Here is a 57,671-nt window from a genome sequence, read left to right on the forward strand (position 1 = left end):
CGCTACCCCTTACCCGGGCCGGACTTTCACCGGCTGGAACGCGCCAGCTTCGCCTGGCGCACCAGAAATTCCACTTATCCCCGCTGTTCAAATTTCCCGAGCCAGCTCTAAGGCCGTCCCGGCTCGTTATACATGCCATAGACGGCGTCGGCCGGAAACGCTCGAACAAGCCCTTCCTCTACCATCAGGCGGGCCCCACCAAGCCCCTCCTCGGCCGGCTGGAAATAAATTGCACATGGTGGTTGCCCGCTGCGTCGTCTGCTGCGAGATGTGCCGTGGTTTCCCTACGATTTGCCCATGGTAGGTTCTTCACTCCGTTGCGGATGTGCCCGAAAGGGCCGTGGTTTCCCTACCGATTTGCCCATGGTAGGTTAGCCTGCCGGTAATCCGTATCCTTCATCTGGCCGTGGTTTCCCTACCGATTTGCCCATGGTAGGTTGCAGCCTGGATCCGCACCTCGCAGCGCACCGCCGTGGTTTCCCTACCGATTTGCCCATGGTAGGTTAACCCTCTATTTCAGCCGGTTGCGGACGCGGCCGTGGTTTCCCTACCGATTTGCCCATGGTAGGTTCCATCGTGATTTGCCCCCACTGAAAATAACGCCGTGGTTTCCCTACCGATTTGCCCATGGTAGGTTAACCATCTCGTCGCCGTGAAGACGGCGGCGGCCGTGGTTTCCCTACCGATTTGCCCATGGTAGGTTCCTCAACTCCGTGACGATATCGTCTTTGCAGCCGTGGTTTCCCTACCGATTTGCCCATGGTAGGTTGCGAACCGGCGGCTCTGGCTGGAGGCGGCCAGCCGTGGTTTCCCTACCGATTTGCCCATGGTAGGTTGTTTTCGGAGTTTTCGATGCGGTCATAATCGCCGTGGTTTCCCTACCGATTTGCCCATGGTAGGTTCGCATCGGGCGGCGGCATCGTGTCGCCGCCGCCGTGGTTTCCCTACCGATTTGCCCATGGTAGGTTGGATGGCGGTTGACCGGGCATCGTTCGGTGGCCGTGGTTTCCCTACCGATTTGCCCATGGTAGGTTCTCCCGCGCCGTGCGGCGGCTATGGCAGGAGCCGTGGTTTCCCTACCGATTTGCCCATGGTAGGTTACCAGATCGAGCGGGCCGGACCAAACCGATGCCGTGGTTTCCCTACCGATTTGCCCATGGTAGGTTCGCAGTTGGCCGACGCAATCTGAAAACCCCGCCGTGGTTTCCCTACCGATTTGCCCATGGTAGGTTTATGCAGCGACCGTCGCGGGGGTGCCCGGCGCCGTGGTTTCCCTACCGATTTGCCCATGGTAGGTTAGAAGCCCAAGGCTCAGGCGTCAAAGACCGGCCGTGGTTTCCCTACCGATTTGCCCATGGTAGGTTGGGACGCGCGATGCCCGAATGCTCGCTTTGGCCGTGGTTTCCCTACCGATTTGCCCATGGTAGGTTGCTTGGTGCCTTCGCCGTTGCTTTTTTCCTGCCGTGGTTTCCCTACCGATTTGCCCATGGTAGGTTTCCTCTCTCGAAGGCTTGCTTTCCAGCATCGCCGTGGTTTCCCTACCGATTTGCCCATGGTAGGTTTGCGGTGGCGTGATCGAAGACAGCCCTTCAGCCGTGGTTTCCCTACCGATTTGCCCATGGTAGGTTAGCCGTCAGAACAGGTCCAGCACGGCGTTTGCCGTGGTTTCCCTACCGATTTGCCCATGGTAGGTTCGATACCGCGAGCGGCACCTGTTTCATCCGGCCGTGGTTTCCCTACCGATTTGCCCATGGTAGGTTTAGTGTTGTATCAATGGATTGGACTTCACCGCCGTGGTTTCCCTACCGATTTGCCCATGGTAGGTTGTTTGTAGTCGGTGCAAACTGAATACCAAGGCCGTGGTTTCCCTACCGATTTGCCCATGGTAGGTTTTGCCCGATGGGTCGGAAATCACGAACTGGGCCGTGGTTTCCCTACCGATTTGCCCATGGTAGGTTACAATCACCGCGGTTAAACCAATCAGAATCGCCGTGGTTTCCCTACCGATTTGCCCATGGTAGGTTGCCTCGGGCAAGGAAGAGCGCAACGCCGTAGCCGTGGTTTCCCTACCGATTTGCCCATGGTAGGTTGGTGTAACCCGTTTCCCGGCGCCAGTTGAAGCCGTGGTTTCCCTACCGATTTGCCCATGGTAGGTTGACGCGCAAACCGGCGAGATCGAAATTCTCGCCGTGGTTTCCCTACCGATTTGCCCATGGTAGGTTGTGATCCTCTCCATTGAATATGATGACGTAGCCGTGGTTTCCCTACCGATTTGCCCATGGTAGGTTAGTCAGCACCGACAGCAACGGCAACCGGATGCCGTGGTTTCCCTACCGATTTGCCCATGGTAGGTTACCAGTCGGGCCACCGCAGCGAGCAACCTGGCCGTGGTTTCCCTACCGATTTGCCCATGGTAGGTTTTAGTCATATGGGAGCCGCTACACACGAAAGCCGTGGTTTCCCTACCGATTTGCCCATGGTAGGTTGGTTCAAGGACTTTCAATGTCCTGAAACACGCCGTGGTTTCCCTACCGATTTGCCCATGGTAGGTTGTCTCTAAGGCCGCTAAGGCCGACTTGTGTGCCGTGGTTTCCCTACCGATTTGCCCATGGTAGGTTTCGCCTGGGTGGCGGATGCGCCCGGCATGTGCCGTGGTTTCCCTACCGATTTGCCCATGGTAGGTTTCATTGCGGATGCGACCGGCTTTGATTTGGGCCGTGGTTTCCCTACCGATTTGCCCATGGTAGGTTAGCCGACGCGAACCGTCATGGCCGGTGGCGGCCGTGGTTTCCCTACCGATTTGCCCATGGTAGGTTCCTGCAGGGCTCGCAGCGCTCGCTTAACGAGCCGTGGTTTCCCTACCGATTTGCCCATGGTAGGTTCTACTCGCCTCGCTGGAGACCGTCTTCAGCGCCGTGGTTTCCCTACCGATTTGCCCATGGTAGGTTACCTTTGCGACAACCGGCTGAAACTGCTGTGATTTTTGCCTTTTTGACGAGGCGGAAATCACAGCAGGACCATTTGAGTCGAGGCGAATCGCTCGGTTTTTGGAGCAAGCCCCAGCATAAGTTCCATGCGCCCATACTGCTTGTCCGTTACCTGCAACGTCCGTACGCTTCCTTCCTTGGGCAGCGCCGAGCGGACGCGGCGGATGTGTTTATCCACCGCATCTTGCCCGCGGCAAATGCGGGCGTAAACAGAAAATTGCAGCATGATGAAGCCGTCGTCCCTCAGCGCGTTGCGGAAGCGGGTCGCCCGCCGCCGCTGCTCCTTCGTTCCGACGGGAAGATCGAAAAAGACCATGAGCCACATGAAACGGACATCCTCGGCTTTCATTGCTCGACATCAATCCTCGCCGGCCCAGCCTGGGGTTTGCAGAAGCGCCGCGCTGTTGTGCTCCATGGCGCGGACCATGGACATGGCGACTGCCTCGGTGGCTGCCAGTATGGTCATGCGCTCCGGGCCGATGGCTGCAGAGCGATTGAGGATGGCAGCCATGAAACGGCGATCCTCGACAGTCAGTTCTTTATTCTCGCATTCCTGCGCCCGCTCATGCACCGCCAGATCGACGAAGGGACGAAACGGCTCGATCAGGTCATCGACCAGATTGAACGCATTGGATCGTGACGCGTGATGGACACCGAATGCCGGCAGCAGCCCTGACGCGGTGCAGGCTCGGGCGAGCGCAGCGCGTATGACTGCATATCCGTAGTTCAGCAGGGCGTTGCGGCGGTCTGTCTCATTTCCTCGCGTGAAGCCGGAGAAAAGATCAGGCCAATAGCTGCGTGCCGCCTGCGCCTCGATATTATCAGGATCACCGGAGCCTACCCGCTCGGCCATGGCCAGAAGCGTCTTTTCCCGCGGACGCCCGAGATGGGCGAGGAGCGTAGCCTGATTGCGGATCTTGGCGACGACCAGCGCCTGCCACAGGCGCTTCTTCAAGGGCTGGCTGATGCCAATTTGGAGGTGGGCGATATGAGCCTGCACATGATGCTGGTGAAAAGGCAGAAGAACGCCTGCCGGATGATGCTTGCTGTCCGGCACGATCATGGCGATGCCCCCTTCGGCGAAGGCGGAGAGGAGGCTGCCACTGACGCTCACCTGCGGCGTGTCGAGGACGAGCCAGGCAATGTCTTCGATGGCGAGAGAAACCTCGCCGTCGTCCTGCGCGACGACGAGTTGCCGGTCACGAAAGGTCAACCGGGAGGGTTGTGAGATATGCACTCCTCGCCATGCCATGTGCGGACCTCGTTTTTCACCTCGAAGCGGGCGCCAAACCGGTCAACAGTATATTTGCGAATACTTAAAAGAGTCTTTGCTCCTATACCTCTGATTGCGGTCGTCGGATCATTCCAGGAATCAAGACTAATCGCGCCCGTCGATCTGTCGAGGCCGGAAAAATAACCTTCGAATACCTCCCCTGTGGACTTGGCCACTTCGACATAACTCCTCGGATAAAGGCTGAAGCGGAATGTGTGTCCTGCATCGATCTGCGTCCATTCGCTCTCGTCCTTATAGGCGACTACCGACCGCATCGGCGGATGAGGCCATGCTTGTCTGTTCATCACCTGATGCGGGTATATCGGCACGAGATACCACTCATCCTTACCCTTGCGGTTCGGCTTGGTGAAAACATCCACACGCACCATCTCGCCGCGATCGGCCGTCCCCCCACGGACCATGACGGCGGCCTTGTTTTTAGCCGCCAGCCGGACCTTGGCGATCATATGCCCCTGCTTTGATTTAGGTAGCTTGTCGGCAGGTCGGCCTTCGGCGATCCAGGCGCGGACGGCCGCGACGATCAAATGATTGCGCTCGGGATCCTTGATCCGGTCGAGATCGGCTTCCTTCAAGGCGGTAACGGCCTTCCGCTCGAAGACAATGGTTTCGCCATCGCGCATTGCGACCTGCCTGATCGTCGCCGCATGGCCTTCCCCCCGGGCGCGGCGGCGTTCGGGCCGGGCAACGAACGCCTTTTCGTACGCCGCAAGAACATCGTTCCGGAAGCCGTCCCACGGCGGAGTGACGCGCCGGAGCGGACGCCCGAGACCCTGCTGCTCCCATTCCTGGAATGACCGGGTCAGGCGCTGCACCTCCCCCTCCCCGATGGCGGCGACAGTCAAGGCGTCGAGCGCGTGATGCCGGTCGTCCCTCACGCGTTCACCATTGATTTTCTTGAGCGATTCCAGGCCCCAGGCCTGCCGCAACGCCGCTGTCAGCGCGCCCGGGCGGGTGTACACACGGCGGCGCTCGCCCTTCCCGGCCCGTTCGCCCACGGGGTAGAAGAGTTTCACCGCTTCCGCCAGCAAGCGCGCCGCATAGCGCGTGTCGTTGAGATTACGCTCGCGGAATTTCTTCGCGGCCTCCTCGGCGTTCTTCAGCAGATAATTGCGTTTCTTGAAGCCGCGCAATTGCTTGTTCGTCTCGACACGTTCGACAAAAGCCTCCCACGCATCTGCGCCTTGCCCCGCAAGCCACTCATAGGGTGTGGCGCGCTTCTTCTGCTGGTTGGCGCCGGCAAGGCAGAGGGTCTTGTTGTTGAAGCTGTCATCGCCGAAACGGGACCATGGCAGGATATGATCCACCTGCACGCTGTTGTCCGTGGCGATCACTTGGGTGATGTGGATATCCTTGCCCGTATAAAGGCATTTGCCGCCCTGCTCTTTCCACAGGCGGTAGCGCAGCAGCGTATCGCCATTCACGTGGGTCAGGTTCAGAAGCTCGGCCACTTCCTTGCGCTCGCGCTCGCGCTGGGCGGTGATCTTGTCGATCTCGCTTTCGATTTCACGGCGCTTTTCGATGCTGTTGCCGACGTCACGGGCAAGCTCGATATGGATGGAGCCGGGCAGGCCCCATCTGTTGCGCATGGCCCAAAGCTGTTTCAATCCTTCGGTCAGCGCCTTGCGGGCGATAGGATTGGCGATGCTTTCGCCGACTTCCTTCACCAGATCGTTGAATTGCGCCTTGGTCGTCACGGCATCCCGGTCCGACAGGCCGGACACGGCGTGATTATAACCCGCCAAGGCACATGCCTCGTCGTAGCGCTTGCCCTGTTCCAGATGAGGCAGCAGGGCGCGGCATGCCTTGGCGGATATATGTCCTGCCCCCTTGAATTTGGCGAATAGAGCCTTTTCGTCATCCAGCGCGGCCAGCAACGCATCGAGCACCGCCGCTTCCAGCCCAAGTTCCGCGAGCTTTGCAGCAATCGTGTCGTTAGTCTCGAAGAAGCTCAACACATGCGCCACGTCATCCAGTTGGTCGGGGCGATCGCGCATTTGCGCCCAGAGCGTTTCGCCCAACGCCTTGCGAAGCGCGGCGGTGCCCGGCAGGGCTTCTCCGGTGCGAGTGGCGATATCCCGGCCTTCGTCCTCCGGCTTGATCGTGGTGAAGCGCTCATCACCCGCAAGCCCGATCAGGCTGCGCACTTTCTTGGCCGTTAGCTTGGCCGTCTTGCCGAGGTCGGAAGTCGCCCGCGCGAGTTCGTCCGGCGACAGCGGCTCTTCACGGCCATCCGCTCTCCTGACCCGCAGGTTGATCAGCCGGGTCAGCAGGCGGAAGCGCTCGAAGGACGGCGCCAGTTTCGCCGCCCGCTTCTCATCGGGCTCGAAAATGCATGCACCCACGAGCTTCTCGCTGTCCTGCATCGGCTTTTGCCGGAAGGCGATGACCTTGTACGCCTCCTCAAGCTCCGGTGAGGCGAAATCCTGTCCAAGCCGCCTTTGTGCAGCAAACAAGCTGCCCACTTCATGAAACAGATCGTCCCGGCTCGCGGTGCGGTCGAAGACGCCATCGCGATTACGCCGCCGCGCGGCAAAGTCCGGATCACGGGCGAACATCTCACCTACGGTCCGGTATCGCGCCAACCGCTCCTGGGTGGCCTCCAGCGCTGCAAGCATCTTCTTGTCGTCGCCGCTGGTATTGGCTGCCTTGCGCTTGGCGGCGGATTTAAAGCCGCGCCGTTTGGCGATGTGGGCAAGCGCGACGGCGAACTCCACTGGCTTCAATGGTTTGTCGAGGCCGCGAGCCCTGAGTTCCCATGGATTGAGACCAGGCTTCTGCCCTTTCAGCATTTCGGGTTTCAAGGATGACAGCAGCCCATGCGCGTGGAACACCTGACGAATCTCCGTCATGCGCTTGCGGCGGCGGCGAGTGACACGGCGCAACAGGCGATTTCCACGGCGGATTTGATTGGTGGGCGTGCGTTCCTTGTCGGTTTCCGGCACATCGAAACACCAGCTGCCAAGGCCCTCGATGACACCAGGCGCATCCATTATCGGACGGCGCAACACCGCCCAGCCCTCCGAGCCGATACCCAGATCGATCCCGAACGCCAGACTTTCGTCAATCATATCATCCCCCACAATTTCCCCTTGACTTATTCTGTTTAGCAAGATCATCTCGACCTTGGCAAATCGGTAGGGAAGCCACGGTAACAGAATTACCGAAAGGTTTTCTCTGTGAAGGATCATCCCTCGTCGGGAAACCGGCGGGGGAGATTCCTTGAATAAGATTACGAAAAATCAGAAGGGCTGGTCTTCGGGATCTACTCCCGGCAATCTACCTAGCCAAATATTGCTCGTCTTTCTTTGGTGCTCCGACCACCTTGAGATAGAATTTAGCGAATGCCCGATTAGGATCCTGTTTCTGATAGGACCTATCCGATCTCGACATTAAACTTCGACGATACTGCAACGATGAAGACGGCCGAAGGGCTGTCCCCCGGCCGTCTTTGGTCCAGTCGAAGGACGACCGGCAGGTGGCGTCGCACGCCAGAGTTAGAGTTCCTGCGCCGTCGGACGGAAGAGGATTTCATTCACTGCGACATCCTCGGGTTCGTTGATCGCAAAAGCGATCATCCTGGCAAACGTGTCGGCTGGCACCCCGACCTGACCTACGTAATCCTGGTTCGTCTGCTGCACGTCCTTCTCGCTGATGTGCTCGAGCAGCTCCGTCTTGACGGCTCCCGGCGAGATGATCGTAGTGCGGATGTTATAAGGCGCCATCTCCTGCCGTAGCCCCTCCGACAATACCCTCACTGCGAACTTCGTCGCCGAATATACGGCGGACCCGCCAAAGAGCTTGTGACCGGCTACGGAGGATACATTGATGATGTGGCCCGACTTCTGCTCCTTCATATGAGGGCGCGCTGCAGCGATGCCGTAAAGGACGCCCTTGACATTCACGTCGATCATCTGGTCCCATTCGTCGACCTTCAGCCTCTCCATGGGACCGGGAACTGCGCCTCGCCGCCCTTGAGCTTGTTGTAAGGCGGCTGGTAGGCCGGCGTGCCTTTCTCGAGCTCAACGGCCGAATTCTCAACGATGTCAATGGCGAGGCTCAGGCGCTGCCCGCGCTCAAGAACCTGCCGCAGGGCGTTCGGCTGGTCGAACAGGGAGAATTGCAGCGCAGTTCCGAATTGTTCCAAAGCTTCGGCATTGCCATGGCAATCGGTGTCTTCTGCATCTATGCCGTGCTGGTTTTGCTCTTTCACGATTTCCTTCAACCGCTGACGATCCTCATGGCGCTACCGCTGTCATTCGGTGGGGCTCTGTTGCCGCTGGTTATCACCGGTAGGAGTTTCTCCATGCCCGCCGTGAACGGCTTGCTCATGCTCATGGGCGTTGTGACGAAGAACTCGATCCTGCTGGTCGAATACGCCATCATGGCGCGGCGGCATGGCGCGATTCGATGCTCTCGTCGACGCCTGCCACAAGCGGGCACGTCCCATCGTGATGACCACGATCGCCATGGGATGCGGCATGCTGCCCGTGGCCTTTAGCCTCAGCGGCGGCGATTCGAGTTTCCGCCAACCCATGGCAATCGTCGTCATCGGTGGCCTGCTGACCTCGACGTTCCTCAGCCTCCTGGTCATCCCCGTCATCTTCACATTCGTCGATGACTTCCTCGAACTCCTCAAACGGTTAAGGAAGTCTCTTCCCTGCCCCCTCTCAGTCCGCCGCATCTGACCTGTCTATCGTTCTTTCGAAATTTCTGCGTCCTCTTGAAGATTGTTTCGGGTATCCATGGCAGCGCCCATGAGACAGAACTGGCTTAAAGGATTTTCGGCTCATCGTAGCTAATCAAAGGAAGCGAAGATGAGACGGAAAACCGGGCCGCAGACATCGACGGCCGAGAAGACGATCAAAGACATCCGCCGCGCCACGCGCAAGCACCATTCGGCGGAGGATAAAATCCGCATCGTGCTGGAAGGACTGCGCGGTGAAGACAGCATTGCCGCGATTTGCCGCCGCGAAGGGATCGCCGAGAGCCTGTATTATAGCTGGTCGAAGGAATTCCTTGAAGCGGGCAAGAAGCGGCTTGCAGGCGACACCGCCCGTTGCGATGATCTGCGGATTCAAGGACGTAAGGACGTCTCGCATTTCAGCAAAGCTTTCCGATCAAAGTACCGGCAACCGCCCTCATCCGTACGGCGCAAGTCAATTATCGGTTCGGAAGCCGAACCCTGACTTGTTGCGATCATGCACGGTGCGCTTTTGCTGTCGCCAGTCACTAAGGTGCTGTTTTTACGAACAGCGCTATGAACAATGCAGCAACAAGCATCACGACGCTGCCTGCGATGAACACCCCGACAATGCCGCTCAGGCCGAACATGAGGCCCCCGGTTGCAGCTCCGGCGGCGATAGCTCCCTGCACCGAGGCAACCACCATTCCACCAGCGCTCTCTGCCTGATCGGGAACCGAACGCGCCACCCAGGTCGACCAGGCGACCGGTACGCCACCGAATGCCAAACCCCAGAACGCTACCAGAAGTGCCAGCCCAAGGCCCGAGACAGGCAGGAAGACGAGCGTCAGACCAGCTACACCAACCAGTGCCGGCATCAGCACGAGCGTTGAATGCAGACTCCGTTCCATCAACCGTCCACCAAGGAGAGTGCCGGCGAAGTTCGCCACGCCGAAACCAAGCAACATCAGCGCCAGCACATCGGAATTAACGCCAGCAGTGCTTTCCAGAAATGGCCGGATATATGTGAACAGCGCATAATGACCGGTATGTGCCAGAATGCAGCCCAGCATGCCAATGGCAATGCCCGGACGCAGCACAATGTGCAGCACCGTCCCCAGTCCGGCCGTGGTTTTGCGAGGGGCCAGCCGCGGCAAAGTGAAAAGCTGAAAGACCAGTGTCACCAGCCCGATAGCCGCTGCTGCATAAAAGGCGCTACGCCACCCGAACAACTCTCCCAGATAACTGCCAAGCGGAACGGAGACGACGGTCCCCACAGCGATACCGCTGAAGACAATCGACAGCGCTCGTGGAAAAAGTACGGTGGGCACCAGCCGCATCGTGACGGCCGCAGCCATGGCCCAGAAGCCACCAAGGGCAATGCCGAGAAAGACACGCATCACCAACAGGATCGTCATGCTGGAGGAGACCGCCACCAGTAAGTTGGAGGCGATCATCAACGTGGTAAAGGCCAGGAGCACGACCCGCCGGTCAAGCGCTCTTGTCAAAACCGGCACGAACAGACCGGAAAACAGGGCGACCACCGCGGTTATGGTGACGGCTTGCCCGGCCAAAGCCTCAGACACGCCAAGTTCAACGGCCATGGGGGTCAGGAGGCTGGCAGGAAGATACTCTGCCGTCAGCAGGCCGAATACGCCCATTGTCAGCGAGAGCACCGCAAGCCATACGGCGGATACAGGTGCTTCATGCGTTGTGTCATCGCGCTCTGTGTCTAGTGCAGAGTTGCCAGCGATATCAGTCATCCAGGTTCCTTCCATAATCAATCAGGTTGACCGGAACCTAGACATCGAATGCAGGACGATCTATGATCTATCAACCTGATTGTTTGATAGAAACTCCTGACATAGCCTTGCAAGATTCGTTCGCGCTCTCCTCTGACCTCGTTAGCGAGTTGCTGTCCGGCATGCGCCTGCGCGGTGTCCAATACCGTCGCATACAGACGGGGCCGGAGTTTGGTATCAGCTTTGACGCCCAACCTGGTCATGCCTATTTCCACTACCTTGCCGTGGGGAACGCGCTCTTGCGGAGCGCGGACGGCACGTTGCACAGGCTATCGGCAGGCAGCGCCGTTCTTGTGCCCCAAGGTGAAAACCATGCGTTGCTGTCGGACAATAACGTCTCAGTGCAGCCTATCGATAGCTTTGCTACCGCCGCCCTTGGCGACACTGTCAGTGGGGTGGACACCTGCCCCAGCACCAGCACGATACCAAGCGCCATCCTGTTTTATGGCTGCATGGAGTTCGATCTCGGCGGGATGCAGGGACTTGGTAAGCTGATGCCACCCTTCATGCTGGCTGACGCCCAGAACAGCCGCTATCCGGGGCTGGTGCCCATTTTTACCAGCATGAAGAATGAAATCTGCTCGGGCCGGATCGGGTTTGCAGGCATACTCGCGCGACTGGCTGAGGTGATGGCCGCCATGATCGTGCGAGGCTGGATAGAATGCGGCTGCGACGACGCCTCCGGCCTAGTTGCAGCCTTGCGCGATCCGCGACTGGCCCGGGCCATTCTAGCGCTACATCGGCACCCCGGCCGTGACTGGTCGGTGGAAGAACTGGCGGCGGAATGCAATATTTCCCGTTCGGTCTTTGCGGGGCGTTTTCAGTCTACGATTGGTATCCCGCCGCTACGATATGCTGCGGAACTTCGAATGAGGCTTGCGGATCAATGGTTGACCCGCGACAGACTTACCATAGACACTGTCGCGCATAGGCTCGGCTATACGTCTCAAGCCGCCTTTAGCCGTGCCTATAAGCGTGTGACCGGCCACCCTCCAGGGGCCGGCCGGCAGAGAAGGCTTTTAACAACATCGTGAGCGGCCAATTCCGCCATTAACCGCCTTGTGACAGACCCGCTTCAGTTTAGGTAGTCAGACAGGAAAGAGCGTACCATCGAAGGAATGGCTCGTTCGGCGGTTGGATGACGTCCCTGGGAGCTTGGCCCAATGCTGCCTAGGGAAGGTCATGTAGGCGAGCACATCTTCTTCGGCGCTATCCATGAGGTGTGCCAGTTTGGGAACCTTCGGCCTGATCTGGTCGGCAACGAGCTATGATGGGAATTGGGTGATGGGGCCGATCAGGCGGCGCGGTTATCTGGTGTTGCCGACTCTGCGACACCATCGGTGAATTTGACGCCTGCGATAACCTTTGGCAACTGATTTTCGCCCTTCAGCCGCCGCCAGGTTGTCGCGGCGCTCATGACGAGCTTGAAGACCATGAGGCGGGCCGTCTTATGCGACAGCGCCCCCTTGGCGCGGACGGTCCGATGCCGGACGGTGGCGAAGACGCTTTCGATCGGATTCGATGTGCGCAGATGGTCCCAATGCTCGGCCGGGAAGTCAAAGAAGGTCAGCAGCGCCTCGCGGTCCTTCGTCAGGCAGTCGACGGCCTTTGAATACTTGGCCGCGTATTTGTCGACGAAGGCGGCCATGGCGGCCTCGGCGCTCGCCCGGTCCGGCGCATCGCGGATTTCCCTCAGGTCGGCCTTCATGTTCGGCTGCACCGATTTGGGAACCTTGTTGAGCACGTTGAGGCCCTTGTGCTGCCAGCAGCGCTGACATAGCGGCGCGCCGACAGGTCGCGGCGTTGCCAGCGATCATAGTCAACCTGCCACTCCTCCTTCAGCCGTCCGATCACCGATGGCGACAGGTTCGGTGCATCCTTGCCCATCAGGGCGGCCAGCGCCTCCTGGAAATTGCCGGTCGAGATACCGCGCAGGTAAAGGACCGGAAGCAGCGCATCGAGGCTTTTCGTCCGCCGTGCCCACCTCGGCAGGATCGCCGAGGTAAACGTGATGCGGTCCTCGGTCGAGGCTTCCAAAGCCCGGTCGCGCAAGGTGGCATCGATCCAAAGGTACGGCCAGTCACCTTCGATAGGCCGGGTGAGGAAGGCTTTACCTTGCCATCGATTTCCTCGCACAAGCGGCTGACCTGGCTCTTCGAAATGCCGCTCATGCCCATCGCCTTGACCAGATCGTCAACAGAGCGGGGCGAGATGCCCTGAATGAATGGGCAGATCAGGCTGCCGGTCAGCGGTTCTTCCAGAGGAGCCAGATGATGTAAGGACCACCGATGAGGGTCGAGACCAACCCGACAGGCAGCTGATAGGGAAACATGGCATTTCGCCCGATCCAATCGGCCAGTATCATGATCAGCGTTCCCGTGAGTGCCGATGCCGCGAGATGCATGAGCGTTGTCCGGAAACCGAGCAGACGCGCGATATGGGGAGCCATCAGTCCGACGAAGCTGATCGGCCCCACCAGCAAAGTCGATCCCGCCACCATAACGGACGACAGCAAAAGCAGCGCCAGCCGCCCTTTTGCCACGCCCATTCCCAGCGCCGACGCCGTCAAGGGACCGAGCATGAGAATGTCCAGCCAGCGCCTGGACATAAAAACGCCCAGCACGCAGGGCAATGCAATCATCGCCGCTATCGACACGCGATCCCAGCCAACCCCATAGGTAGAGCCAGCCAGCAGGCCCATCATGTCCAGCAGGCGCGGATCGCCAGCCGCCAGAAGCGCTGTGAACAGCGCTCCGCAAAAGGTCGTGACGGCGACACCCGCAAGAAGCATGCGTTCGGGGGCGAAACCGGTTCGCCTGCCAAGCCAGAGCATCGATGCAAGCGTAAGAAATGCGCCGCCCGCTGCCCCTGCGAGATGCCACTGGTTTCCGGTGGCGGGCAGAAAAATCACCGTCAGGATCATTCCCAGCATTGCACCCGATGAGACGCCCAGTACTTCCGGGCTTGCCATTGGATTGTTCAGAAGGCGTTGCAGCATCGCCCCGGCCAGCGACAGCATGCAGCCGGCCAGAACGGCGGCGAACACGCGCGGTCCGCGCCATTCGAGAAAAGCACCGAAGACGGGATCGAGGGCGAGTTGCATTCCCTGGCCCGTCCAGCTCGCGGAAAGGCCGAGGGCGATGGCAGGCACAAGGGCCACCATCGAACTGGCAATCCACAGCCAGGAACGGTCAGGAGCGTTCGCCTCAAATGTTCCCGCTGACGGCACGGATTGCGTGCGCACGCGCCGCAAAAGCAGGAGCAATATCGGCGCGCCGATCGCTGCCGTGACGATTCCGGTCGGCACTTCATAGAAACCGCCACCGGCGATCTGGGCAAGCTGGTCGGCAATCCACAACAGGACAGCGCCTATCGGCGGCGACCAGACGATTTGCGCGGAGGCCGTTCGCGCCCCGCAAAGGCGCGCCAGCCACGGCGCGACAAGTCCGACAAATCCCATGTCGCCAACATTGCTAACCACCAGTGCGCTCAGGACAACCGCAGCAAGCAAAGCTATCAATCTCACCTGCACTATCGGCAGGCCGAGGCTTTGTGCCTGACCATCGCCAAGGGCCATCAGCGTCAGGGGTCGTACCAGAAAGGCCATGCCGAAGCCGATGACGCACAGCGCCGGCGCCAGCACGATAACGCCCGACCAGCCGTTCTGAAGCAGGGAACCGGCGCTCCAGATGAAAACACTCGCCAGTTGTTCCTGATGAAACAGGCTGATGCCATATTGAACTGCCCCGCAATAGAGACTGATGAGCAGGCCCGCCAGAATGAGCACGACGGGCGAGAAATGGCGGCGCATGGCGATCGTGAAGACGAGCATGGTCGCTGTCGCGGCCCCGACGACTGCGATCAGCTCACGGCTGTATGCCAATGCGGAGGGCGCGATGGCGATGGAGATCGTCAGGGCAAGTTGCGCGCCCGCAGCCGTCCCAAGGGTCGTCGGAGACGCCAGCGGGTTGCGGAGCACGAGCTGGAAGATCGTACCGGCCAACGCAAGGCAGGCACCGGCCAGAAGGCTGACCGCGAGACGCGGCAAGTCGCTGTAGACGAACAGGATATGTTCTGTCGTGCCTTCAGCCGCGATCAGCGCCGGCCAGCGCGGCAATGTGGGGAGAGTTATGCTGGTGAACCCAATTGCAAGCCCGCCCAACAGCAGGAGCAACAGCGCTGGACCCGCAATGAAATTACCGCGTTCCGCTTTCATTGGCCTATGGTCCGGATGATTTCGGTCAGCGCCGCAGTAAAACGCATCGCCGATGGCAGGCCGCCGAATGTCCACAACGCAGGGATCGCGTGGAACCGGCCGGCCCTGACGAATGGAAGGCTGTTCCAAAGCTGACTGTCGGCGAGGCCTTGCGCTACGCGAGGTGGAATGGGTCCCAGATTGATGACCAAGGCCTCTGCTTCGCCGTTTATCCCATCAAAACCGATATTGGCATAACCCCACAAATTGCCGGGCCTGTCCCAGGCGTTTCTCAGGCCCGCCGCTTGCAGCGGATGCTGGAAAAGACTGTTCGAGCCGTGAACCATGACATGCCGTTCATCGATGATGGTAACAAGATAGACCGGTCTGCCCCGCATGCGGCCCGACACGCCTGCAAGTCCTTTCAGGGTGGCCTCCGCCTGACCGAGATAGGCCTTTGCCTCGGTTTCCCGGCCCGTCGCCCGCCCCAGTTCCGTCAGCACACGGCTGGCATTGTCGAAAGGCGTATCGTTTGCGTCAAAGACGGCATAGCTCTTCACCGGCGCGACACGCCCGAGCTTTTCGGCAAAGGCGACATAGCCGGGATTGACGACGATGAGGTCGGGAGCCGATCTCTGGATCGCTTCGAAATTCGGCTCGATGCGAAGCCCGATGTCGAGCACCGTCTCCGGCAGGCGCGCATCGACGAGCCGTCGGTAGTTATTTATTTCCGGCAAGGCAACGGGCGTCACATCCAGCGCAACAAGCGATTCCGCAAGGCCCCAGTCCAGGGCGGCGACCCGTGGTCTGAAGGCTAGGGCAGCGCTGGCCCTTTGGCCGCCGGCCAAAAAGCAAGGGGCGGCAATCAGGCCAGCCAGCGCGGCGCGGCGGGTTACACTTCCTCTCACGAGTTCATGGCTATGCACCGGACTACCAGCGCCGGGTCAGCGTGCCCGTGATGGTGCGGCCTTGCTGCCAATAGCAACTGCCGGACGCGCAGGTTGCAACTTCCTTGTCGAACAGATTGGTTGCATTGATAGCGAACCGTGTTCCGTCCCGTTCATAATGGATCGATGCATCGACAAAGCTCGATGAATCGTTCTTTTTGGTGTTTCGCTCGTCTGCAAAGGTCGAGCCGGTGAAGCGCACGCCGGCGCCGAACCCTACGCCGTCAAGCGCACCTTCCCTGATCGTATAGTCGCCCCAGATCGATGCCTGATGCTCGGGTACGCTGACCGGGCGCTTGCCGACATCGCCACTGTTGCTCTTCGTGACTTCCATGTCCTGATAGGTATAGGACGCCCGGAGCCTCAGATTGTCCGTCAGGTCGGCTGTGCCTTCAAGTTCCAGCCCGCGCGAACGAACCTCGCCTGTCTGAATAAAGTTCTGGGTGCTATCGGGATCCGCCGTCAGCATGTTGGTCTGCGTCAGGTCGAATATTGACAGTGTGACAAGGCTGTTTGCCGTCGGCTCATATTTGACGCCGATCTCGTATTGCTCGCCTTCTGTCGGTTTGAATGGCTCGCTGCCTCTGGCGGCGGAAGTCGTGCCGGGTGTCGGCTGAAATGACGTGGCGTAGCTGATATAGGGCGCAATGCCGATGTCGGAGAGATAAGTCAGGCCAATGCGTCCGGTAAAGGCGGAATCGTCCGTATCGGTCGTCGTGCCCGCCAGCAGATTGCGGGTTTCCATATTGGCCCAGTCGTAGCGCCCGCCGAGCATTAGCAGCCAGCGGTCATTATATTTGATCTGGTCCTGGATATAGATGCCGGTCTGGCTGACCTTTTGCCTCGTGTTCGCCGTCTCCATGACGAATCCCGCCATGTCGATCGGCTGGCCATAAATCGGGTTCTCCAGATCCAGCGACGGCGCGAAGCCGTTGGTCACATGTGTTCTGGTGTTCATATCCTGGTAATCGAGGCCGAACAGAACCTTGTGGTCCGTCGCACCCGCATCGAACTCGGCAATTGCCTGATTGTCGACGGCAAAGGAGTCCAACCTGTCATCACGGCCTTCCCACACACGATTAAGGGTCCGCCCGTCCGTCACCGACCCATACTGATAGACATATTCCGCATCCAGATCGAGGCTCGCCCACCGCAGTTTCTGCTTGCCCTGCCAGACCTCGTTGAAACGATGTTCAAGCTCATAGCCGATCGAATATTGCTTCTGATTGTAGCGGTCATAGGAGGGCTCGCCGGTAAAGATATGCGTCGGCGTTCCGTCGGGCTTGGTGTAGAAGAAATTCCAGCCCACCTCCTCTTCGAGGAAATCACCAAGAATCGTCAGCTTCGTGTCTTCGTTCGGCTGCCAGGTCAGCGATGGCGCGATGAAACGGCGATCATCGGGCATGTCGCTGTGCTGATAATTGTCGGCATCGCGCACGACACCGGTCAGCCGATAGAGGAATTCCTTGTTGGCATCGACCGGACCGCTGAAATCGAAGGCGCCCTGAAAGCGGCGGTCGGTTCCGAATTGCCCCTGCACCTCCCGGATCGGTTCTTCAGTCGGCTTTTTGGTAACGCGGTCGACAACGCCGCCCGGCGTTCCCTGACCATAAAGGACGGATGACGGTCCTTTCAGGACATCGATCCGCTCCAGGCCGTAGGCTTCGGTCTTGAAGAGCGCGTAAACATTTGTCGGCTGGCGAAGGCCATTCTTGTAATCGCCATAAAAATGCGAGTTGAAACCGCGCACCGTCAACTGGTCATAACGCGGGTCAGCCCCGAAAATCCCTGTTGTAACACCCGCCGTATACCGCAGCGCCTCAGCGACATTCTGCGCGCCCTGATCGCGGATCTGGTCCTTGGTGACGACCGAAATCGCCTGCGGTACCTCGATGAGCGGCGTGTCTGTCTTGCTGCCGGTCGCGCTGTGGGTGGTTGCATAACCCGTGCCATCCTGGCCGCTGATGACGATCGGGTTCAACAGGATGGAGCCGTCAGGCTCGATGGCGCCGGTGCTGAGGTTGAAATCGGCATCACCCAAGGTCACCGTATTGCCGCTCAACCGGTAATCAAGGCCGGAGCCTGCAAAAAGCCGGGCCAACGCCTCACCACGGGTAAGGCTCCCCCGGGCGCCGGGCGACCGCTTTCCGCGCACGAGATCGGCATTGAAAAACAGCTGCGCGCCGGTCTTTCGCGAAAACTGAACGAGCGCATCCGACAGGGACTGGGCGCCGATATCGAATGCGATGCGGCCATTATTGCTTACCGGCTTCGATTGCGCATTGGCGGCGGGAGAAAACGCCGATGCCAAAGCCACGGCGGCCAGACCGGCCAGAAGCACATGCCGCGCTCTTGAAAGTATCAGGCCCTGTTGCCTTTGGCCCACCGTGAATAGCTGTCCGACCCGCATGTTACACCCCACACTGCCCTTCCAGTGAAAAGGCGCGTTACAAATTCGAGGGCGATTGATACGCCCTGTCATTGTAAACACCCGGGCGGACCGAACGAATGATCGGGCGCGGCGATTTTTTAAGAAAAAGTTAGGAAATGGCTCAGCGCGAATAGACCACGGCAAGATACCCATCCGGATTGACGACGCGGATCGGCAGGATATCGGCGATGATCTGCAGGGCATCGCTGGCCCGCCTGCTGTCGAAGACAGCTGTCACGGGAATATCGCCCATGGCGTCATCCAGCAGCAATATTCGTCCGCGCCGGTAGCGCTCGAGCTCGGCCAAGACCCGGCGCAAGGGAACATCTTTGAAAACAATGCGATCCTGCCGCCAGGCCTCGACGATTCCAGGGTCGACCTTCTTCAACGGCTGTATACCGCCCGGCCCATAGCTGGCCTGCCAGTCCTGCTCGATGACGACGGGGCCGGATTTTTCATCGTCCACGCGCAATTCCACCGCGTGTTCGAGGACAGAAACCAGCCCAGCATCGGATGCGACCTTCACGTCGAATTTCGTCCCGAGCGCCCGGATATTGCCTTGCGCTGCCCCGACGATGAACGGACGCGTAGCATCGGATGCCACGGTAAAAAACGCCTGCCCGCGATAGAGGCGCACGCGCCGCGCGTCGAGACGGAAATCGAGTGACATGGCCGTATGGCTGCCGAGCTCCGCCGTGCTGCCATCGGGAAGGGTAAAGAGACGCCGCTCGGCAATATCCGTCTTGTATTCGGCAAACATTCCCGGCCGGCTGAGCCCATAAAGCGAGGGTGCGGCCACCGCGGCCGCCAGACCGCCGAGCACGACATTGCGCCGGCTGATACGCTTGGTCTTCCTGAACTGCTCGTAGCTTGGCTTGACGACGTCGAAGCGGCTCCACAGATGCTCTGCCCGTCGATACGCCGCTTCATGCAGTTCGCTCGCGGCAAGCCATTGCTCAAACGCGAGACGATCGCCAGCAGTGGCGCTGTCCTCTTTTAAAAGGACGAACCATTCCAGCGCTTGCGTAAAAATCGCATCGGTATCGCGATCGATCATGGTTCCAGGGCCAACGCCCGGTCCAGCGCAAGCATCGCTGACACGATCTGCGAGATCACGGTATTGCGCGATATGCCCATCCGTTCGGCGATCTCGTCATAGGACAAGCCTTCGACCTTGTTGAGCGTGAATGCCTCGCGCCGGCGCGGCGGAAGTTCGGCGACGGCCTGCAGAAGCCTGCGCAGTTCCGAACGGTACAACGCGGCCATCTCCGGCGAAGGCCGCTCATCGGCGATTGTGTCGAGTTCAAATCCGGTCAGCTCCGCTTCACCACGGCGTCTCGTATCGCGCAGATGATTGAGCGCGAGATTTCGCACGGCCTGCCTGACATAAGCGAAATTGGCTGCCGTCTCGTCCGTTCTTGCCAGAATATTGGCAAAAGCCTGCTGGACGACGTCTTCCGCGACATTTGGATTGCCGATCAGCCGGCGCACGATCGACCGCAGGCGCGTATGCTCGGTTTCATACAATCTAGCCAGGTCCGCTGTTCGGGTGTCCATGGAAATCGCAATCCGGAAAAACGGTATAATGCTGTTTCCATTTTGCTTATCCCCCGCTTCAATCATCCGCAATCGTCCAAAATACCCAATGTTTTCTGCAGTTTCTGGCTCCGCTCAATACCTTACTCAAATTATCATGTTTTTCGCTGCAAAATCATGGAATTAGAGAAACTGCAGCTGCGCGGCCCCGATTTGACGTAATGTCTCGAACCATAAATTATCAGCCGATGTCACTAATATGCCACGCATTTTCAGGTTTGAGGACAGCCACTTGAAGATCGAAGTATCCCATCATATCGATGCGTCCGAGCCCGATGCCGAGGGCTTTCACACCTATCATTACGAATATGATGTCTACAGGTTCTCGGATGGCGACACGACATATCTGGGGCGCGCCTATACGGATGAGCCCGATTGCGCGTCGTTTCAGGGACGTTCGCAAGCCGGCAGGGACTACCGGCTTACCACACACGATTTGCATCACCCGCTCTTCAACGAGGCGGCAGAACATTTGAGAAAGCTGGGAAAAACGAACCTGTCCTGGCTGAAAGACAGGGTTGGCTACGTTTCCATCGATTGCGACCGCGATATCGGACCTGTAACCTCGCCGTCACGCATCCGCCGTTGGCTCTGCCAATTGCGAGGTCGCTTCAGTAGATTATTTCGCTAAGTAGGATGGCGCGCAGCGATCGAACGCGATCCTGGCTTCAAACCTCAGGAGCTACACCACCTCCTGGAACACGATCCCGGCAGACGCCGGATCAGGCTTACTTCAACGCGCTGACCCCGATGATGGCGGCAGCATAACCGAGGCGGAAATCCACTTAGCAAGCCGCACCAAATTGTTCAGACAAACCGAGCCAGCTCTACTCTGCGGGTCCCAATTCCCGTTAACGCTATTATGCCCAGACGGAGCAGAGGACTTTGAACCTTCTTTTGATTATGACCGCAGGATTTCCGTCATGCATTTCTGTAAAACGGCACAGTCTTAGCTGACCGATCCGAGCCGAACCATCCTGGAAAATCCTGCATTATTGAGGCAACATGGACGACCGTCCCATTACTACCCCTCCCACACGCACCGGCCGGGAGGCGCTCCGCGAGCGCTTGCGGTTGCTTTATCATGGACGGTCTCCCGTCGCCGCCCGCTTCCAATATGCCGTGATTATCGTTGATCTCCTGATCGTTGTCTTTTTCATCACGCATCAGGTTTTTCGGGAACGCCCCTCCTTCCTCTGGATAGACTATTCTATCGCAGCACTCCTTGGCTTGGATATTGCAGCCCGCGCGTTGGCATCCACCAATATTCCGCGCTGGCTGAGACAGCCGACAAGCCTCATCGACATATTCATTCTGGTCACGTTGCTCTTTCCCCTATGGCTGGCCAATCTGGGTTTCCTGCGCGTTCTGCGCCTATGGTCGCTATCGCGCAGCGGAATGTTCTGGCGACCATTGGAACGGCGCGGCTACGGCGCCTGGCGGGAGGTCGGGCAATCGGTCGTCAACCTGATCATCTTCCTCTTCGTTGTCACCGGTTTCGTCTATACGTTCTTCTTCCGGGAAGGGTCCGGCGTCACAGGCTACATAGACGCTCTCTATTTCACCGTAACAAGCATGACGACAACCGGTTATGGAGATATCGTCCTGCCGGGGCCATGGGGCAAGCTTACCGCGGTCATGATTATGCTGGCAGGCGTTACTCTCTTCATCCGATTGGGACAAGCCATCTTCCGGCCGCAGAAAGTCCTGTACCCCTGTCCACAATGCGGGCTGCAGCGCCATGAGCCGGATGCCGTCCACTGCAAGGCCTGCGGTTACATGCTGAAGATACCGGACATTGACGATTAAGCCTGCAATGGGACTTGCCGGACACGCTGGCAAGCGCCCGGCAAGCCATTCTTTCGTCAATGCAATGAAGCGCTGGTGGCCTGCCGCTCTTCCTTGTCGTGCAGTGCGAACCTGTCGACCATATCGGCGCTCGCCTTGTTGAAGCCGAGCACGCGTACGTCCACGCCCGCTCTCCTGAACTTGATCACTACCTTGTCGAGCGCACCGACAGCGGTGATGTCCCAGAGATGGGCGCCGCTGATGTCGATAACCACCTGCCTGGCGTTATGGGAGAAATCGAACGCGCCTACGAAACTTTCCGCCGACGCGAAGAATATCTGGCCCTGCACGATGTAGGTCACGGTACCCGCATCCGTATCGTCCCGCCGCGCGACGCTGAAGAGCCTCGCTACCTTGCCCGCGAAGAAGATGCCTGACAACAGGACGCCGACGACAACGCCCTTGGCGAGATCGTGCGTCGCGACCACGGTGACAACCGTCGCCAGCATCACGACTGAGGAGGGCAGCGGATTGCGCCGGAGGTCGAGGATCGAGCGCCATGAGAAGGTCCCGATCGAGACCATGATCATGACCGCAACGAGGGCAGCCATAGGAATGATCCGGACGAGATCATTGAGGACGACGATCAGGAACAGGAGAAAAGCGCCCGCGACGAATGTCGAAAGCCGACCGCGGCCGCCCGAAGTGACGTTGATCACCGACTGGCCGATCATCGCGCAGCCCCCCATGCCGCCGATAAGCGCGGAGGCGATATTGCCAGCACCCTGGCCGATGCATTCCTGGCTCTTGTTGCTGGGCGTGTCGGTCATGTCGTCGACGATCTGCGCCGTCAACAGCGATTCCAGCAATCCCACGGCAGCCAGCGTCACCGAATAGGGAAGGATGATCTGCAATGTCTCCCAGGTGAACGGGACCTGCGGGAGTGTCAGGACGGGCATTGCCGAGGGAAGCTCGCCGAGATCTGCGACCGTGCGCAGGTCCATGCCGGTCCACCAGACGATGAGTGTCAGCACGGCGATGGCGACGAGCGGCGACGGGATGGCCTTGGTGACGAACGGAAAGAGGTAAATGATCGCCAAGCCGGCCGCGATCATGAAATAAGTCTCGACCGGCACGCCGATGAGTTCCGGCAATTGCGCAAGGAAAATGAGTACTGCAAGCGCATTGACGAAGCCGGTGATGACCGATCGCGACACAAAGCGCATCAACCTTCCGAGCTTGAGGAAACCCGCGACGATCTGGATGAGCCCCATGAGAATGGTCGCGGCAAACAGATATTGAAGGCCGTGCTCCTTAACCAGCGAGACCATGACGACGGCTGTCGCCGCCGTGGCGGCGGAGATCATGCCGGGCCGCCCGCCCGTGATCGCCGCGACACAGGCAATGGCGAAGGAAGCATAAAGACCGACTTTCGGATCGACGCCCGCGATGACGGAAAAGCCGATGGCTTCAGGGATGAGGGCGAGCGCGACGACGATGCCCGAGAGCACATCGCCACGGATGTTGGAGAACCACTCCCGGCGGTAGTTGGAAAGAGATCGCATATGGAAAATTTTCACAGTTGAATGCAACGGGCCGGGCTGGAGCCGGTCCTGAAAAGAGAGTTGCGTTGCTGTGTTGTCTGGCGGATCGGCGGCCAGAGGAGCCACCCGGAGTTTCACCGGGTCCTTGCGGATACTCCCTGCCTAGCCGAGAGTTTCGGGTATTGCAATATCCGATGCCGAGCATCGCCACACACATGCGGCGCTGGAGGCCTGTCGATCGTCAAGCTCTCACTGTCCAAACGGCGCATCTTTCACCGAGTCGATCAGACCTGCATGTCCGGATTATCGAAGGCGACCAGGTCCAGCACGTTGGGTACGATGTATTGACCGTTCAAAAAGGTGAGAAGGCGTTGAAACGCGCGCCCCTGCAGTTCCATCCGTGCAAAATCAACCGTCGTCCAGTTCCCTCGCAGCATTAGAGCGTTGGACTCGGACTGGCTAAGATCGGCAAGAAAGGCCGAGTGTGGCGCGTCGAAACCGATATTCGTCAGTGTGAGGCGGATTGCTTCCAGCTCCGTTCCGGCATTTTGGTGACCGGTCATCCGCGAAACATAGCGTATGTCCCGCAGTGCGAGCCGGCTGCCCGAAATAGAGGAAAAGATGCTTTGGCTCCCCAGAAACTGTGTATGCACCTCACGCAACGGACTATCAAAGGCAAGAGTTGCAAGATCGCGAATGACGCGGAAGGCTTCAAGACCCGCCTGCTCCAGCCGTTCGAGCCTTGGGCCCAGATCTTCAAGCAGGGCCGGTTGCGTATTGATCGAGTCGATCAAAAGATGAATTGCGCCCTCCTCATCCTCTTTTTTCCAATGGGTCCATTCCATGCAAAGCGGGCCGATATGTGCAAGCAAACCGGTATAGGCTTCATCGATACGCTCGCCGAGACGCACGAATCCCGCGAGCATGAGCGCGAGCAGCAATTGCGCGCGAGCCGGGTCGCCTCCGCGGCGGTTCAGCTCCGATAGCATCACGAGCGCCAGCTTCGCTCCGGCTCCCACACCGATGGCTTGGCCAAGACCGGCAAATAGCATGTTGTCCTTAGATGGCTCCGGCCCAAAAACAGCGGGGCTGAGCTTTTGGACAAAATGCATGGCGGACGGAGCGCGCGGGTCCTTATCCACCGACGCGGCGATATGCGCAATCGCTATTGCGGTCCGCCCATCACGTTGCTTCTCCGGATCATTGACGCCGGTCTCGCGCCGCAATACCCGCTCGAAAATGGTGCTGACCAGTGCGCTTGCGGCCTCAAGAAAGGCGGGGGCCTGATCTGCCGATAACCGGCTTACAGCGGCGTGCAGCTTTTGCGCAGCAACGAACGGGCCGGAGGCGTTCAGGCTATGCTCTATGCCTGCCAGTACTCCCGAAATCGTTTGCCCGGTTGGCGAAGCGTGAGACCCGGCGGATAACGGCACGGGACTGGATAAGAACTCCCATTTCCCTTCACCGCTTGGCCTTGATGGTGCTTGCGCCGGGGCAAAGGAAAACATCGGGGATCGATTGAGGCCTTCTCCCTCACTGCGGCGCCTGTCTGTGGCACCGCTTCGGTCACCCGGTTCCCTCGCTTCACCTCGCGCGAGGTCAAACGGCGTCTCCTCGCCAGTCACATGCTCCGCATTATCGGAGCCAGCGGGAACATCAACCGCTGCTCCGACAAATCCCTGTTCAGAGATTGCTTCTGGAGGCGCTTGTTCCCGATCGAGTTTTTCGATCTGCGACCAGCTTTTCCTGCTCGGGCCGTCCGTGAGGATATTGACAAGGCCCGTAAGGCCCGCAAGCGCTGGGGGAACCGGATTGCTCATGACGCATCCTTTCCATTCGCCACGAAACCACGCAAAATATCGAACGTACCCCGCATCTCGCCCAGTTGGTCGAGCAATAACGGCACCAGGAACGTAAGATACAGCACCATCAGGAATGAGAAGAGCAGATTCTTCACCGCCAAGGACAGGTCAAAGACGTGCAACTGAGACGCCATGCGCGACAGGAACGCCATCATGATATCAACGATCAGGATGGCGATCACCAAAGGCGCGACGATGATGACGCCGATCTGCATGACACGATCAAGCACGCGGAGGATTGCAACAAAGGCGTCGGGATCCAGTGCCGGTGCGAAACTGGCCGCCGGCCATAGTTGATAGCTGCGGTAGAACCCGTCGAGCAGCAGCATGAAGCCGCCCGACATAAAAAACAGCGCCAGTAGCGAAATCGTCAGCAGCGTCGCCGTCACCGAGGATTCGCCGGCTGACGACGGGTCAAGCAATTGCGACATGGTGGAGCCGCGCTGCAGATCCACCAGATCGCCCGCCACTTCGGCGGCCCAGAAGGGAATACCGAAGGCGAGGCCGATCAGAGCACCCACCACCATCTCCTTGATGAGAAGGCCCGCCAGGTCGAAGCTCGTGGGCTGTCCGCTCACGGCGAGTTGCTGGAAGATCGGCATGATCATTGGAAGGGAAACGGCGAACGCCACGGCGGAGCGAATCATTCCCGTCAGACCTAGCCGTGTGAAGGCTGGCGTCAGCATGATCATTCCCAGCGCACGGGAAACGGCAATCGCGGCGGCCACAAGCAGCGGGTAGGCCAGCTCGGTAATCGCCGCCGTGATTGCCGTGAGATTCATGGGTGCGCCTATCGTGTCAGCGAGGCGAAGCTGTCCAGCGATTGGCTCGCGAGCGCTCCGACCTGGGCAGCGAGAAGCGGTCCGACGAAGATCAGCACCAGCATGACCGCGACCAGCTTTACCGCCTGCGGCAATGTCTGGTCTTGAATCTGCGTCAGCGCCTGAATCAGGCCAACGCTGATGCCGATGACGATAGCCACTCCAAGCGCCGGCGCCGAAACGATGAGCACCGTCACCAGCGCCCGGTTCATTTCGTTGAGAAAGACCTCCTGCCCCATCCGCTATCCTCCATAGCTCAGGATCAGCCCGTGCATCAGCCGCGACCATCCTTCCACAGCGACAAACAGGAATATCTTCAATGGGATGGAGATAAGCGTCGGCGACACCATCATCATACCCATCGCCATCAGCACATTGGCCACGATCAGATCGATCACCAGGAACGGAATATAGAGAAGGAAGCCAATTTCGAAGGCGCGCGTCAATTCAGAGGCGACGAAGGCCGGAATCAGCACGACGAGGTCGTTTTCCTTGAGATCCGCGCGGGCCTCCGGCGACCAGACGCTTTCGGTCGCCTCGATGAAGAACTGGCGCTCGCGCTCGTTGGCGAAGCGTGTCAGGTAGGCGCGCAACGGCTCTGCCAGCGTTTCACCTACATTCCGCAGTCCTTCGACGCTTTCTATATCGATCGGGCGGCTCTCGATCGCTCGGTACATGTTGCCGACAAGCGGCGTGGTCACATAGACCGTCAGAATGAGCGCAATGCCGTAGAGTACAAGATTTGGTGGCGACTGCTGAATTCCCAGCGCATTGCGGATGAGGAATAGTACCACCGAGATCTTCAGAAACCCCGTCATGGTGACGACCGCCAGCGGCAACAGGCCGATCGTCGAGACGACGATGATGATGGCGATCAGATTGGGCTGGAATTCGTTCATGATGTCTGGCTGTTCCATACTGGCAACGCGTTGGGAAGCAGATGAACAATGCGCACGCCCAATCCCATGCCGATCATTGCGAGTTCGCCGCGCCCGATACGCCGGTCGTCAACAACGATGTCGACCCCTGTTTCTTCCGTGCATGAGAGAGGCAGGTGCTGGCCGGGCTTCAATTCGTCAAGCTGCGCGAGCGTCATGGTCGTCCGTGCAAATTCGAAGACAACACGCAGGATTTGCTCGGAGCCGGCCAAGGCGCGGCGCGCCTTGGGAGCAAATGCACCGCCAAGCTCGAACCCGTCTGACTGACGGCGAACCGGGGCGACCAGCTTGTCGTCCACCAGCGCGATCGGCCTTTGGGATGCAAGCATGACGATATCCCCGGGCCGAAGGCTTGCCAGTTCATCTATCGATAAATCCTGCGATCCCGCCTCGATGACGAGCTCGGCGAAAAGCCCGGACAGACCGACCGGCTGCGGCGGCTGGATATGATCGATGAAATCCACCCACGCTTCGGCAAGCGCCGGAGTAAGTTCCAGCCGCAAGGCAAGGGGCGTCCCGTCGACGACCACGGCCAGATCCAGGGGAAAATGGCTATCCGCTTCGACGCCATCGCCAAAACGAATGTCTTCTCCCAGGTGTTTTTCCACGACCTGCAGGAGGTCGAGGCTCGCCAGTTCCAGAAGCAGCGCACGCTGCGGCGGCTCCTCGTCAGTGAGCGCCCCCTCAAGGCCGAGCCTTTGTTGCAGCCACGCGATCAGTGCCGAGGACAGAATAAGCTTGCAGGACTGCGGACCGATGCGGACGGGAACCGCAATGGCGTCTTTGTTTGATAGCGCATCTCCTGCGGATAGGAGAACCGGCCGCTCCGCGAGCGTGCAGGCTATCGGCGCCCAGGGTCGTGCCAACCGTTCCGGCAGGCTCAACTGTATGTCCGGTTGCCTCGCCAGCGCCGTGACGATACTTGCGCCGCCACATCCGGCTCCGAAATGAACGCCTGTATCCCTCAGCATACCGGCCGCGTCCCGTCCGCACTCATTTCCTCGGTCTCGAGCTCGGATGCCGCTTCGGCCCGCGCCTGTTCGGCAATGCGCAGCCGGCTCTCCGCTTCCGCCAGTTTGGCTCTTGCCGAAAACCGTTGACGCCATTCCTGGCGCAGCGACGTTAATTGCCGCTCACGTTCAGCCCGCATCTCCGCCGCATCGTTGCGGTCATCGATCAGGCTATCCCGGCGCTGGTCGGAAACGCGCAGTAAATCATGCGCCCGGCCAATTTCCCTCTCAGGCAGCGGCTGCAGGCCCAGCGCTTCAAAAAACCGCCGCTCTTGCTGATCGACCTCCCGGTCATGCGCATCAATTGCCGCGTCGGCCTCGTCCAGAAGGCGTATAGCCTCCTGCAACCGGGCGGAGCCAATGGCAAGCGCGGCGTTGGCCCGTTCTTCACGCAGCCTGCGCAGGGCCAGAAGTTGCGCCAGGTCCGGTGCGCGGCTCATGCCACAATCTCCCTCATGCGCTTCAATGTGGTCTCGAAATCGCAGACTTCTTCTGGAGGCTGGCGCAGGAATGCTTCGATCGCATCACGCCGAGATACTGCGGCATCTGCCCGTGCATCGCTTCCCGCTGCATATTCTCCGACGCGCACCAAAAGCTCGACGTCCTGATACGCCGCCATATTTTCGCGCATCGCACCGGCGAGTGCGCGGTGCTCGGCCGATGCGACCACGTTCATCAGCCGGCTGCGGCTTTTGAGGACGTCAATCGCGGGAAAATGGTTTCGCTGGGCGAGATCGGCGGAAAGCACGATATGCCCGTCGAGAATCGCCTTGGTCTCCTCCGCCACCGGATCGAGGCCGCCATCGCCTTCCGTCAAAACCGTATAGAGCGCCGTGATGGAGGAGCCGCCTGCGCCGGGTCCCGCCCTTTCGAGAAGACGCGGCAGGGCGGCGAAGAAAGAGGGCGGAAAACCACGCCGCGTTGGCGGCTCGCCTGCGGCAAGACCGATCTCGCGTTGCGCCCGCGCGAAACGCGTCACCGAATCCATCAGCAGCAGCACATTGCGCCCGCGATCACGGAAGTACTCAGCAATGGCGGTTGCCACGTATGCAGCCTTGACACGCTCGATCGCCGGCCGGTCGGAGGTGGCCACGACGGCGACTGTCCTGCGGCGTGCCTGGGCGCTCAAATGGACATCGATAAACTCGCGCACTTCGCGACCGCGCTCTCCGATCAGGCCCACGACGATCACGTCGGCTTCTGTACCAGCGACAATGGAGGCTAGCAGAGACGATTTTCCTACACCGGGCTCCCCGAAGATACCGACGCGCTGGCCGCGGGCTATGGTGATCAGCCCATCGATCGCCCTTACGCCCAAGCGCAACGGATGTTTGATGATGTCGCGTTGCAACGCGTGCGGCGGCTCAGCCTGAACCGGATAGGTCTCCGCCGTCATGGGCGCCGGTGAACCGGCATCGAGCACCCGGCCAAGCGGATCGATGACCCGCCCCAGCAGGCCTTCGCCAACGGGCACTCGCAATGGCCGTCCAGTCGGAATGACTTCAGCCCCGGCGGACATGCCCTCAAGATCACCAATGGGCGAAAGCACGGCGCGCTCGTCTTCGAACCCGATGACTTCGGCCGGAACCTGCCGTCCCGTCACCGGATCGCGCAAATGACAGAGTTCACCGATGCGCGCCTGCGGCAGGCTGGCGTGAACGATGACGCCCCGAACTTCTCGGACCCGGCCGCGCGTGGACCGCGGTTCGGCGGACGAAACCGCCTGCGACAGGCGCGGAATAATTAAATCAAGGTCCGGATGGCGCCGTAACGTCATGCGCCATTCCCGTTCGGGTCGAGCATGGCGGTGCGGATGGCATCGAGTTGCGCTTCGATGCTCACGTCCATGCTGGTCGAAGGGGTCGTCACCGTGCAGCGCCGCCCGGACAGATGCCGGTCGGCGACAACACGAACTCTCGCATCAGTGGAACCTGAGACAGCCAGACGCTGCTGCACCTCGCCGACCAGTTCTGGCGCGACATTGACAACTACGGCACTTTCCTCGCGCAAGGCATCAAGCGCCTGTCGGGCAGTACGCGCAACGAGGTCAGCGTCCTCGATCGTTCCAATCACCCGCTCGACGATATCCAAGGCCAGCGCAGCTACCATAGGCTCGACCGATCCGAGATAGCGATCAATATCCGCATGGGTGCGCATAAGAAGTGCCGCGGCCTCCGTTTCCCCTGCCCTGCGCCCCTCTTCGCGGCCCAACTGGCGGGCCTTCGCCACCTCATCCCCTGCTGTCGAGCGAATGGCGGCGGCTTCGGCCTTCGCACGCTCGAGGAAGGCAAAGCCGTCAATCCAGCAGGTGGCATCCTCTGCCCGGATGATCCGGGCGAGTGGCCTGTTCGGCATTTCCGTCATGATCGAAGGCTCGCATCGTCGGCAAGGCGCCACAGGATCGCCGGCCCACGTTCTATGGCTATCGCATCGTCCGTCATCGGCACGGCGGCGTCATTCGGCCACTTCAGCCGCACGCGACGCGCCAGTGATTGCGGCAATGTCGCAATCCAGCCGGCCAGACACGCCTGCCCGTCGCGCCGGACGGCCATCTCTAACGCGTCGAGATCGACCGGATTTGGCCGTTCGCCAGCCAGACCGGCATGGCGGCGAGCATCTTCCAGCGCATCAGCACCGAAACGATCGCCCAACGCCGCAAGCACCCGACCGCGAATTTCCTGGATAAAGGCACGGGCGTGCAGCACTATTCCAGCGCGCGCGGCCAGGCCTTCGAGCTCCGGTCGGGGGAGCGATGCAATTGCCCGGTCTATCTCGTCACCCTCGCGCTCGTTTATCTCCTGGAGACCGTAATGGCAGCGAACGATATCGGCGAAGCGCTCGGTGAACCGCGGATCTTTCATGAACGCTGCCGGCAGACCGGATGGGCCGAGCGTGCGGAAGCAGACAGCCATGCGACCGGGATCGATGTCCGAAAGAAGATCGCTCACCGAAGCGTCTCCAACTGATAGGTGCGCTTGCCGCGCTGGCGCCAAATCACGGCAAACAGAAGAGCGCCAAGCGCAACGGCAAGGGTGGCAAGACCGCCCAACATCCACATCGCCCGCGATACGCTGCTTTCCAGCATCCACAAGCCAAGGAAAGAAACCATGGGCTGCGCGGCGGACGCCGGCTTGGCTGCGGGAGCGGCGACCGCAACGACCGAGACCTTCTCATATGCGAGGCCGGCAATGCCATTGGCGACCAGCGTCTTGATCTGCGGAATGAGGGGATCGATCTTCAATCCCGCCTCATGACGGATGAAAACGGAGGCGGATGACGGCGATGACTCCCGTTTCAAAGGATCATTGCCCGGCAGGACGATATGAATGCGGGCGGACAGTACGCCGTCGATTTCCGACACCGTCCGGGATAGCTCTTCCGACAGCGCATAGAGCATCTTGGCGCGCTCCTGCGTCGGGGAGGCAACGAGGCCTTCTTGTTTGAAGACCTCTCCCATGGAAGCAAACTCCTGCTTGGGCAACCCTGCATCATCGAGGATGGCGACAGCTTCGGCAAACCTGCCGCTGTCCACGACCACTTTCATGCGGCCGTCCTCCTGCAAGACGCGGCTTGCCGGGATGCCGTTACGCTGCAAGGTGGCCACCATCGAGTTGGCCTCGCGCTCGGGGAGATTGGTATAAAGGTCGTCCTGACAGCCGGACAAGATCGGGGCCAAGAGCAAAACGGCCACGCCCGCGAGCCTGCGCAACGGAGCCGACGCCGCCATCACGGCAAAACCGGACATCGACACTCTCATTACTGGCCGCGCAGCAATGTGTTGGCCGCACCCGACACCTGGGTCGTGCCACGTACTACGAGCTGCGTTTCGATTGAATGATCGAACATCATGCCCAAAGACTGGATCACCTGATCGATCTGGCTTTTATCAACAGGGAGAGCCGAATTCCGCGTCTGGGAGAGGTCCGTCATCCCCGCCCCGTTCGGTCCCAGGCTCACCAACTCTCCGCCCGTTGCCTGCGGCGTCCTTTGCGTCAGGCTGCTGGCGCGTTCTGCGAAGCTGCTACTGCGCTCGAAAAACCCTTTGAGATTTTGCAGCATCTCGCTGCCGAGCTGCGCGGGCCCCGCGCCTTCGGGCAGCGCCTTTGCCTGGCTGGCGACATGTTCGAAGAGATCCTGTGTGGCCTGCGGCACCACATCCGGAACGGCTTGGGGCGCCACTGCGGCAGCCCCGATCGGTGTAGTCATATTCTTACCTCCGAGGAAATCGCTTCCCTTCGAGCGATTACTCGTCCGACATCGCCTCGTTGAGGATATCGTTGGCACGCGGCATGAGAATCATCTGACCGCCAACCGTGATGGCGCCTTCGATCATCATGGCTTCAAGTTCCGGCGTGATGTCGCTCTGCTGTGCGTTGTTCACGGCTGCATCGAAGGCCGCTTCACCGTTGGACGTGGAAACCGAAACGGAATCTACGCCAGAAATTGGGGTCGTCGCCATGTGTCGCTCCTGTCGTTCGGCAGAGATATTCCGCCTGCTTCAAGGTTTCGCCGCGCGCCCTGCGCTGGACGCATTTTCGTCGCTCGAGCCAGTGGCCGTGCCGCGTGCGGTAATGATTTCCGTCATCACACCCCCGCGAAAAACGCGCACTCGCGGATCGTCTCCGGCAATGATCTGCTCCGGCTGCATGCGCTCCACCAGCTGCCCGACGACACCGATATAAGCAGGTGGACCTGACACGGATATGACATTCCCATTGCGTGCGGCGCGCAGCGAGAAACGCTCGTCAGCCAAGCCCAGCTCGCGCATTTCGTTCGCCACCGCCTCGCCGCTTAGACGACCTGAGTCGATGACGCGCGTCATGAATTCCTTGTCGGCGCTGACGTGCAGCACGGACCCGTCAAAATACCACGTGAGCCCGTTTGCACCGGCCAGCCGCTCCAGAAACTCACCAGCCGTTTTGGCCTCGATCCGCCCGCGGACGCGACCGTTGACGGCGTCCGACAATACCACCGGCAGGCCGAGATTGCGCCCGAACTCCGTCAAGGCGGTCCTGAGTTCCTGATCGAGCACGACATAATTGTAAGGCTCGGCAAACCACCGCGGCGTCGCCAATGAAGGCGAAGCGCAGACTGCTCCCAGGACTACAACGGCACCAGCAGCCAGCAGCCTTGTTCGGCGCGCAAAACGAACGATGCGCATCCCGAAACAGCTGGCCGATGAAGCAAAGCTGTTCCTGCCCCCGCTATAAACGGACACCGCCTTGGAACCGGAAAAGATGGAAACGCGAAAATCCATGTACAAAGGCTAGCGGATAAGCTCCGTCGATTGAACCGGCTAGTATGAAATTTTGATGAAATCTTAAAGCACGCTACAGATGGTGCAGCTTGTGATCGCCTATCAATGAAACATGTATTGGTTGCACTGATTTGGCTTCGCACCAGCGTCAGACTATCACGACAAAACGAAAAATGAGCGTCTGTCTCAACACTGTGGATTACGAATTGGAATCCCGGCATATCATTGAAATACTAGGTTAAAATCCTTCATTTAACTTTAATATTTTCATATGCGCCACCGGATGAAGGTTAATGTTCCGGCATTAATTGCCCAATTGTCGTTAATCTGTTGAAAACAGGCACTAGGTTTTGACCCAGCGCGGCTCTCGAGAACAGGCTGCGTTGCGGCGCTTCAATGCGGCGTATCCGATGAACTGAAACCTAGGAATGGAGACCATCATGGCCACTGTAACTCCTCCCGCCAGCGGCGGTGCTGACGCGGCGATCGCGAAGATGGAAGCTGCCTTCAACGCTGCCATCGAAAAGTCCGCCAAGATCACCGAGATCACGACCGAGAAGAAGACCGAGCTCGACGCTACCAAGCAGCGTCCGCAGAACTAATTCTATTCGGCGTGGGCGACACGTCGCCCACGCCATCCCCCCGTAAATGACTGAATGATTCTTGGGCTGTATGCGCCAGCCAGCCTTTCGCAGCAGCAATCGATGAGGGTGTCCAACCATGTCGTCGAATAGTTTGAGTTTCCCCACCACCACGGCGCTGTTGCCGGCAAGCATCATAAAACCCGGAACCTTGACGCTGGATGTGCTGTCGGGTCTTCACCAGGGCGTGCGCGCGCCAATCGAGGGCGCAGCCTGTACGATTGGTTCATCGCCGGCCTGCGATCTTGTACTTGCCGACAGGGATATCGCGGCAGAACATCTGCAGCTGCGTTTTTATGGCAGGCAGGTGGCGTTGGATGCGATTGGGGGGGCCGTTTTTATCGACGGGCGCCCTGCGCTACAGCGCGGTTTTGGTTGTCGTGCCAAACTTCCTATAACAGTAACGGTTGGGGGCGCCAAACTTCGGATCGACCGCGACCGCACAAGTAGCCTGCTGGTTCCCCGTTGGGGGGCCTATGCCGCCATTGTCGCGATAGGCCTCGTCATGGTGCCCATCGTCGCGGTTCAGGCAGGTATTTCCGCGCTGCTCCCCCAAAAATCCCCCGCCATGAACGATGGGGTTATGGTCGGCTCCATTGCCCCGGCCGCCGCTGTTCAATCCGACGCTGAAGTCGTTGCCGACCTGCGCGCAAAATTGGATGAGGCGAACTTAAGCCAACTCTCGCTTTCAACCGATAGTCGCCACTTCGAGGTTTCCGGGCAGATTGCGCCTGACCGCCTTGATGACTGGCGCGAAATTCAGCGCTGGTTCGATCGCTCGCACGGCGGTCGTTATGTGCTGACAAGCCTCGTCTCGACGGCTGCGGTGACTGCCGCGCCTCGTTTCGTTTTCCAGGCGGTCTTCTTCGGCCCCAACCCGTATGTTGTAGATGCACGAGGAGAACGTCGTTACCCCGGCGCAGCCCTGCAGGATGGCTGGATGCTGAAGGCGATTGAAAACGGCCAGATTCTGGTCGTTCGCGGCGGGCAGGAGTTCAAGCTGACCTTATGACATGCAGCCAGCGTAGAGGGGGTTCGCAATGAACGATACGCTGCGGCCCCTCACCATCGAACGGCAGCGTCTCGATCGTGCGCTGACGGAGGCGGCAAAGCGGGCTGACCCGGTCAGCCGCGCCCAGATCGAGGCATTCGAAAATGCCCTGCGTTTACGCCGCCGTGGAAGCCTTGCCCACGGCGCCTCGTTGCGCGGCGAGATCGATGAACTCACCATGCCGGAAATCACCGATCCCGGCATCTTTGGCACCGAGCGGACGATAAATTTGCTCGATCACGTCATCGAGGCCGTTTTGCCCGGTCTCGATGCGAACGAAGATGTCACCTCCATCGCCAAGGCGATGCTTGAGGAAGAGATCGAGCGGCGGCGCGACCTGCAGGCGCGCCTGGACGAAGAAGGCGGCGTTGAATGAGCCGTGCAGATACCGAATCCGCGGAACTCCTGCATTCGCTGGGCTACATTTACATGCGCAGCGGCCAGAAAGGACGCGGCCTCGTTTTTCTTTTGATTGCCAACCGCATCAATCCCCGCGATCCCGGCATCCTGCGCACCCTCGCAGCAGCCCTTATCGAAAACGGCGCGGGAGAACGGGCGCTTGGCGCCTTGGAACAGCTCATGGAAATCGACGCCGATCCGTCCGCTCATTTGCTACGGGCCCGGGCCTTCTGGATTCTGAACGATAAGCAAAAGGCCTATCGCTGTTTCCGCGATTACCTTGAGTTGCGAGGTGCGCAATGACTGGGCTTCTAAGTACATTGAACCGCTTTGCGCGCGCGGCGGCCTATCGATCCGACATCGTCGTCGGCACCTTCATGATGCTTGCCGTCGTGATGATGGTCGTCCCCCTGCCGACGTTGCTCGTGGACGTTCTCATTGCAGTCAACATGGCGTTCAGCCTGCTGATTCTGGTGGTCGCCTTCTATATCGGCCGTCCGGGAGATTTTTCGTCGCTGCCTCCGATTATCCTTATCGCCACCCTGTTCCGGCTGGCCTTGTCGATCACCACGACCCGGCTGATCCTTTTGCATGGAGATGCCGGCGACATTGTCGCGACCTTTGGCCGTTTCGTGATCGGTGGCGAGGTGGCCGTCGGCCTAGTGGTTTTCCTCATTATCACCGCGGCGCAATTCATCGTCATCACCAAGGGTGCGGAGCGCGTGGCGGAAGTCGCCGCCCGCTTCACATTGGATGCGATGCCGGGCAAGCAGATGTCGATCGACAACGACCTGCGCAGTGGCGATATCGACCAGACCGAAGCGCGCGCACGGCGCGGACGGCTCGAGAGGGAAAGCCAACTCTACGGTGCCATGGACGGCGCCATGAAATTCGTGAAGGGCGATGCAATCACCGGCCTGATCATCGTGTTTGTGAACCTGATCGGAGGGCTCCTCATCGGCATGCTCAACCGCGGCATGAGCTTCGCCGACGCGTCTCACACCTACTCCCTGCTTACTGTCGGCGACGGTCTGATCGCGCAGATCCCCGCCCTGCTGATTTCAATCGCAGCCGGCATGGTTGTTACACGTGTCGCTGCCGAAACCGAAAGCGATCTTGGGGCCGAAATATTCCGCCAACTGGGGTCTAGTGACCGCGCCCTTGGACTGGCCGCGGCCATTCTCTTTGGCGCAGGCTTCGTACCCGGTTTCCCGATGCTGATTTTCTTCTGTCTCGCGGCACTGTTGGGCACGCTTTCCTTCATGATCTACCGGCGGCGCCCAAAGCCGGAAGCTGCGCCGCCCGCCCAGCCCCAATCAGAGACAATCATCGCCGAAGAAACACCTCAACCCGAAAGCGCCGTCATCTCCGGCGGATCGACCCGGCACCGTGTCATTGCCCATGTCGGCAGCAATATTTTCCAGGCGGTATGGCCGGAGCGGTTCCGGACCGAAACCGATCTTGTGCGCGACACGCTGCAGTTGGATCTCGGATTGGAGGTTCCGGCTGTCGAACTGCGGCATGATCCAGGCCTGATGCCGGATCGCTTTCATATCGACCTCGAAGGCGTACCCATCGCGGAGGGAGAGATACCGCGCGACTGCCTCCTCCTTAACGACGACCCGATGCATCTCGATCTCATGCAGATACCGCGCCGCGATGGGCCCACCCTCTTAGGCGGGCACCGCACCATCTGGATCGCCCAGGAACACGGCAACGCGCTGGCCGATGCCGGGATCGGTTTCTACGATCCGGCCGCGGCGCTTGCCAAATGCCTGTCGCAAGCACTGCGGCGCTATGCGGCGCATTTCATCGGCATTCAGGAGACGCGGGAACTGCTGACCAGGATGGAGGATGAATATTCCGAGCTGGTCAAGGAAGCCTCTCGCGTGGTGCCGCTCAACAAGCTGTCGGACATTCTGCGCCGCCTCGTGGAAGAAGACGTTCCAATCGGCAATTTGCGCGTCATCCTGGAGGCGCTTGTCGAATGGGGCGGTCGGGAGACCGACACGTTGCTTTTGACCGAACGGGTGCGCATCGCCCTTTCCCGCCAGATATGCCATCGCCATGCACAGCTCAACCGCGTTCTGGTGGCCTATGTCCTATCGCGCGCAGCGGAAGAAACCATTCGGGACGCTATCAAGGTCACCGGCGTGGGCAAGATGCTCGCACTGCCCGAAGACGCGTCACGCGCGATGCTTTCTCAACTGCGTCAGGAGCTTGCCGACAGCGACGAAGGCCAGCGGGCCGTTCTCCTCACTTCAGTCGATCTGCGCAGAGTGGTGCGGAACTATCTTCTGCGAAACGATATCGAACTGCCGGTTCTCTCCTATCAGGAGATAGCGCCCGAATATTCCGTGCAATCCCTGATGTCCGTCACGATAAATTCACGAACCCGAAATCGCCTAGCAAAATCAACAGGTACCGAGGATACGGATCGCCAGGAGAGCGCTGCGGTAACGATTGGTTAACCATAACGCGGGCTTCTCTGCCAAAAAATGGCAGCAAGAAAGAACACCCGCCTTCATCCGGCTTTTGCGTCGTGCAGTGGGGAATACCGACATAATGACGAGATCGACTATAGCAGCAAGAGGGCAAGCCCTCATTATGCTCATCCTCGCGCTTTGCCTTATTGCTCCCGTTGCGCAAGCCGAATCCTTCACAATCGACGCCCAGGCTGGCCAATCGATGATGATCCCACTGGGCCAGGGACGCATTCTTCGCTTCGACCAACCCGTGGAATCGGTGTTCATGGCGGATGCCAAGATCGCCGATGTCCGCGTCGTTTCGCCGGGCGTGGTCTATATCTTCGCGCTGAAGACCGGGCGAACGAACCTCATCGCACTGAGCCCTGACGAGTCGTCACGCGGAAACGTCGACGTTTGGGTCATCGCGGATTCGCGACCGATCCAGGAAGCGCAGCGCGCCGTTCAGCCAAGCAGCACCATCAACATCTCGCTCTTCGGCGATCAGCCGATGGCGCGCGGGCATGCCAAAACCATGCCGGAGGCCATGGACACGTCAAGTGTCATCGAGGCCTATGCGCCCGAGGGCACACAGGCCATCAACAACACCACGGTATCCGGCTCGAACCAGATCAATATTCGTGTTCGCTTCGCCGAAGTTTCCCGCAATCAATTGCTCCGTTATGGCGTCACCTGGGACGCTTTCGTCAATTCCGGCTCTTTCTCCTTCGGTTTTGTTTCGGGAGGCAAGCTGGCAGCGGATGCCGCGAGCGGCGGCTCCAATGCGTTGCGCGCTGGTGCCGCCTGGAATGGCAACCGTGTCGATATGCTGCTCGAAGCTCTACAGGCAAATGGGATCCTGACCGTCCTTGCCGAGCCGAATATCACGGCTGTCACAGGCGAGACGGCGAGTTTCCTTGCCGGTGGCGAAATCCCCGTCCCAGTTCCCGTGACGAACGAGCAGGTCGGCATCGAGTATAAGCAATACGGCGTGTCCCTTCTTTTCACACCGACCCTTTTGCCGAATGGCCGCATTTCCATGCGGGTACGCCCCGAGGTCAGCAGCCTTTCAGCCAGCGGCATGGTAAACATTGCAAATCTGCAGGTCCCATCGCTGCAGGTTCGCCGCGCCGATACGACGGTGGAGGTCGGCAGCGGCCAGACTTTTGCCATAGCCGGCTTGTTCCAGCGCAATGCTTCGCAGGACATCGAGAAAATCCCGATGCTGGGCGATATGCCGATCCTCGGCGACCTCTTCAAATCAAAGCGCTTCCAGCGCAACGAGACGGAGCTCGCCATTCTGATCACCCCCTATCTGGTTGAGCCGGTCGAGGCCCGCAGCCTCAAGACACCGCTCGATAGCCCAACCGGCGCCGTCTCCGGCCCCACCGCAGCCAAGCGCACCAAGATCAGCAAGGGATATGGGTTCTATGTCGAATAAGCTGTTCGCCATCAATGCACCGCGCCTCGTCGCCGGTCTGGCTGCGATTGTTCTCACCGCATGCCAGAACGGCGCCCAGCGCGATCCCCTGCCCTATTCGCCCAATTATCACATGACCAAGGCAGATGGTCCTGTCCGAAAGGGCTATGAGTCGCAAAGCGGGCGGCTCGTGCCCGATGCATGCGTCACGCCTGACGTCACCGAGGATCCGCTTTATCTGCCGCCCGGCTGCGCCAACAATATGAACCTTCAGTTGATGGTGGAGCGTCAAAGCGATCTGTTGCATGGCCGAAAGACCGGGCCAGCCATGGCTGCTCCGGTCGTCAGAGCCGCCCGCCACGTCATCGACGGGACAAAGCCCGATCAGAACGCCGCCCGAGAAGCCGACGTCAGCACGACGGGTTTACAGGATTGACGATGCGCCGCCGCATAGGCTCAGCCCGACGACAGCAAGCCTATTGCACGAGCCCGGGCGGCGGGCGCCTTGATCCCGCGAACCTTACGCGCTTCGGCCAGAAATGCCTTCTTTTCCGCCTCGGGATAATCCGGGATGGCCACTGCCGCAGCTTCCTTGTCTTGCCCGCCGAGCATCAGAACCAGCATGAGATTGCGGAAATGCCGGGCTTCGGCACGCGGCGATTGCGTGACGGCGCGCATTGTCGCCACAGCGGCATCGGTGCGGCCCGAAATAGCTTGGGCGAGCCCCAGGTTGGATTGCGTATCGAGATTGCTGGGGTCGAGATTCCTCGCCTGTGTGAAAGCCCTTTCCGCCCCCTGCCCGTCCCCGGTGAGAATCAGCGCGGTGCCAAGACGGTTATAGGCGGTCGAGGTTTTTACGATCGGTGCAGCGACGGCAAGCGTACGCGCCGCACTTTCGACCTGGCTGGACTGGAGTTGCGCCGTGCCCAAGCCCAGAAGCGCACGACCGTCATTTGGCGAGGCGTCGAGCGCGATGCGGAACGATTGTGCCGCCTGCTCGGGTTCGCCTGCGGCAATCTGCGCTTCTCCCAGCCGCGAATAAGCGCCAACCTTGTCGGGGGACAATTTCGCGGCGCGCTCATAGAGCGATGCGGCCGTCGCCCGGTCACCGCGGCGTTCGATGTCCTGTGCGAGCTTGATAAGTCGTGCCTCGTCGCCCTTCGGACCTTCATTTGCCGTTGGAGTGGTGGTCGTACAGCCAGCCAGGACAAGCCCCAGAGAAACCAGAGCGCTCAAGGTGTGATACCGCATGTCGTCCCATCCCAGAGGTTCGACGAGGTTCTAGCCGCTAAAACAGGCGCTTGCAATATGCGGCCGTCCTATCTCCCGGAACTCGCATCACTCCTCGCTCGCCAAATCGCTGTCCTCGGGAGCATCAGATGAGCGAAACGAGCGAGGAAAAAAGCCTTCCGCCTTCGGACAAGAAGATCCGCGACGCACGCGAAAAAGGTCAGGTTTCCAAGAGCCAGGATCTCGTCGCCGGCACAGTTATGTTCGCCTCGATCACCTATCTCGCCTTCGCCGTTGCAAGTGAACAGAGTAGGATCGAGGATCTTGTAAATCTCATTGCAAGACGGGTTCATGTCGATCCGTTTGCAGAATTGTGGCCGACCGTTCTCGCCTTTGCCGGGGCCATATTGACCGGACTTGCTGTGCCACTACTGGCGGTTACGGTAGCCGCAATCGTCCTCACGAATGTGGTCGTCATGCGCGGCTTTGTGTTTTCGACTACGCCGATCACGCCGAATTTCGAACACATCAACCCTGTTTCAGGTGCCAAACGCATTTTTTCCATGCGGAGCGTGGTGGACTTCCTCAAAGCGCTCGCCAAGGTGACCGTGCTGGCAACTGCATTCGTCATCGTTTTCCGCATGGGCTTGCAAGCCCTCATGCAATCGTCCGCCTGCGGTGCCTCCTGCGTGACGAGCACGTTCAAGGCTCTCCTGCAGCCCCTCATCATCACCGTCATCATCGCCTTTTTTGTCGTCGGGCTGATCGATGTGCTGGTGCAGAATTGGCTGTTCAAGCGCGAAATGAAGATGACGAAGAGCGAGCAAAAGCGCGAACGCCGCGATGCAGAAGGAGATCCGGCCATTCTGCAACAGCGCCGGAAACAGCGGCGCGAAATGCAGGCCTACGCCACCAAAACGGGATTGATGAATGCCTCCCTGCTGGTTGGCTCCCCCGAAAACTGGGCGGTCGGAATCCGTTACGTTCGCGGTGAGACACCTGTCCCGATGATCGCTTGCCGCGCCAACCCGGGACAATCGCGCACGATGATCACGGAGGCGCTGCTGAAAGGGATTCCTGTGATCCGCGATACGGCACTGGCCGATGCCATCGCCCGTTCGTCCCAGACCGGCGAACCCGTGCCTGAAAAAATGTTCCAGCGCGTCGCCGACCTGCTGGTCGCTGCCAAGCTTATCTGAACTGCCCGAATGACCGACAGGACGACACGATGCTCAAATTCAATGCGCGATGGCTTTTCCTGATTGTGATGCTTATCGCCATCCCGGCTACACAGGTCCAGGCCCAACCCGCAGGAGCACCGGTGTTCGATGAAAGCTACATCGACTTCCTGTACTCACCGACACGCCCTGCCCCGGCGCCTTCCACGCCTCATGCGACGAACAAGAATGCCGATCGCGGCACGCGGCAACGCATCGCCTATCAGAGCGCCGAGCCCGTCGGCACCATCTTGATCGATACCACCGCGCGCCGCCTTTACTTGATCGAGGCGGGTGGTTTTGCCCAAACCTACAAAGTCGGCGTCGGCCGCGAGGGCTATGGATGGCGTGGGACCGAACGCATCAGCGCCAAGAAGCACTGGCCGGATTGGCGTCCGCCCGCCGATATGCTCGCCCGCCGCCCGGACCTGCCCCGCTATATGGCGGGAGGACCGGAAAATCCGCTTGGCGCGCGCGCGCTCTATCTCGGTGGCACCCTTTACAGGATACATGGCTCGAACGAGCCGGAGACCGTGGGGGAAGCCGCGTCATCGGGATGTTTTCGCATGACCAACACCGACATCATCGATCTCTATGAGCGCGTCAATGTCGGCGCCAAGGTGCGCGTCTTCTAGGATTGCCGAGAAACTTTCATGAAATTGTAACCCTCCGCGCGAGCGGATTGCCTATAGTTGACCATCCAAGAGCAGTGTCGCCGACCGTCCCGTAAATCAGATCGAGAGCACGCCATGGCCTACCGGATCGATATGAACGCCCGCAATCGCTTTAGTGAGAACGGGGATACCGCAACGCCAATCCCCTCAGAGCAGGGTGAGGCATTCCGGCGCGATATCGCGCTCGTCCTCCGCGAACTAGCAGACAGGGACCGTAACGGCAAGGATCAGGCGGAACTTGGCGACCGCGTTTTCATCGTGGAAGCAGGCGACACGCTGGAGAAAATTGCGCGCGAAAACCACGTCGATCTGGCCGAGGCGCTCGCGATCAACGCAGACGAAATCAACCGCAATGGCGATCTCATCCATCCCGGCGATATCATCATCCTGCCAGCGCCTGAGCCTGAGATCGTCGCAGATACATCCGTTGATCTAACCGGAAAGCCGGCCGGAGAGGATGCATTCATCGATTCGCTTTACGAACGCGGCAATAAGGTCGAATACAGCGAACCGTCGGATGGTATCGACGCTGCCGCGGAGACGGCGGCGATGGAGCAAGATGTCGCCGACTATCTCGCGGCCCTGCCGCCGGAAGCACGTCAGGCAGCGGCGCTGCGCCTTTCGCAGGCAGATTGGGTCGACGCAGGTCCGGCCGGCATTGCCGTCTCGAATGCCGTGGAAGCCGCCGGTCTGGAAACTGACCCTATCGAGGCATTTGCATCAGAGTTTTATGATCGCGGCAACGCACTGGAATATGCCGACCCATCGGCGTTGGTGGATCACAGCCGCGAAACCACCGCATTAGCCGACGACATCAATGCTTTCCTCGATACGCTGCCGGAAAGCGAGCGCCCCGGCGCGCTGCAAAACCTTTACGACCGCGATTGGAGGGATGCAGGCCCGTCCCAGATTGCAATCGAACAAGCGGCTGCAACGTCTGGAATCCCATTGGCGAGCACCGGGCATAATGGCCCTCAAGCAGAAGCCCAGATTCGCGCCGTTGTCGATAATGCCCGAGCGGCTGGCGATGATCCCGTTGCGCAGTTTAAGGCCTTTGCCGAAAGCTACAAAAACGCTTCGCCCGAAATGCAGTCAATGCTGCTGCATACTGGCTACGGCTACGATTTTATCAATGCGATAGCCGGTCACGCGACCGAACCTCTCGGCAATTTCGATCCATCGGTGGACAACCAGTCGAAGCCGTTTGAAACCTTCGGCCGCCTCGATCGCCTGACCGATGGCGTCCCACCGGAACTAGCCGCCGCGCTTGTCTCTCAAACCACACCCGAAATCGAACGCGCGAACAGCCTCTATATGGAGCAGACAGGCTTTTCCATGCTCGGCACCGGCGGCGTCGAGGCCATGTTGAAGGTAGCTGGGCGGATCGAGGGAACGTCACGCGGCGACAGCACCATAGAAAGCTGGGCCGATATGGGCTTCTATGCCCAGCATGAGCTCTCGCAGAGCATCGGCACGGGTGGCAGCCTGACATATGGCCTGGAATATTCGGAACGTATGGGTTCGGACACGACGGTGCTGGAGCAGGAAATTCTGCCCGGTGTCCAGCAAACCCAGACCGCGACCAATAGCGCCGTCGATGCATACTCGGCCCATATGGAAGAGCTTCGCTGGCTTATCGAAAATCACGGCGACACCATGTCGCCTGACGAGTTGCAGAGGGCGATCGACAACTACAAAACCACAATGGACAAGCCCGAGGACGGGCGCACGGAAGGCGCCTGGACACAGACCGAAAAGCAGCTTCAGGATGAAGTCTCCAAGCATGGAGAGACGCTTCTGAATCAGATAACGCAGCTCGGAGCCTTCCCCGACGAGCCCGCCGAACAGAAGGCGCTCATCGACAAGGAAATTGAAAGCATCCTCAACGATGACCGCTCTTATCTGGCAATCCAGACGGCGTTGCGCACCAATCCCGAGTTGCTTGACAGCCCGGCCGTATTGAACTTCGCCAGCCGGCAAGCACGACTGACAGACCGCGGCCGCAAACTGGTCGAGGAAATTTTCACTCAATATGTGCAGCGGGACATCCTGCCGAAGATCGCCGATTTCAAACCTGGCGATGCCGCCAGCATGGCAGAGATCCGCGACGGCCTGGAAAAATTCAGGGACGGCAAATTCGCCACGCTACTCGGCGTCACCGAAAAGGACATGAACAAGGCGATCGACGCGATCGAAGCGTCGCTGCCCGAAGCGGGCGACACGGAAGCCGTCACCCGGCAGAAAATGCAGGATCTGGATACAAGGCTGAGGGAACTCGACAGCCACCAGCAAAGCGGGGTGCGCACCTTCTCAAGTTCCACGATTCCTGGCCAGTTGCTCCGGACAATCGGCGCCAGCGCATCTGCAGTCGGCCTCATGAACTCCGCCGAAGCGGCGTTCACCACGCCAAATGTCGAAACTATTCTGAAAGCAACCTTCGATGCGGCAGGTCTAGCGCAGCGCTCGATTGAAATCGGCCGGGGTCTCGACATGATCTCGCCCGATTCCTTCGCAGCCCGCTATTTCGACGGCAGCCTCAGGCCCGGCACTAAATTCCTTGGAGCCGTCGGATCTGTCTTTGACGGGGTCAATTCCTACCAGGCTTTTGCGGGGGGGGATCCACTGATGGGGGGGATTCATGCCGCAACGGCAGCCGGCGGCCTCGCTGCAACATTCGGTGCCGGCACGATCGCCGGGCCGATCGGCCTAGGAGTCGTCATTCTCGGCGTCGGCGCATCTATGATTGTGGAAGACGTTCGCGAAAACAACAAATACGAGACTGCGCGTTCGGCAGAGTTCCTTGACACGTCGGAGCTCAGCACGGCCGCTTCGCAGGCGCTGATCGACAACAGCGGCGACGGCCATAGCCCCGTCCCCCTTCTTGTCGAATATGCCAAGCAAAAAGGTTTCGACCTTGAGGATGCCGCGCATCGCATAATCTTCACCAACTGGCTTAACGATATGTCGGCAGAGCAATTGGCGACGTTGCGCGACAATCTGCATCACACGATCGACGAATTCGGCGGCAACGCAACCAAATTGGAGCCGACAGCCGCAGACGATTATAATTATACAAGCGACATTCTTTATAATCAGGAAGTCGTTACCCCGAGACAGACCTTTTTCGGCGAGCGCTTCTATGTCGAAGATGGCGACGCGTCACCGAGTTCCGTAACCCAGATCGACATTGCCCTTAACACGCTCGGGATACCGGAACTGGCTCTGCCGGTGTCTTGACGACGCGGCGGCGCCCCCCGCGCCTTTGGAAATTGAAAGCCAACGCTTTGCATCTTTGTACGAAGATGCAGAGCGTTGCGCTATGATGTCCATGCAAGGGCCTTTGCCGCTGAGCTCACTTCCAATGTGGTATAAGCGGGATGCCGGAACCCAGCGTCCACGCCGCCATTCGAAGCGTTGCAAAAATCGGAGGCAGCGCGGTATACAAAGCCCGCCTCGACAAAATAGCTTAAAACAAGAAAGGGGCCTGTCGGCCCCTTTCCCCATAAGATCCAAAGCTCTATTGCACACGATTGTCGCGCTCGTTACGACAGACCTTCGCTCGTCTCGGGCCAGGCGTCATCCGGCACATCCCATATATCACCGTTCGGCACGCCATCGATTTCGTACTTCGTGAGATAGTCGCCGAGAAGCGAGCCGAAATTATTGGCCCTGGTTTGCTGTTTGCCTTCCTCAATCAAGCCGGGCAGGAACATGGCGATAGCGCCCACGCCGGCGGCCGCCAATCCAAGGACACCGGCAACGCCGGCAATCGGGGCGAGCGCCGCCCGCACCGCAGCGGAACCGAACGCACCAACACCGCCTTCAATCGCCGAAGCAACGCCCGCCAATGCGCCGAGGGAGCCGGCGGTGATGTTGATACCGCCACTGACCAGATCGCCCTTGCGGATCGATTGAACGCCGTCGAAGATGCCATAGGCGCCCGCCACGATGCCTGCGAGACCACCGAGGCCCTTTGCGGCATTTTCCCCGCGCGACCATTGGCTAACATAGTCCGCAAGTTGTGCATCGGACATCTTGCCGATTTTCTTGCCGAGAGAGCTATCCGGATGCTCCTCCGCCACTGTCTTCAAATAGTCCTTGTAAGCTTTGACGCCGCCTTCTGTCAGTAGCGTTGTCGTCATGACCGAACCGGTTGTAATATCGACTATAGCTTTCTCGGTGAGATTCCCGCCGCTTTTTGCCCCTTTCGCAATGGTAACCCCGGCCATGAAGATACCGCTGACACCATGCAGAACACCCTTGTCGGAGAGGTGCTTCACGTCAGGATTTAGCCAATCCGATTTGAGTTCGGCCAGGGATTTGGTTCCCTGCCGCAGGACGTCCCAACTGCCTCGGATGCCGGCGAGTATCTGGTCGGCTGTGGCTGTCGTCCCATTCGGATTGGTCACAAGCTCCGGATTGTTTTTGATGACCTCTTCGATCAGCGCTTTAACCTTCGCCTCATCGAGTTCGTCCCCACCATTGACCCCAAACGCCGCTTTCAGATCTTCGAAGGACCCGTCTTTCAGGACATTGTCCTGCGCGATCCTGTTGAAGTTTTCGGTCAGCTGAGTATCGAACTTGCCGGTAAAGTCCGGGTCGAGCGCCGCGTTGTAAAGCGCTACCTCAGCACTGAACGCGCCGACCGCTTCTTCGAACGTATTGGATTCCATCAGTTCTTCCAGCCGTTTGCCGGAAGCCAGAGAATGCTCGTAGAAATCCTTGAATTCCTGCGCGTGCTTTGAAGAGCCGACCGCATCCTGGATTTCCGACGGATTCTTTATGCCGAGCACCTCCTGGTACAAGCTTGCCGACGTGAAGAATTCCGCAAGTGCCGCCTGCTGGTCAGTCTTGCCGTCTTTGGTATGCGTGTCCCAAAGACTGTCCAGCGACTTTCCGTTTTTAATCTCGTTGTCGTAGGTACTCTGCAGCGCGTCCTTGAGACCCTTGTTCTCATCCAGCAGCTCAGCCATCTGCTTGGCATTGCTTTCATTGAGGTATTTTACAACCTCGGGATCGCTTTCAAGAATGCTGATATGCTCGTTGATGTCTTTAAGCACTTCGTTCGGGTCCGGATGCGTGCGCGCGCGGTTGGAGATAGCGACCTTGCCGTAATCATCGCCCCACATGCCCGCCTCGGCACCCTTGATGACGAGTTGCTGCGCGGCCAGAAGCTCCTGAAGCGCCGCGGCCTTTTCCTCCGCCGAGTACTTGTCCGGATTCTCGAAGATATCCTTGTTCAGCTTGCTCGTGTCCACTTCGCCCGTCACGTTTCCGTTGATTGCATCGGACAGGAATATGATGCCCGACCCGGCATCCTTGGGTGCCTGGGTCTTGAGCCAGTTCGATATGTCATCCGAGCTGACTTCGCCGTCTGGCTTGAATTTCAACGGATCTGCCGCGGTCTCGAGCTTGGTGAACGCGCCGGTCTGCGACCAGAAATTCAGCGCTTCCTTGAAATCATCGCTGATCTGCGGATTTTCATCCAAATATTTCTTCAGGTCATCCGCCGTGAGGTTGCCATCAGCGCCGGTCTTGCCTTTGATGGCGTCATAGTTCTCGCCGATGATGGCTGCGTATTTTGCGATAGTCTTGGATGTTTCGTCCGCGTCCGGGTTTGCCTTGAGGAAATCCTTGTAGCTGCCGATATCTTCCGTTTTCTTCACATCCGGAAGCGTCTCGAAACCGTACTTTCCGAAGTCCTGAAGCCTGCCGGCTTCCGTGCCATGCTTAGCCTCGCCACTATTGGTGAAGCCATCTATGCTTGTGTTCGAGACATCGCCTCCGTACTGCGCGTTGCCCTTGTCGTCGTACATGGTTATCCGGTCGAGGACCTGGATGGCGCGATAGGCAGCATCGGCATCCTTCTCGAAATCACCGACGCGCTCCTTGAGCATATCCTTGATGCCACTCTGGTTGCCGAGATTCTTCAGCACCGGATTGTCGTCGATGATGTCCTGCGCGGAGCGCTTGTCGTCTTCCGGCAGCTCCCACTTTATGCCCGCCTTTTCTGCGGCTTCGCGCGCTTCCTTGTTGCCTCCGACCGTATCGGGATTGATCATCTCGCCCTTCAAGGCGGAGAAACCATACTTGCCGAAGTCTTGCAGGCGGCCGGCTTCCGTGTGCGGCTTGGCCTCACCGCTGTTGGTGAATCCATCGATACTGCCATTGCCGACATCGCCACCCACGATATCCTTGCCATTGGCGTCGAACTGCTCGACATGCTCGAGAACCTGGACCGCGCGGTACGCGGCATCTGCGTCATGCTCAAAGTCGCCGACGCGCTCCTTGAGCATGTCCTTGACATCGCTCTGATTGCCAAGATTCCTCAGCAGAGGGCTCCCGTTAATGATGTCTTCGGCCGAGCGGTCGTCATCTTCCGGCCGTTCCCACTGGATGCCGAGCTCTTCGGCCTGCTTGCGCGCTTCAGGATCGTCTGCCGCGGAGGTCACATCGGCGAGCTCGCCCTTAAGGTTCGAAAACCCATACTTTCCGAAATCCTGGAGACGTCCGGCCTCTGTGCCGTTCCTCGCTTCCTGATCCCGCGTGAAGCCGTCGATGCGGCCATTGCCAATATCGTTGCTTGCCAAGCGATTTCCGCTGCTATCGAATGTCTCGATATGTTCAAGTACCTGTTCCGCGCGATAAGCTGCGTCCGCGTCGGTTTCGATGTCGCCGCCAACCCTCGCCTCCAGTGATTCCCGGACGCCCGCCTGGTTGCCGAGATCGCGCAGCAGGGGATTGCTGTTAATGATGTCCTCTGCGGAACGATTGTCCCCTGCCGGCCGTTCCCAGCGTATACCAGCCTCCTCGGCTTGCCTTTTGGCCTCTTCCCACGCGGCGACATTATTTGGGTCTACTGAACTTGGATCAATAGGGCTCGAAGGTTTGCTGGTAACTTTCGACATCGGCGCCTCTCCTATCGCTGTGACTTGCGGTCTGTTTCGAGTAAGGATTGCGTTAAGATTAGACACCGATGTGTGTACTGCCTGTGACACGCAGTTATTTATTGCGGATAAAATCTGGCCGGCCGCTACCTGGTATTTGCCAGATCCACATGGTGCACTCCGTGGGGAGGAGGAATCCGGCCAAGGCTCTTCAAGGAAGGCTCCTCTCCTCTGAGGACTTCGCCGGCGTGGGCCTCGGTTTCGTGATCGAAGGTCTGGCGGCGGCGGGGCGCCCCGTGCATACCCTGGCGGGGTTTGGCACCCCGGCAAGTTGTCCGTTCAAGGCTCGACCCCTCCGCATAGGTAAGAGCAACAGAAAGGAAATCAATTGCCTTACGAAGTGCTGCCGGCACTTAAATGATGGGGCCCCAAAACGATTTGCCGACTGCGAAAATACAAATTCGCCCCCGCTGGCCAGACACGTCGGGCGAACAAGAAAATTCATTCGTATTTGGGGAGTATTTTATAGAGATATACCGATTCATAGGAGCGAAGAATAAATAAATATGCCGGTCGCCTTGTTAGAACACCAATCGAGGCGTATATGTAAAACACGTTGATTTGGCCATTTGGCTTTCGCGGTGTCAGAGACTACGACCCGCCATTCCATCACCGAATTCTCGACAGCGAATGCACAAGCGCCGATCCGGCGCGCATCTCGCTCTGTTTGAACTTGGGGCGAAGCCCAGTGCTGACCACGGATGTACTGGCAGCAGCGGGATCGTTCCGGTTCGAATGGGAATGATGCAGGAAGCGCATCCGCGTCTCTCCTGCGGAGACCCGTACCATGACCACACGCACCATGCATACGGTCGCCCGATTTTCGTCCGCGTTCCTGTTACCCGGCTTCGATGCCCCGCAGTCCGCTGGAGAATATCGTGTCGACCAAGACGAAGAGTCAATCAACGCCTTATCCCGGCTTGCCTGGCGACGCGTCGCTGTCTTCGTCCACCTGCCGGCGTTAGCCATGCAGGTTCCAACGCAACAGATGGTGCCGGTCAATCCGGCGGACATCGATGCCGCACTCGAAAAGGACCATGAATTTTTATGACAGCAACGAGCTTTTCACACCGCAGCCGGACGCTCCCGCGCGACACCGCAACCCATCGCTTTGCAGTGGGCCAGTCTGTCCGCCTGAAGAGCGGTTTCGGAAGGCCGGCTTTGCCCGGGGACGTCTATCACATCACCGGCACGCTGCCGCCGCGCGGAGATTCACCTCAATACCGCATCCGCAACAACGACGAACGTCATGAGCGGGTGACGACGCAGGACAGTCTCGAGCCGGTCGGCATATGGCCGGCAGTCCACGGCGAAACTCTCATCGAAAGGACTTTCGGCCGTGGCCAAGGGACAGAAACGCAGCAATCGTGAGATTAGAAAGCCGAAGCAGGAAAAGGCTCAGTCCAAACCTGAAAGCACGTTCGGCAACCAGATCAAGCCCGCCGCGAATGCCAACACCCCGCGCGGCAAAGGCTGAGAGCAGCACGCTGTGACAAAACGGGAGCGCGGGCATCAATGAAGATCGTAATCGATTTTTACCGCACCCGGGACGTTGACGATGCACATGCGGTCGTCGCCCGAGAGACCGCAGAAGCTGCCGATCTTGGTGGCGCGATCGAGATTGCATGGCAGCTTTTGCGGACCCTCGACATGCCGCAGCAACCGGACGCGATGACGATTACCGACGCGAAGGGATTGACACTCTATTCAGGGCCCATCCCACGCCGAAGCAGCCAATGAAGAAAGGCAGCAATAATGAACTTCCCCAACAACGATACCGAGCGGGTACGCGATGCCATCGCGCTAAGCGCCGGGGAGAATGAAGGCGGTGAACTCAGTCGAGACCCTATGGACCATCAATACGGCCGCCGTATCGAAACGGATCGCTCCTGGACTATCTACCACGTATTCACGGGTGTTCCAGCCCATGCAGATGGCCAGATCATGACCGGCCTCAGCCGCTCGGCAGCAACCGACGGCATGGTGTCGCTGAATCGTCGTAATGAACGACGCCACAGAAATCAGGGTAGCCTGATGGCACACATCCAAATTGCACGATATTCAGCAGAGGAACGCCGACGGTGACCATCCAATTTCCCAACCGGAGTCGCAGCTTCGATGAAGTGCGCAACGCTGTCCGCTTCATCGGCCATGACGGCATGTTCGAGGTGCCGTTCTTCGTCGAGACCGCCGCGCTGGCGCAGCCCGGCAGGACGCAACTGTCCGAAGCGGATATTCTCACGGCTTTCGATGCGGCGCGCAACTCGATCCACAATGTCGCACGGGAAGCTTACTCTCATGGACGTCGCACCTCCTATATGCTGACGGCCGCCGATTTCCGGTGACGATGTGATCACACTGCCGATCAGCAGCCGACTGCATTGGTATGTTTCCTGTTGATCCACGAAGACCGTGCGGCCAACATCAAGGTTCCGGAAGCAAATTTCACCGCCCCCGACGTTCCGGTATCGACCTACCGCGATCTCTTCGGCAACCGATGTCGCCGACCGGTCACGCCGGTCGGCGATAACAGCGAAAGCCCAGCTTCGCATACTCTCGGGCTGCTACCGCTCGACCGACGACGCGCGCTACGTCCCCGACACCACCATCTTATACGTGAGCCTGGTTTCCGCTGCGCGGATCGAACTAAATTGGTTGACGGCCTCGCTGTCTCGTTGATCAAAAGGTACTCCAAGAGGCTACAAGCGCCTCTTCAGAATGCCGTGCGGCAATCCTGCGCAATAAAAAGCCGCTTCTGTCAGACAGAACGGTTATTGAATTATGCTGGAACTGATTGCGGAGGCACGCAACCTCCGATACCGACACTCGCTGGTGGTTCCTGTGTGACGGCCTTGCGCCAAAACGCTCAAGCGCATCTGCCAAGCTCTCCAATCCGTTAACTGCCCTCCCCGTCGGATCCATGAATTGGACGCTCATCTCGATAACGCGCGCGTCCTGACTATTCTCCTGCTGTCTTGACAAAACAAAAGAACAGGCCAACCTAGGCAGATGAACACGATGCGCGCCATAGTTTTCCGGATTCATCCGATCGCAGATTTGTAACCCCTTGGGCTCGGCCATGTGCGCCCCGAGCTCCGGGGGTGCGCGTTCAGGCTGCAATCTCGTGCAGCCATATCTGCCAAGGCGCCACCAGCAGAACATCGACACGACCGAGACAGCGCAGCTTTGCGCTGACGACGTTCGTGTGCCGACCTAGGAGATACCCAGCCGTCATGACCCAGCCAAAGAATAGCCGCCGCAAACCAAGAATTGTCGTCAGCGACATTGACTACAAACGACTCACGGATCTCGCCACCGGCGCTGAGAGCCGGTTTCCGGAGGTCGCCGAAGAACTGCTGGCCGAATTGGACAGGGCGCATGTCGTCGTGGCCGGCAGCGTGGCGGCGAAAGTCGTCCGGATGGGATCGACCGTGGAGTTCCGCTCGGACAGCGCCCAGCAGCGGCGGGTGACGCTTGTGTACCCCGGCGAAGCCGACATCGCACAAAACAGGATATCGATTCTCACGCCAATCGGCGCAGCACTTATTGGTCTGTCGACAGGTCAATCGATCACATGGACCGCTCGTGATGGCCGGGAGCATGAACTGACGGTCATTGCCGTCGAACAGCGCCATTCACCCCTTGTTGTCTCTGCATACGAACAGCAGCGGTCTGTACTATGATAGTGCAACAGTGATTTGAGACTTACGATATGCAATTTTTTATTATCCGCAATGAACTGATTTTTCGCTCAGGCCGTTTGATCGCAGGCGCTTGGCCCCTGGCGCGGCGTTAAGGAGACGCACGCCGGGCCAGGGGACGGATCCTTCCACACAAGCGGATCTAACCTCGGTGCATCGTGCTCCATGGCACGGTGTGGCGGAGATGTATCATGTCCAAACTGCCTCGTTGCCAGCTGACGACGAAGGATTTCAGCATCCTCGAAGTGCTGCTCGAGCGAGACGCTCATCATGACGAAGCGTTCCTTCGTCTGCTGCGCCAAAAACTCTCGGTCGCGACCATCCTATTTCAGGACGACATTTGGCCCGATGTCGCAACGATCAACAGCCGCGTCGGGTTCACGGTTGACGGCAACCGCACAGATAACCGGATCCTCGCCTATGGTGACGACGGTGCTGTTCCGGGGCTCACCCTGCCTGTCACAACCATTCGCGGCCTCGCATTGCTGGGATTGACAGCCGGCGAGACGATCGTGATCGAGCGATCGGACGGCGGAAGCGAGGAGGTTCGTCTCGACAAGGTTTGTCATCAGCCCCAAGCCAACCGGAAGGATCGATTGAATCAACAGACGCCAACCAACGCCACGTTGGGACAGCAATCGTCCGTCCTCGCATTTGAGGCTCGCCGCAAGCCGACACCAGTCAATCCCGAACCGCGGATCGACCCGGATGACGATGATCCCGGGCCGCGTGCGGCGTAGCCACGAGCTTGTTCAAACTGCAGTGTCTCGGTTCAATCCAACGCGGGCAAAAAGCGCGCGGCTTCCGGCGCCCAGCCGAAGCGGATGTTTGTGCCGACTTGCACATCGGCGGCCTGAGCGGGAGAGCGAGCGATGATTTCCTGTTCGCCTGCGTCGATGATGACGCGCAGATCAGAGCCGCCATAGACCGTTTCGCGCACGCGGCCTTCGCAAAGGCCCGCGCCGAGGGTGATCGCCTCGGGGCGCACGACAATTGCACCCTTGGCGCCATCGGCGGGAACGGCGCCTGCAATTGCAAATGTCCCGAGCGCTGTCTGAAGCGCGCTATCCCTAACCGTGCCGCGGATGATCGAGGAGATTCCGATGAAGTCTGCCACGAACAGGTTTTCCGGCTCCTCGTACATCTGGCGAGGCGTGCCGAGCTGGGCGATCTTGCCATTGTTCATCAGGCAGATGCGGTCGGAGAGCGCCAGCGCTTCCTGTTGGTCGTGGGTGACAAAGATGATCGTGGCGCCGGTCTCGCGATGGATGCGCTTGATCTCGATCTGCATCACCTCGCGAAGTTTGGCGTCGAGAGCGCCGAGCGGTTCGTCCATCAGGATAATGGCAGGATCGTAGACGAGGCAGCGCGCCAGCGCGACACGCTGTTGCTGGCCGCCGGACAGTTGCGATGGGGAGCGGTCGGTGGCATGGGCAAGCCCCACTGTTTCGAGCGCTTGCGCAACTTTCGCATCGATCTCGGCCTTGCGCAGTCCGCGCATTTTCAAGGCGAAGCCAACATTCTCAGCCACCGTCATGTGCGGGAAGAGCGCATAATTCTGAAACACGACGCCGATATCACGCTTGTTGACCGGCGCGTAGGTCTGGTCCTTTCCATCGATGAACACCGAGCCGGCGCTGGGATCCTGCAATCCGCAGATGAGCTGAAGAAGGGTCGTCTTACCCGAGCCGGACGGTCCGAGCAGCGTAAGCAGTTCGCCTTTGCGGACTTCGAGATCGACGTGATCAAGCGCTGTGACGTGGCCATAGATCTTCGCTAGGCCCTGCACCTTGAGCTTGGTATCGGATGTGCGGCTGGATGCAACTGACATGTCGAACATGGTTCCTTTGGTCGTGATTGAGAGGAAGGGTGCGCGCATCATCAGCGCGGCCTTGCCCTTTCAGCAATGACGAAGAGCACAGTCACCACCGCCACGATGAAGACCGAGGCCGCGGCCAGAGTCGGGGAGATGCTGAGGATAATGTCGTCCCACATCTGCTTGGGCAGGGTCTGTTTGATGCCGGCGCCCACGAAGAGAGCAATGGTCAGCTCTTCGAAAGAGTGAAGCAGACCAAAGAGGAAGGCCGCGACGGCTCCACCTTTCACCAATGGCAGGAGCACCAGGCGAAGCTGCTGCCAGCGGCTGGCGCCCAGAGTGGCGGCGGCCTGCAGGAGGCGCCAATCGACGCCGCGAAAAGTTGTCAGGAGAATGACGAACACCACCGGGATAGCCGACAGTGTGTGACCGAGCACGATGCCGGAATCAGTGGCGATCAACCCGACTTTCGCCATGACATAGAACAAGGAGACGCCGATCACGATGTTCGGCACGACCATAGGCAGCATGAAAGACAGGAATACCAGCCCACCCATTTTGCGCTGCGAGCGGGCCAGACCATAAGCGCCCATGCCCGCAATGATCGTGGCAAAGATACCGGTTGCAATCGCGATGACCATAGAGCGCATCGTCGCGCCCATCCATTGCTCAGAGCCGAGATAAGCTTCGAACCAGCGCAGTGAAAAGCTCTTGGGTGGGAATTCCAGGAAGCTTGACCCGGAGAAAGCCATGGGCGGGAAGGCAAGGACCGGGACGATGAGCACGGCAATGGTGAGCCAGACAAACACCGTGAAGGCTCCCTTGCCGAGGCGCGCCGGCAGAAGGCGGGCGAAGAGGTCACTGACCGTCGCCGCGATTTCGATGATCCAGCTGCCGATGGTACCGACGATGCCACCACGCTTCAGCGCCGCCCCATTGCCGGAAATCGCCGACATGCCGAAAAGGCGGTCGTAAAGCGCGATGGTAATCAGAGTGACGGCCAGCAGGAGTGCCGCAAGCGCTCCCGCAAGACGAAGATTGAAAAGCTTTTGCACCTGCGTGATCATCATCTGGCCGATAACGGTCTCGTTCGGGGATCCGAGCAACGCTGGCGTAATGAAGAATCCAAGCCCCATGACGAAGATCAGCAGGCCCGCCGCGGCGACGCCCGGCATGGAAAGCGGCACAAAGATGCGCCAGAAGGACTGGCTGCGGCTTGCGCCCATCGTCATAGCCGCGGGGATAAGCCGGTTGTCGATCGACAGCATCGTCGGCAGCATGGTCAGGATAGCAATGGGCAGCATGGCGTGCGCCATGCCGAACACGACAGCCCCCCGACCATAGAGCAGGTTGAGTTCGGTACCGAATCCCATGCCCACGAGCAGCTGCGCGACGATCCCTTTACGCGCCAGAAGCACGATCCAGGCAAAATTCTTCAGAAGCGGGCTCACCCAAAACGGCAGTAGAACGAGCCACATCGCCATGCGCCGGCGACGCTCTTGCATGCCTGCCAGCCAAAAAGCGATTGGATAACCGACCAGAAGACAGACCAGCGTTACTTGCGCGGCAATCGCGAAAGTGTTGGCCATGACCTTCACATAGACCCCGGCCGAAAACATCTGCTCATAGACAGACAGATCGAACGCGCCCGATTTGGGATTGACGAAAGATTGCCAGATGAGCGCGCCTGCCGGAAGGATCAGCAACAGCGCCATATAGACAAGCCCAGGCGTCGAGAGCCACAGGCTGTCCAGCCTCGCGCGCGGCCTCTTGAATGTGTCTTTGACGGTAAGTTCAGCCATGGAAATTCCGTGTGTTGAAATGGCCCGTTCAACTCGCGCGAGCCACCCTTACCAAGAGATAACGGCCCCGTTCAGAGACGAGGCCGCAAGTTTCGGTGGCCGGTCGGCGACAATTAGCTGAGAATCCACTGCTCGAAACGCTGGGTCAGCTCATCCTGATGCTCGGCCCAGTACCCGGCGTTGAGAACGGTTAAGCCCTTGATGTTGTCCGGTGCAGTGGGCAGGAGAGTAGCCTTTTCGGCGCTCAGATACTCATAGGCCTTCATATTGGTCGGCCCGCAGGCCAGGATGTCCGTATAAGCAGCCTGCCGCTTGCCATCCAGGCACCACTCGATGAACTTGCGAGCGAGGTCGGCTTTCTCAGTATTCCCGGCGATGGTCCAGCCATCGATGTTGAAAAGGCCGCCGTTCCAGACGATGCCGGCGGGTGCACCGGCGCTGATGGCGGCCTGTGCCCGGGTCGACCATGTGGACATCATATCCAGTTCGCCATCTTTGAGCAGCTGTGTCGCATGAGCCCCCGAAGTCCACCAGATGTTGATGTGAGACTTGATCTTGTCGAGGCTTGCGAAGGCTCGCTCGACATCCAATGGATAGAGTTTGTCAAGCGGCACGCCATCGGCGAGAAGCGCCATTTCAAGCGTCGTGATCGGGCTGCGCCACAGACCACGACGCCCCTTGAAAGCTTCGACGTTCCAGAAGTCGGCCCAGCTGGCCGGGACCTTCTTCATGGTATCCTTGCGATAAGCCATAGCCAGCGCAAAGATCGCGACACCTGCGAAGTCCGGCTCAAAGGTGTTCGGGACGAAGTCTTGCTTGTTCGGAACTTCGATGTTGAGCGGCAACATATATTGATCGCCGAGCTGGCGTATGCGCAAAACATGTTCCGGCGTCATCAGCGAGACATCGAACAACTTCGTGTCGGTATCGATGGCCATTTTGTATTGCGGGATAGGGTCGGGCTCGTTGGTGTTGGTCTGGATAACGACGCCGGTCTCCGCGGTGAACGTATCGTAGAAAGCGACCTTGAAACCTTCGTAGAACGCGCCGCCCATGTCGCGAACGGTTAGAGTCTGGCCGGCGAAGGCGCGCGAGCCTTTCAGGATCATCGGCGCTGCCAGGCCGACGGCGGCAATGCTGGTTGACGCCTTCAGA

The 57,671-nt window shown here is 59.3% G+C and carries 48 protein-coding genes, 7 pseudogenes, 1 CRISPR repeat array and 1 other annotated feature (1 of these 57 running past the window's edge); of the genes and pseudogenes, 23 read left to right on the plus strand and 32 right to left on the minus strand.

Going from position 1 to position 57,671, the window contains the following annotated elements; genetic code table 11:
- Positions 1 to 116 precede the first annotated feature (116 nt).
- The 5 genes and pseudogenes from IEX53_RS23990 to IEX53_RS18560 form a co-directional block, all read right to left on the minus strand.
- Positions 117 to 242 (minus strand): annotated as a pseudogene (locus tag IEX53_RS23990) (M20/M25/M40 family metallo-hydrolase); the annotation flags it as partial.
- Between the two features lie 95 nt (positions 243 to 337).
- Positions 338 to 2,948: direct repeats of the CRISPR family, unit length 36 nt; unit sequence GCCGTGGTTTCCCTACCGATTTGCCCATGGTAGGTT.
- 58 nt (positions 2,949 to 3,006) lie between these two features.
- A complete protein-coding gene (gene cas2 / locus IEX53_RS18545; protein ID WP_188825675.1) occupies positions 3,007 to 3,336 on the minus strand; it encodes a CRISPR-associated endonuclease Cas2 in 330 nt (109 codons plus the stop codon).
- Between the two features lie 9 nt (positions 3,337 to 3,345).
- Complete coding sequence (cas1, locus tag IEX53_RS18550; protein ID WP_188825676.1) at positions 3,346 to 4,239, minus strand: type II CRISPR-associated endonuclease Cas1; 894 nt, start codon at positions 4,237 to 4,239, stop codon at positions 3,346 to 3,348.
- Positions 4,197 to 7,349: a type II CRISPR RNA-guided endonuclease Cas9 gene (gene cas9, locus IEX53_RS18555; RefSeq protein WP_188825677.1), complete on the minus strand. Its 3,153-nt coding sequence runs from the start codon at positions 7,347 to 7,349 to the stop codon at positions 4,197 to 4,199. The genes cas1 and cas9 overlap by 43 nt, the downstream gene beginning before the upstream one ends.
- Positions 7,350 to 7,775: 426 nt before the next feature.
- Positions 7,776 to 8,243, minus strand: a pseudogene (locus IEX53_RS18560) (SDR family oxidoreductase); the annotation flags it as partial.
- 50 nt (positions 8,244 to 8,293) lie between these two features.
- Here IEX53_RS18560 and IEX53_RS18565 point away from each other — a divergent pair.
- Both IEX53_RS18565 and IEX53_RS18570 read left to right on the plus strand, forming a co-directional pair.
- A pseudogene (locus IEX53_RS18565) lies at positions 8,294 to 8,966 on the plus strand (efflux RND transporter permease subunit); the annotation flags it as partial.
- 129 nt (positions 8,967 to 9,095) lie between these two features.
- Positions 9,096 to 9,338 (plus strand): annotated as a pseudogene (locus tag IEX53_RS18570) (transposase); the annotation flags it as partial.
- Positions 9,339 to 9,510: 172 nt separating this feature from the next.
- Here IEX53_RS18570 and IEX53_RS18575 read toward each other — a convergent pair.
- Complete coding sequence (locus tag IEX53_RS18575) at positions 9,511 to 10,725, minus strand: MFS transporter (protein WP_188825678.1); 1,215 nt, start codon at positions 10,723 to 10,725, stop codon at positions 9,511 to 9,513.
- 62 nt (positions 10,726 to 10,787) lie between these two features.
- Between IEX53_RS18575 and IEX53_RS18580 the strand changes: the two genes are divergently transcribed.
- Positions 10,788 to 11,798, plus strand: a complete 1,011-nt coding sequence (locus tag IEX53_RS18580; RefSeq protein ID WP_188825679.1) for an AraC family transcriptional regulator — start codon at positions 10,788 to 10,790, stop codon at positions 11,796 to 11,798.
- A gap of 93 nt (positions 11,799 to 11,891) precedes the next feature.
- On the opposite strand, the pseudogene IEX53_RS23995 reads toward IEX53_RS18580, so the two are convergent.
- From IEX53_RS23995 to IEX53_RS18615, 7 genes and pseudogenes are all read right to left on the minus strand, one after another.
- A pseudogene (locus IEX53_RS23995) lies at positions 11,892 to 12,026 on the minus strand (transposase); the annotation flags it as partial.
- Positions 12,027 to 12,058: 32 nt separating this feature from the next.
- Positions 12,059 to 13,034: pseudogene (locus IEX53_RS18585) on the minus strand (transposase).
- Positions 13,010 to 14,980: a Fe(3+)-hydroxamate ABC transporter permease FhuB gene (gene fhuB / locus IEX53_RS18595; RefSeq protein ID WP_188825680.1), complete on the minus strand. Its 1,971-nt coding sequence runs from the start codon at positions 14,978 to 14,980 to the stop codon at positions 13,010 to 13,012. Before fhuB ends, IEX53_RS18585 begins: the two are co-directional and overlap by 25 nt.
- Entirely contained in the window at positions 14,977 to 15,867 is an 891-nt protein-coding gene (locus IEX53_RS18600) for an ABC transporter substrate-binding protein (protein ID WP_188825681.1), read from the minus strand. The genes fhuB and IEX53_RS18600 overlap by 4 nt, the downstream gene beginning before the upstream one ends.
- A gap of 22 nt (positions 15,868 to 15,889) precedes the next feature.
- Positions 15,890 to 18,247: a TonB-dependent siderophore receptor gene (locus tag IEX53_RS18605; protein ID WP_188825682.1), complete on the minus strand. Its 2,358-nt coding sequence runs from the start codon at positions 18,245 to 18,247 to the stop codon at positions 15,890 to 15,892.
- A gap of 211 nt (positions 18,248 to 18,458) precedes the next feature.
- Positions 18,459 to 19,394 (minus strand): FecR family protein, encoded by a 936-nt coding sequence (locus tag IEX53_RS18610; protein WP_188825683.1) that lies wholly within the window; start codon positions 19,392 to 19,394, stop codon positions 18,459 to 18,461.
- Positions 19,391 to 19,894, minus strand: coding sequence for an RNA polymerase sigma factor (locus IEX53_RS18615; RefSeq protein WP_188825684.1), 504 nt, complete (start codon positions 19,892 to 19,894; stop codon positions 19,391 to 19,393). The genes IEX53_RS18610 and IEX53_RS18615 overlap by 4 nt, the downstream gene beginning before the upstream one ends.
- Before the next feature lie 271 nt (positions 19,895 to 20,165).
- Here IEX53_RS18615 and IEX53_RS18620 point away from each other — a divergent pair, with 271 nt between their 5' ends.
- Together IEX53_RS18620 and IEX53_RS18625 are read left to right on the plus strand one after the other, a co-directional pair.
- The gene (locus tag IEX53_RS18620; RefSeq protein ID WP_188825685.1) at positions 20,166 to 20,564 is read left to right on the plus strand and encodes a hypothetical protein; all 399 of its coding nucleotides are present in this window, start codon (positions 20,166 to 20,168) and stop codon (positions 20,562 to 20,564) included.
- A gap of 374 nt (positions 20,565 to 20,938) precedes the next feature.
- Positions 20,939 to 21,742, plus strand: a complete 804-nt coding sequence (locus IEX53_RS18625; RefSeq protein ID WP_188825686.1) for a potassium channel family protein — start codon at positions 20,939 to 20,941, stop codon at positions 21,740 to 21,742.
- A 56-nt stretch (positions 21,743 to 21,798) separates the two neighbouring features.
- Here the strand turns inward: IEX53_RS18625 and IEX53_RS18630 are convergent, their stop codons facing one another.
- From IEX53_RS18630 to IEX53_RS18695, 14 genes are all read right to left on the minus strand, one after another.
- The gene (locus IEX53_RS18630; protein WP_188825687.1) at positions 21,799 to 23,286 is read right to left on the minus strand and encodes a SulP family inorganic anion transporter; all 1,488 of its coding nucleotides are present in this window, start codon (positions 23,284 to 23,286) and stop codon (positions 21,799 to 21,801) included.
- Between the two features lie 71 nt (positions 23,287 to 23,357).
- Positions 23,358 to 23,413 (minus strand) — a sequence feature (sul1 is cis-regulatory element that is thought to sense ions involved in sulfur or methionine metabolism; They are found in Alphaproteobacteria).
- A 136-nt stretch (positions 23,414 to 23,549) separates the two neighbouring features.
- The gene (locus tag IEX53_RS18635) at positions 23,550 to 25,085 is read right to left on the minus strand and encodes a hypothetical protein (RefSeq protein WP_188825688.1); all 1,536 of its coding nucleotides are present in this window, start codon (positions 25,083 to 25,085) and stop codon (positions 23,550 to 23,552) included.
- The gene (gene sctT / locus IEX53_RS18640; protein WP_188825689.1) at positions 25,082 to 25,909 is read right to left on the minus strand and encodes a type III secretion system export apparatus subunit SctT; all 828 of its coding nucleotides are present in this window, start codon (positions 25,907 to 25,909) and stop codon (positions 25,082 to 25,084) included. Before sctT ends, IEX53_RS18635 begins: the two co-directional genes overlap by 4 nt.
- Positions 25,910 to 25,917: 8 nt before the next feature.
- A complete protein-coding gene (locus tag IEX53_RS18645) occupies positions 25,918 to 26,187 on the minus strand; it encodes an EscS/YscS/HrcS family type III secretion system export apparatus protein (RefSeq protein ID WP_188825690.1) in 270 nt (89 codons plus the stop codon).
- A 3-nt stretch (positions 26,188 to 26,190) separates the two neighbouring features.
- Positions 26,191 to 26,847 (minus strand): type III secretion system export apparatus subunit SctR, encoded by a 657-nt coding sequence (gene sctR / locus IEX53_RS18650; RefSeq protein WP_188825691.1) that lies wholly within the window; start codon positions 26,845 to 26,847, stop codon positions 26,191 to 26,193.
- The gene (locus IEX53_RS18655; RefSeq protein ID WP_188825692.1) at positions 26,844 to 27,857 is read right to left on the minus strand and encodes a FliM/FliN family flagellar motor switch protein; all 1,014 of its coding nucleotides are present in this window, start codon (positions 27,855 to 27,857) and stop codon (positions 26,844 to 26,846) included. The genes sctR and IEX53_RS18655 overlap by 4 nt, the downstream gene beginning before the upstream one ends.
- Positions 27,851 to 28,336: a type III secretion system stalk subunit SctO gene (gene sctO / locus IEX53_RS18660; RefSeq protein ID WP_188825693.1), complete on the minus strand. Its 486-nt coding sequence runs from the start codon at positions 28,334 to 28,336 to the stop codon at positions 27,851 to 27,853. The genes IEX53_RS18655 and sctO overlap by 7 nt, the downstream gene beginning before the upstream one ends.
- Positions 28,333 to 29,673 carry a type III secretion system ATPase SctN gene (gene sctN, locus IEX53_RS18665; protein WP_188825694.1) on the minus strand — a complete coding sequence of 447 codons (1,341 nt, stop codon included), beginning with the start codon at positions 29,671 to 29,673 and terminating at the stop codon, positions 28,333 to 28,335. Before sctN ends, sctO begins: the two co-directional genes overlap by 4 nt.
- Entirely contained in the window at positions 29,670 to 30,260 is a 591-nt protein-coding gene (gene sctL / locus IEX53_RS18670) for a type III secretion system stator protein SctL (RefSeq protein WP_188825695.1), read from the minus strand. Before sctL ends, sctN begins: the two co-directional genes overlap by 4 nt.
- A complete protein-coding gene (locus IEX53_RS18675) occupies positions 30,257 to 30,844 on the minus strand; it encodes a hypothetical protein (protein WP_188825696.1) in 588 nt (195 codons plus the stop codon). The genes sctL and IEX53_RS18675 overlap by 4 nt, the downstream gene beginning before the upstream one ends.
- Positions 30,841 to 31,641: a type III secretion system inner membrane ring lipoprotein SctJ gene (gene sctJ, locus IEX53_RS18680; protein ID WP_236016268.1), complete on the minus strand. Its 801-nt coding sequence runs from the start codon at positions 31,639 to 31,641 to the stop codon at positions 30,841 to 30,843. The genes IEX53_RS18675 and sctJ overlap by 4 nt, the downstream gene beginning before the upstream one ends.
- An 11-nt stretch (positions 31,642 to 31,652) precedes the next feature.
- Positions 31,653 to 32,102 (minus strand): hypothetical protein, encoded by a 450-nt coding sequence (locus IEX53_RS18685; RefSeq protein ID WP_210311662.1) that lies wholly within the window; start codon positions 32,100 to 32,102, stop codon positions 31,653 to 31,655.
- 37 nt (positions 32,103 to 32,139) lie between these two features.
- Positions 32,140 to 32,355, minus strand: a complete 216-nt coding sequence (locus tag IEX53_RS18690; RefSeq protein WP_188825697.1) for a hypothetical protein — start codon at positions 32,353 to 32,355, stop codon at positions 32,140 to 32,142.
- A gap of 39 nt (positions 32,356 to 32,394) precedes the next feature.
- The gene (locus IEX53_RS18695; RefSeq protein WP_188825698.1) at positions 32,395 to 32,970 is read right to left on the minus strand and encodes a type III secretion protein; all 576 of its coding nucleotides are present in this window, start codon (positions 32,968 to 32,970) and stop codon (positions 32,395 to 32,397) included.
- A gap of 623 nt (positions 32,971 to 33,593) precedes the next feature.
- On the opposite strand from IEX53_RS18695, the gene IEX53_RS18700 reads away from it, so the two are divergent.
- The 7 genes from IEX53_RS18700 (at position 33,594) to IEX53_RS18730 (ending at position 39,565) form a co-directional block, all read left to right on the plus strand.
- Positions 33,594 to 33,755 carry a hypothetical protein gene (locus IEX53_RS18700; protein WP_188825699.1) on the plus strand — a complete coding sequence of 54 codons (162 nt, stop codon included), beginning with the start codon at positions 33,594 to 33,596 and terminating at the stop codon, positions 33,753 to 33,755.
- A gap of 118 nt (positions 33,756 to 33,873) precedes the next feature.
- Complete coding sequence (locus IEX53_RS18705; protein ID WP_188825700.1) at positions 33,874 to 34,806, plus strand: SctD/MshK family protein; 933 nt, start codon at positions 33,874 to 33,876, stop codon at positions 34,804 to 34,806.
- A gap of 28 nt (positions 34,807 to 34,834) precedes the next feature.
- Positions 34,835 to 35,221, plus strand: coding sequence for a hypothetical protein (locus IEX53_RS18710; protein WP_188825701.1), 387 nt, complete (start codon positions 34,835 to 34,837; stop codon positions 35,219 to 35,221).
- Entirely contained in the window at positions 35,218 to 35,547 is a 330-nt protein-coding gene (sctY, locus tag IEX53_RS18715) for a type III secretion apparatus assembly chaperone SctY (protein ID WP_505815757.1), read from the plus strand. The genes IEX53_RS18710 and sctY overlap by 4 nt, the downstream gene beginning before the upstream one ends.
- A complete protein-coding gene (gene sctV / locus IEX53_RS18720) occupies positions 35,544 to 37,715 on the plus strand; it encodes a type III secretion system export apparatus subunit SctV (RefSeq protein ID WP_188825703.1) in 2,172 nt (723 codons plus the stop codon). Before sctY ends, sctV begins: the two co-directional genes overlap by 4 nt.
- Positions 37,716 to 37,809: 94 nt before the next feature.
- Entirely contained in the window at positions 37,810 to 39,150 is a 1,341-nt protein-coding gene (locus tag IEX53_RS18725; RefSeq protein ID WP_188825704.1) for a type II and III secretion system protein family protein, read from the plus strand.
- Positions 39,140 to 39,565 (plus strand): hypothetical protein, encoded by a 426-nt coding sequence (locus IEX53_RS18730; RefSeq protein WP_188825705.1) that lies wholly within the window; start codon positions 39,140 to 39,142, stop codon positions 39,563 to 39,565. The genes IEX53_RS18725 and IEX53_RS18730 overlap by 11 nt, the downstream gene beginning before the upstream one ends.
- A gap of 20 nt (positions 39,566 to 39,585) precedes the next feature.
- Here IEX53_RS18730 and IEX53_RS18735 read toward each other — a convergent pair whose 3' ends face one another.
- The gene (locus IEX53_RS18735) at positions 39,586 to 40,380 is read right to left on the minus strand and encodes a tetratricopeptide repeat protein (RefSeq protein ID WP_188825706.1); all 795 of its coding nucleotides are present in this window, start codon (positions 40,378 to 40,380) and stop codon (positions 39,586 to 39,588) included.
- 50 nt (positions 40,381 to 40,430) lie between these two features.
- Here IEX53_RS18735 and IEX53_RS18740 point away from each other — a divergent pair, with 50 nt between their 5' ends.
- The 3 genes from IEX53_RS18740 (at position 40,431) to IEX53_RS18750 (ending at position 45,487) form a co-directional block, all read left to right on the plus strand.
- Positions 40,431 to 41,558, plus strand: coding sequence for an EscU/YscU/HrcU family type III secretion system export apparatus switch protein (locus IEX53_RS18740; protein WP_210311663.1), 1,128 nt, complete (start codon positions 40,431 to 40,433; stop codon positions 41,556 to 41,558).
- Positions 41,559 to 41,587: 29 nt separating this feature from the next.
- The gene (locus tag IEX53_RS18745) at positions 41,588 to 42,211 is read left to right on the plus strand and encodes a L,D-transpeptidase (RefSeq protein WP_188825707.1); all 624 of its coding nucleotides are present in this window, start codon (positions 41,588 to 41,590) and stop codon (positions 42,209 to 42,211) included.
- 114 nt (positions 42,212 to 42,325) lie between these two features.
- Positions 42,326 to 45,487 (plus strand): LysM peptidoglycan-binding domain-containing protein, encoded by a 3,162-nt coding sequence (locus IEX53_RS18750; protein WP_188825708.1) that lies wholly within the window; start codon positions 42,326 to 42,328, stop codon positions 45,485 to 45,487.
- A 305-nt stretch (positions 45,488 to 45,792) separates the two neighbouring features.
- Here IEX53_RS18750 and IEX53_RS18755 read toward each other — a convergent pair whose 3' ends face one another.
- Positions 45,793 to 49,467 carry a type III effector HrpK domain-containing protein gene (locus tag IEX53_RS18755; RefSeq protein ID WP_236016269.1) on the minus strand — a complete coding sequence of 1,225 codons (3,675 nt, stop codon included), beginning with the start codon at positions 49,465 to 49,467 and terminating at the stop codon, positions 45,793 to 45,795.
- Positions 49,468 to 49,984: 517 nt separating this feature from the next.
- On the opposite strand from IEX53_RS18755, the gene IEX53_RS18760 reads away from it, so the two are divergent.
- The 8 genes and pseudogenes from IEX53_RS18760 (at position 49,985) to IEX53_RS18790 (ending at position 53,638) form a co-directional block, all read left to right on the plus strand.
- Positions 49,985 to 50,248: a hypothetical protein gene (locus tag IEX53_RS18760; protein ID WP_188825709.1), complete on the plus strand. Its 264-nt coding sequence runs from the start codon at positions 49,985 to 49,987 to the stop codon at positions 50,246 to 50,248.
- Positions 50,245 to 50,568, plus strand: coding sequence for a hypothetical protein (locus IEX53_RS18765; RefSeq protein WP_188825710.1), 324 nt, complete (start codon positions 50,245 to 50,247; stop codon positions 50,566 to 50,568). The genes IEX53_RS18760 and IEX53_RS18765 overlap by 4 nt, the downstream gene beginning before the upstream one ends.
- A 144-nt stretch (positions 50,569 to 50,712) precedes the next feature.
- The gene (locus IEX53_RS18770) at positions 50,713 to 50,937 is read left to right on the plus strand and encodes a hypothetical protein (RefSeq protein ID WP_188825711.1); all 225 of its coding nucleotides are present in this window, start codon (positions 50,713 to 50,715) and stop codon (positions 50,935 to 50,937) included.
- A gap of 15 nt (positions 50,938 to 50,952) precedes the next feature.
- Positions 50,953 to 51,282, plus strand: coding sequence for a hypothetical protein (locus IEX53_RS18775; RefSeq protein WP_188825712.1), 330 nt, complete (start codon positions 50,953 to 50,955; stop codon positions 51,280 to 51,282).
- Positions 51,279 to 51,542, plus strand: a complete 264-nt coding sequence (locus IEX53_RS18780) for a DUF1488 family protein (protein WP_188825713.1) — start codon at positions 51,279 to 51,281, stop codon at positions 51,540 to 51,542. Before IEX53_RS18775 ends, IEX53_RS18780 begins: the two co-directional genes overlap by 4 nt.
- Before the next feature lie 36 nt (positions 51,543 to 51,578).
- Positions 51,579 to 51,725 (plus strand): annotated as a pseudogene (locus IEX53_RS24000) (transglutaminase family protein); the annotation flags it as partial.
- 705 nt (positions 51,726 to 52,430) lie between these two features.
- Entirely contained in the window at positions 52,431 to 52,880 is a 450-nt protein-coding gene (rnk, locus tag IEX53_RS18785; protein WP_188825714.1) for a nucleoside diphosphate kinase regulator, read from the plus strand.
- A gap of 209 nt (positions 52,881 to 53,089) precedes the next feature.
- Positions 53,090 to 53,638: a GreA/GreB family elongation factor gene (locus IEX53_RS18790; RefSeq protein WP_188825715.1), complete on the plus strand. Its 549-nt coding sequence runs from the start codon at positions 53,090 to 53,092 to the stop codon at positions 53,636 to 53,638.
- A gap of 32 nt (positions 53,639 to 53,670) precedes the next feature.
- On the opposite strand, the gene IEX53_RS18795 is transcribed toward IEX53_RS18790, so the two are convergent.
- The 3 genes from IEX53_RS18795 to IEX53_RS18805 form a co-directional block, all read right to left on the minus strand.
- Entirely contained in the window at positions 53,671 to 54,729 is a 1,059-nt protein-coding gene (locus tag IEX53_RS18795) for an ABC transporter ATP-binding protein (protein WP_236016270.1), read from the minus strand.
- A gap of 50 nt (positions 54,730 to 54,779) precedes the next feature.
- Positions 54,780 to 56,516 carry an ABC transporter permease subunit gene (locus IEX53_RS18800; RefSeq protein WP_188825716.1) on the minus strand — a complete coding sequence of 579 codons (1,737 nt, stop codon included), beginning with the start codon at positions 56,514 to 56,516 and terminating at the stop codon, positions 54,780 to 54,782.
- A gap of 113 nt (positions 56,517 to 56,629) precedes the next feature.
- Positions 56,630 to 57,671, minus strand: the 3' portion of a protein-coding gene (locus IEX53_RS18805; RefSeq protein WP_188825717.1) for an ABC transporter substrate-binding protein. 29 nt of this gene lie beyond the right edge of the window; only the last 1,042 of its 1,071 coding nucleotides appear in the window; its start codon lies beyond the right edge, outside the window; it ends in the stop codon at positions 56,630 to 56,632.

Source organism: Paramesorhizobium endophyticum, from assembly GCF_014640615.1.
In the GTDB taxonomy this organism is placed as follows: domain Bacteria; phylum Pseudomonadota; class Alphaproteobacteria; order Rhizobiales; family Rhizobiaceae; genus Paramesorhizobium; species Paramesorhizobium endophyticum.

Excerpts from the sequence above, each read along its gene's own strand:
- IEX53_RS18630 (WP_188825687.1), bottom strand. The coding sequence starts at position 23,286 with ATGCGATCTCTTTCCAACTACCGCCGGGAGTGGTTCTCCAACATCCGT.
- sctN (WP_188825694.1), bottom strand. The coding sequence starts at position 29,673 with ATGACGTTACGGCGCCATCCGGACCTTGATTTAATTATTCCGCGCCTG.
- IEX53_RS18690 (WP_188825697.1), bottom strand. The coding sequence starts at position 32,355 with ATGGCGACGACCCCAATTTCTGGCGTAGATTCCGTTTCGGTTTCCACG.
- IEX53_RS18745 (WP_188825707.1), top strand. The coding sequence starts at position 41,588 with ATGCTCAAATTCAATGCGCGATGGCTTTTCCTGATTGTGATGCTTATC.
- IEX53_RS18710 (WP_188825701.1), top strand. The coding sequence starts at position 34,835 with ATGAACGATACGCTGCGGCCCCTCACCATCGAACGGCAGCGTCTCGAT.
- IEX53_RS18750 (WP_188825708.1), top strand. The coding sequence starts at position 42,326 with ATGGCCTACCGGATCGATATGAACGCCCGCAATCGCTTTAGTGAGAAC.
- IEX53_RS18730 (WP_188825705.1), top strand. The coding sequence starts at position 39,140 with ATGTCGAATAAGCTGTTCGCCATCAATGCACCGCGCCTCGTCGCCGGT.
- IEX53_RS18645 (WP_188825690.1), bottom strand. The coding sequence starts at position 26,187 with ATGGGGCAGGAGGTCTTTCTCAACGAAATGAACCGGGCGCTGGTGACG.
- cas1 (WP_188825676.1), bottom strand. The coding sequence starts at position 4,239 with ATGGCATGGCGAGGAGTGCATATCTCACAACCCTCCCGGTTGACCTTT.
- IEX53_RS18610 (WP_188825683.1), bottom strand. The coding sequence starts at position 19,394 with ATGATCGATCGCGATACCGATGCGATTTTTACGCAAGCGCTGGAATGG.
- IEX53_RS18685 (WP_210311662.1), bottom strand. The coding sequence starts at position 32,102 with ATGACTACACCGATCGGGGCTGCCGCAGTGGCGCCCCAAGCCGTTCCG.
- IEX53_RS18800 (WP_188825716.1), bottom strand. The coding sequence starts at position 56,516 with ATGGCTGAACTTACCGTCAAAGACACATTCAAGAGGCCGCGCGCGAGG.
- IEX53_RS18625 (WP_188825686.1), top strand. The coding sequence starts at position 20,939 with ATGGACGACCGTCCCATTACTACCCCTCCCACACGCACCGGCCGGGAG.
- IEX53_RS18735 (WP_188825706.1), bottom strand. The coding sequence starts at position 40,380 with ATGCGGTATCACACCTTGAGCGCTCTGGTTTCTCTGGGGCTTGTCCTG.
- rnk (WP_188825714.1), top strand. The coding sequence starts at position 52,431 with ATGACCCAGCCAAAGAATAGCCGCCGCAAACCAAGAATTGTCGTCAGC.
- cas2 (WP_188825675.1), bottom strand. The coding sequence starts at position 3,336 with ATGAAAGCCGAGGATGTCCGTTTCATGTGGCTCATGGTCTTTTTCGAT.
- IEX53_RS18700 (WP_188825699.1), top strand. The coding sequence starts at position 33,594 with ATGGCCACTGTAACTCCTCCCGCCAGCGGCGGTGCTGACGCGGCGATC.
- sctY (WP_505815757.1), top strand. The coding sequence starts at position 35,218 with ATGAGCCGTGCAGATACCGAATCCGCGGAACTCCTGCATTCGCTGGGC.
- IEX53_RS18765 (WP_188825710.1), top strand. The coding sequence starts at position 50,245 with ATGACAGCAACGAGCTTTTCACACCGCAGCCGGACGCTCCCGCGCGAC.
- IEX53_RS18770 (WP_188825711.1), top strand. The coding sequence starts at position 50,713 with ATGAAGATCGTAATCGATTTTTACCGCACCCGGGACGTTGACGATGCA.
- IEX53_RS18760 (WP_188825709.1), top strand. The coding sequence starts at position 49,985 with ATGACCACACGCACCATGCATACGGTCGCCCGATTTTCGTCCGCGTTC.
- IEX53_RS18635 (WP_188825688.1), bottom strand. The coding sequence starts at position 25,085 with ATGAGCAATCCGGTTCCCCCAGCGCTTGCGGGCCTTACGGGCCTTGTC.
- IEX53_RS18795 (WP_236016270.1), bottom strand. The coding sequence starts at position 54,729 with ATGTCAGTTGCATCCAGCCGCACATCCGATACCAAGCTCAAGGTGCAG.
- sctJ (WP_236016268.1), bottom strand. The coding sequence starts at position 31,641 with ATGTCCGGTTTTGCCGTGATGGCGGCGTCGGCTCCGTTGCGCAGGCTC.
- sctO (WP_188825693.1), bottom strand. The coding sequence starts at position 28,336 with ATGAGCCGCGCACCGGACCTGGCGCAACTTCTGGCCCTGCGCAGGCTG.
- IEX53_RS18615 (WP_188825684.1), bottom strand. The coding sequence starts at position 19,894 with ATGGACACCCGAACAGCGGACCTGGCTAGATTGTATGAAACCGAGCAT.
- IEX53_RS18655 (WP_188825692.1), bottom strand. The coding sequence starts at position 27,857 with ATGCTGAGGGATACAGGCGTTCATTTCGGAGCCGGATGTGGCGGCGCA.
- IEX53_RS18580 (WP_188825679.1), top strand. The coding sequence starts at position 10,788 with ATGATCTATCAACCTGATTGTTTGATAGAAACTCCTGACATAGCCTTG.
- cas9 (WP_188825677.1), bottom strand. The coding sequence starts at position 7,349 with ATGATTGACGAAAGTCTGGCGTTCGGGATCGATCTGGGTATCGGCTCG.
- sctL (WP_188825695.1), bottom strand. The coding sequence starts at position 30,260 with ATGACGGAAATGCCGAACAGGCCACTCGCCCGGATCATCCGGGCAGAG.
- IEX53_RS18725 (WP_188825704.1), top strand. The coding sequence starts at position 37,810 with ATGACGAGATCGACTATAGCAGCAAGAGGGCAAGCCCTCATTATGCTC.
- sctR (WP_188825691.1), bottom strand. The coding sequence starts at position 26,847 with ATGAACGAATTCCAGCCCAATCTGATCGCCATCATCATCGTCGTCTCG.
- IEX53_RS18790 (WP_188825715.1), top strand. The coding sequence starts at position 53,090 with ATGTCCAAACTGCCTCGTTGCCAGCTGACGACGAAGGATTTCAGCATC.
- sctV (WP_188825703.1), top strand. The coding sequence starts at position 35,544 with ATGACTGGGCTTCTAAGTACATTGAACCGCTTTGCGCGCGCGGCGGCC.
- fhuB (WP_188825680.1), bottom strand. The coding sequence starts at position 14,980 with ATGAAAGCGGAACGCGGTAATTTCATTGCGGGTCCAGCGCTGTTGCTC.
- IEX53_RS18775 (WP_188825712.1), top strand. The coding sequence starts at position 50,953 with ATGAACTTCCCCAACAACGATACCGAGCGGGTACGCGATGCCATCGCG.
- sctT (WP_188825689.1), bottom strand. The coding sequence starts at position 25,909 with ATGAATCTCACGGCAATCACGGCGGCGATTACCGAGCTGGCCTACCCG.
- IEX53_RS18705 (WP_188825700.1), top strand. The coding sequence starts at position 33,874 with ATGTCGTCGAATAGTTTGAGTTTCCCCACCACCACGGCGCTGTTGCCG.
- IEX53_RS18575 (WP_188825678.1), bottom strand. The coding sequence starts at position 10,725 with ATGACTGATATCGCTGGCAACTCTGCACTAGACACAGAGCGCGATGAC.